Here is a 46,836-nt window from a genome sequence, read left to right as displayed (position 1 = left end):
AGGCGCGCACCCGAGGCACTAACCCACCTCGCCGCACCCCGTCGACCCGACCCCCCCGCACCCTGTCGGGCGGAGAACTCCGTCATGGGCGGACGCCCATGGCCCGAATCTCCGCCCAACGGGGAGAACTCCGCCCCACGGGGAGACGCGCACCCGAGGCACTGATCCACCTCACGGCACCCCGTCGACCGACCCCCCGCACCCTGTCGGGCGGAGAACTCCGCCCCGGGCGGACGCCCACGGCCCGAATCTCCGCCCAAAGGGGAGAACTCCGCCCGACACGGAGAACGACACGCGCCCGACAAGGACGACCCCACCCCGAAGACCTGTCGCACACCCGCGGGCATGGGTAGCCTCGACGAGCAAGGAGGCGACATGACCGTCACACCGTTCGACGTCCCCCTCGACCGCAACATCGAGGGCTACGAGATGGGCTCCCCCGTGAGCATCATCCGCGAGTTCACCACTGCCGTCGGCTCGGGGCCGCGTCTGCACCGGCATCCGTACGTCGAGACCTTCGTCATCCATCGCGGCCGGGCACTGTTCACGGTCGGCGAGGAGAAGGTCGTGGGCACCGGGGGTCAGGTGCTCGTCGTGCCCGCGCTCGTCGTCCACCGGTTCGAGGTGCTCGACGGCGGCACGTACGAGGCCACCCACATCCACTCGAGCGACCGCTTCATCACGGAGTGGCTGGAGTAGCCCGTAGCCGCCGCCCACCACGGCACGCGCGCATTCCCAGAACAGCGACGCGTGTGCATGCGGAAACGGGGGCTTCCGGCATGCACACGCCCGGGCCGTGTTCTCGCGGTGAGCGGGACACACGTCGGCCGTCTGAGCCTGCATCGGCGCACGCTCGGGCGAAGGAAGGGGGAGGGCCGTCAGGCCACCATCCCTCGCCACATCACTTCGACCGCCGAGCGCATGCGCGCCGCGACAGCCGGGTCGTCCATCCGATCGCCCCGCACCACGATCTGGTAGTACGCGGCTCCGGCGATCGCGTCGAAGCAGGCCTCGACATCGAGGTCGGCACGCAGCTCGCCTCGGGCGATTCCGGCGCGCAGCGCGTTCAGCAGAGGGACGCGCCGCCGCGACACATGCGACTGCCAGTAGGCCTTCTGCAGTGCACGATCGGACATCACCAGGCGGATGCGCTGCCGGAAGCGCTCCTCCGAATAGCCGGATGCCGCGACCGACACGGTGGCCCCGCCGCCGCTCAGCCCGAAGCCGTCGACCAGTGCCTCACGGAGGTCCACTCCCTCGGGATACTCCGGCGGCACGGTGCGACCCACATCGAGCGCCGCGGCGATCAGCGCCGTGAGCGACGGCCACCGCCGATACAGCGCCGCGCGGCTGACACCGCTGCCGGCCACGACCCGGCTGACCGTCACCTCGGCGCCGGAGTCGATGACCGCGAGGGTGGCCTCGAGGATCTGCCGGTCCATGTCCTCGTCACGCGGACGGCCGGGGCGGCGGCGGACCACCACCCCGCCATCCACATCCGACATCGCAGGCGCCGCAACACCGGCCCCGGCAACACCAACCCCGGCAACACCAGTCCCGGCAACGCCAACCCCGGCAACAGCAGTCCCGGCAACACCAGTCCCGGCAACACCAACCCCGGCAACACCAACCGCCGCAACAGCGATCCCCGCCGTCATGCGGCGACGGCCCTCTCCCGGAGCCGCGCGATCGTGGCATCCGACAGCCCGGCGGCACGCAGCGGCGCGAGCGCGTCGCCGTGCTGCGCGCGCAGAGTGTCGAGCAGAGTGCGCATCGACACATCCATCGACCCTTCGAGCAGCGCATCGGTCGAGGCCATCGCCGTCGTGTCGAACCCGAGCGCCTTCCACATCGCGCCCATCACGGGAGCGGTGCGCTGCATGATCGCGACCATGTTGTCGCCCGTGCGGGCGTAGTCGGCGACGATGTCGTCATCGGCAGCTCCGAGCGCGAGCAGAAGCATGGCGGCGAGCACGCCGGTGCGGTCGCGACCGGCCGCGCAGTGGAACGCCGCCGCACCCGGAGTGTGCGCGATCACGTTCAACGCCGTCACGAGCTGGGGAGCCGCGACCTCGACCATGCGCAGATACATACGGCCCATGGCGTCGTGGCTGAGCTCCGGAGCGTCGCCGCGCATCGACTCCCCGACATCCGCGATGAGCGGCAGGTGATGGTACGACACCGGGAACTCTCCGAGCGGTCCGCGGCCGGTGACCGAGACCTCCAACGGCGAGCGCAGATCGATGATCGCGGTGAGTCCGGCGGCGACGAGCTCGGACGCGACGTCGGTGGTCACGTACGCGAGGTCGTCGGTGCGGATCGCCACGCCCTCGCGCACGACTCCGCCGTCGACGGGGATGCCGCCGAGATCGCGCAGGTTGACGGGGGCACTGAGCACGAGGTCGATGTCTGCGATGGTCATGTGATTCTCCTTCTGATGAGGGCGCTGCCCTGGTCGATCGCCGTGACGAGCACGATGATGCAGATGATGATGGCGCTGAGGTGGCCGTAGTCGTACATGCGCATGGCCGTGGTCAGCTCGAGGCCGATACCGCCGGCGCCGACGAGTCCGAGGATGGTCGCCCCGCGCACGTTCCCCTCGAACAGCAGCAGCGTGTACGAGGTGAGCAGCGGTGCGGACTGCGGCAGGATGCCGTACTGGATGACCTGTCGCTTCGAGGCGCCGACGGCCTCCATCGCGACGACGGGACCGCGGTCGACCTGCTCCATGGCCTCGGCGAAGATCTTGCCGATCGAGCCGATCGATCCGAGGGTCATGGCCAGGATGCCGGCGAAGGGGCCGAGTCCGACGGCCGAGACGAACATGAGCGCGAAGACGAGGTCGGGCACCGAGCGGATGATGTTCATCACCCATCGCGTGGGGTAGTACACCCACTTCGGCGCGATGTTCGACGAGGCTCCGAACGCGACGAGCAGCGACAGCACGGCGCCGAGCACCGTGCCGACGACCGCCATCTGGAAGGTCTCGAGCAGCAGCGCGAGGATCGTGCCGATCTTCGAGAAGTCCGGCGGGAACAGGCGCGACAGGAACTCGCCCATGTTGACCGCGCCGTCGCCCAGCTTCACGAAGTTGAACTCCGCGCCGTTGAACGACCAGATCAGCAGCAGCGCGGCGATCGGGAGTCCGATGAGGAACCGCGCGCGAGGCACGCGGAAGGCGCGCTCCAGACGCGCCCGCTCTCCTGCATCGAGCGTGGGACGCACGGTGGGCCGCGGGTCAGTGGTGAGCGTCATCGTCGTGCTCCTCGTCGTCGTAGAGCGGCTCGAGTGCCGCGGCATCCAGCTGCGACGTCGCGCCGGCGACCAGCATCCGTCCGTGCCTGAGACCGATGATCCGGTCGCTGTGCGCGAGCGCGAGCGGCAGCACGTGCAGGCTGACCAGCACCGGGATGCCGTCCTGCGTCGCGATCTCGCGCAGCAGTTCGAGCACGGAGTCGGCGAGCTTCGGGTCGAGGGACGCGACCGGCTCGTCGGCGAGGATCACCTTGGGCTGCTGCATGAGCGCGCGGGCGATGGCGACACGCTGCTGTTGGCCGCCCGAGAGCGAGCGCGCCGGCTCGTTCGCCTTGTGGGCGATGCCGACGCGATCGAGCAGCTCGAGCGCACGGCGGCGGTGGGCGCCCGAGAAGCCGCCGATCATGTTGATCGGTCCGGCGCCGTGCAGGGCCCCGGTGAGCACGTTGGTGAGCACGCTCAGTCGCGGGATGAGGTTGAACTGCTGGAAGACCTGGCCGACGTCCGAGCGCAGGGTGCGCAGCTCGCCGCGACCGAGGTTCGTGACGTCATGCCCGGCGACGCGTACCGAGCCGGATGAGATCGGTGCGAAGCCGGTGAGACTGCGCATGAGAGTCGACTTGCCCGATCCGGATGCTCCGAGCAGCGCGACCATCTCGCCGGGGAACAGATCGAGGTCGACGCCGTCGAGCACGGTCGTGGTGTCGTACGCGACGCTGAGGTCGCGGACCGTCACGAGCGGGAGGGCCTGACGGACCTCGGCCGTGGGAGTGCGGGCTGCCGACCGGCCGGGCAGACCCAGACCGTCCGGAGCCGACACCGCGAGTCGCGCCTCGCCGCGACGGGCGGCGGCCGTGTCGACGGGGCTCTCCGCCGCACGACCGGCCGAGCCGGGGGCGGATGCCGCAGCATCCGCCCCCGCCAGTGCGGCGTTCGTCACTTGAGGTCCTTGAGCTCGACGCCGGCGACCGCGGCGATCTCGGCGAACGACTCGAAGGCCGCCCCGTCGGGGTCGACGGTCTGCTCGGATGCCGCGAACGAGCCGTACGCACCGAGGCGCTCGGCGTTCTCGGGCGAGAAGACCTCGGCGATACCGTCCTGGATGACCTTGCGCGTGTCGGCATCCAGCGACTGACGTCCGAGCACCGCCCCCTGGATGTCCATCGCCGGGCTCTCGCCGACCGCACGCCACTCGCCGTCGGCGAACGGGAACATCGGAGCGCCGAGCTCGGTGAGCATGACGGCGGTGCAGGCGGCGTCGACCTGTCCCTGCTGGAGGGCCGCGAAGCTGCCCTCGTGTCCGCCGGCGAAGATCGCCTCGTAGTCCGTGTCCTGCTCGAGACCGGCCTCATGCAGCATGTACACCGGCATGAAGTAGCCCGAGCTCGATGCCTGGTCGGCGAAGGCGACGGTCTTGCCCTCGAGGTCCTCGACCTCCTGGATCGGCGAGTCGTTCAGCACGACGCACGTGGAGACGGGCTTGCCGTCGCCCTCGAACGCGACCAGCGCGTCGACCTCGCCCGTGTTGACGGCGAGGGCCGAGGGGAAGCCGCTCATGATGCCGATGTCGACGTGGTCGGCGCGGATCGCCTCGACCACGCTGAGGTAGTCGGGGACGTCGGTGATCTCGACGTCGCGGCCGGTCGCCTCTTCGAGCAGCTCGGCGAACACCTCGATGGGGTTCTCGGCCGTGGGGTCGTCGCCGACGGGGAGCGTCGCGATCGTGATGGGGGCATCGGGGTCGGCGGGAGCCGCCTCGGCGGACGGGCTCTGGCAGCCGGTGAGGGCGAGGGCGGCGACGCCGAGGAGGCCGACGGCGGGCAGGGTGAAGCGGCGCATGATGACCTTTCGGGAGGAGGCGTTCCGGAATTCCGAGAACATGGGTATTCCAACTCGTGAAGATGACAGGGAATTACGAGACCGCCGTACTCGAAACGGAACGCTGGGTGAACGGCTGGTGTCGGAGACCGGTGTCGGATGCCCGGCCTAGAGTGTGCGGATGACATCCACTGCGCACGGGCCACTCGATGCCCTCCGGGTGCAGGCGCGGGCGCGTGTGGAGGCGACCGCCTCAGCCCTCGCCGAGCTCATGCACGATCGTGAGGGCTCGAACGACGACGACGAGCACGACCCCGAGGGCGTCACGCTCTCGTCGGAATGGTCGCGCCTGACAGGATTGGCCGAGGCCGCGGCATCCGAGCTCCAGCAGGTCGACGACGCGATCGATCGATGGGATGCCGGCGCGTACGGCGTGTGCGCGAACTGCGGTCGGCCGATCCCCGAAGCGCGACTCGAGGTGCGCCCGTTCGCCGTGCACTGCGTCGCGTGCGCCGAGAAGCTCGGACGATGAGCCCGCCCGGTCGGTCTACAGGGCCGGAGAGTGCGGAAGTAGGCTGAGCACATCATGGACGAGTTCATTCAGGGCTTCTGGGTGTGGGCGGGCACCTACTGGTGGCTCGTCTTCCCGCTGATGGGCGTCGCCGGCGGCGCGGCCAAGTCCTGGGAGCGCGCGGCGAAGCGCCGTCATGAACGCCGCCTCGAGACCCTGCGGCTCAAGGCCGAGATCAAGACCGCGCAGCTCGAAGCCCGCGGACACGCGAAGCGCGTGGGGCCGGCGATCGTCGACACCCGGGCATCCGTCGCGCCGAACACCCTGCTCGAGCGCCTGTTCGCCGAGCACGACGAGATCACCGCGCGCTGGCTGGACTACGAGCTCGACGTCGCGAAGCTCATCGCCTTCCCCGCCATGAGCGACGGCCGTCGGCCACTGGTCGCGGCGTTCCTGCGGGCGAAGAAGACGGCGGATGCTCTGCGCCCGCCCACCGCCGACACGAGCGTCACCGAGCAGCAGGTGTCGGAGTACCTCGACGCGGTCGGCGCGTACGCCGTCGCCTTCGAGATCGCAGAGAAGGATGCGCGGCGGCTGCGCGACTCGACCTTCACCGAGCCCGAGCGCAAGCGCCTCGACCGTGCGCAGCAGCTGCTCAAGGTCGCGGTCGACGAGTCGGCCACGCAGGCCGAGCGCAACCTCGCGTACAAGCGCGTGCGCGACGAGCTCGACGGGCTCATCCTGCTCAGCGACGACGCCGTGCAGGTGCTCGAGAAGCAGGTGGCTCGTGAGCTGCCGGCGCAGGCGAGCACCCCCTCCGCCGCGAACGACGACGCCGCCTCCGATCCCCGGCACGATCCGATGCCCGAATCCGAACCCCGACCCGAGCGCATGCCGCTGCGGAAGGACGAATCCCTGTGACCCCCGAGAATCTCACCGGCCCGATCTGCGTGCATGCCGAGGCGCCCGTGTGGTCGCCGTCGTGGGGCGGCATCCGCTGGGTCGACGGCGAGGCCGCCGACCTCGTCACGCTGCGCGACGACGGCATCCACCGCCTGCATCTCGACGACGAGTACGCCGCGTTCTTCCGGCCGCGGGCCTCGGGCGGCTTCGTGGCCTTCGGCGCCCGCAGCCTGCACCTCTCGGACACCGCCGACGGCCCCGCCCACGTCGCGGTGACGTTCGACCTCGGACAGGCCCGGTTCAACGACGGGACCGTCGACCCGCACGGCCGCCTGCTCGCCGGATCGATGGCGATCGACGACGCCGGAGCAGTGGGCCGGGTGATCCGCATCGGCGCCGACCTCGCATCGACCGACGTGCTCTCCCGCGTCCAGGTCTCGAACGGCGTCGGCTTCGCACCCGGCGGGGGCCGCGCGTACTACGTCGACACGGCGACCGGCCGGGTGGACGTGTTCGACGTCGCCGACGGCGACCTGCGCGGCCGCCGCACCTTCGTGTCGATCCCCGACGACCAGGGCAAGCCCGACGGGCTCACCGTCGCCGCCGACGGCTCCGTCTGGGTCGCGCTGTGGGGCGGCGGAGCCGTGCACGGCTATGCCTCCGACGGATCCCAGATCGCTCGCATCGAGCTGCCCGTCCCCCAGGTGAGCGCCTGCACCTTCGGCGGCGACGACCTCGAGACGCTCTACATCACCACCTCGGCGCAGGGGCTAGACCCCGACCACGGCACCGAGGCGGGGTCGCTCTTCTCGGTGCGCCCCGGGGTCCGCGGACTGCCCGTCGTGGCCTTCGCAGGCTGAGCGCCGCATGAAGACGATCGTCATCACCGGAGCATCCGACGGGATCGGGGCGGCGGCCTCGCGGCAGCTCGCGTCGTCCGGCGACAGGCTCATCCTCGTCGGACGTTCGGCGGAGAAGACCCGTGCCGTCGCCGAATCGGCGGGGGCCGAACACCTCACGGCCGACTTCGCCCGCCTCGACGACGTGCGCGAGCTGGCCGAGAACCTCACGAGCCTGGTCGGCCCCGACGGGATCGACGTGCTCGCCAACAACGCCGGCGGCATCTTCGGTGACCGCACCCCGACCGTCGACGGGCACGAGAAGACGATCCAGGTCAACCACCTCGCACCGTTCCTGCTCACCAACCTCCTGCGTCCCGCGCTGCTGTCGCGCGGAGGAGCGGTGATCAACACGTCGAGCGTCGGGCACCGCCTGTTCGGGCACCTCGACGTCGACGATCTCGACAACGCGCGCCGGTTCAGCGCGAACAAGGCGTACGGCGACGCGAAGCTCGCGAACATCCTCTTCACCAGGAGCCTGCACACGAGGTTCCACGCCGACGGGCTCAGCGCGGTCGCGTTCCACCCCGGCACGGTGCGCACGAACTTCGCGGCTGACTCGTCGAGCGTGATGCGTCTCGTCTACCAGAGCTTCCTCGGCCGCTTCCTCCTGACGGGGGTCGAGGAGGGCGGCAGCATCCTGCGCTGGTTCATCGAGGGCACGCCGGACGAGACGTGGTTCTCGGGCGCGTACTACGACGAGCGGCGACTGACGAAGCGCGTCAATCCGCAGGTCGAGGATGCCGAGCTCGCCGAGAGACTGTGGCAGAAGAGCGCCGAGCTCGTCGGCCTCCCCACCACCTGACGCGGGCATCCGCTCCCTCGCGCCGGGTCTCATCCCGGGATCCGGGAGTATGCTGACATGTCGGGCCGGTTCGGCCCGTCGAGAACGCGAGAGGCGGTGATGGCGATGTCCGGTGATAGTAGCGACGCCGCCTTCGTTGCGTCGCGTTCGACCGCACGCATGCGTTGAGCATCCGCTCCGCATACGTCCGTCCTGCCTCGCAGCCGTCGGCGGCGTCTTCCGCCCCCTGACGAATCCTGCGCACGCCACCGACGCGATCGGCGTGCGCCTGCGAGAACGGAGCCTCCTCATGGCCCTCATCGACAACGGCGTGTACGTCCACGGACGTCGCGTGGAGACCCTGCACAACCTCGACGACACCTCGCGCACCCTGGGCGCGCTCGGCGGCATCGCGTGGATCGGCCTGTACCGGCCGAGCACGCAGGAGGTCGAATCCGTCGCGCGGGAGTTCGACCTGCATCCGCTCGCCGTCGAGGACGCACTCTCGGGGCACCAGCGGTCGAAGGTCGAGCGCTACGGAGACACCCTGTTCGCGGTGCTGCGTCCGGCGCGCTACCGCGACGAGGACGAGTCGATCGAGTTCGGCGAGCTGCACCTGTTCATCGGACCCGACTTCGTCGTCACGATCCGGCACGCCGAGTCGCCGAACCTCGCGGCCGTGCGGCGGCGCATGGAGGCGAACCCCGAGCTGCTCGCGATGGGTCCGGAGGCGGTGCTCTACGCGATCCTCGACGAGGTCGTCGACGAGTACGAGCCGATCGTCGCGGGGCTCGAGAACGCCATCGACGAGATCGAGGACCAGCTCTTCGGAGACAGCGACGACGACGCGCTCTCGCGGCGCATCTACGAGCTGTCCCGCGAGGTCATCAACTTCCAGAGGGCCGTGCACCCGCTCGCGGGGATGCTGCAGTGGCTCCGCCGCGGATCCGACAAGTACCGCATCGACGAGGAGCTCCAGCGCTCGCTCCGCGACGTGCTCGACCACGTGATCCGCGTGCAGGAGAAGGTCGATTCGTTCCGGGCGATCCTCGAGAACGCGCTCACCGTGCAGTCGGCGCTCGTCGCGCGGCGGCAGTCGGAGGCGGGACTCGCGCAGAACGACGAGATCAAGAAGATCTCCTCGTGGGCGGCGATCATCTTCGCCCCGACGCTCGTCGGCACCGTCTACGGGATGAACTTCGAGGGGATGCCGGAGCTGCAGTGGACCTTCGGGTACCCGCTCGCGATCGGCGCGATGGCGGCGTTCGCCGTCGGCCTCTACGGGGTGTTCAAGTACAAGAGGTGGCTCTGAGGCGAGCGAGGCCGGTGACGGTCGGATGCGGAGGGGCGGCGATAGGCTCAAGACCGTGCCGAACGCCGCCGCCCCCGCATCCGCCGTGTCCGACCTCCGCCGCCTCGCCGAGCTCCTCTCGGCCGCCGATCCTCTGAACTGGGTGATCACCGGCGACTCGATCACCCACGGACTCGTGCACACGCAGGGTGGCCGCAGTTATGCCGAGCACCTTCACGAGCTGATCCGCGGTGAGCTCGGCCGCACGCGGGACGCGGTGATCAACTCGGCGATCAGCGGACACCGACTGCCCGACATCCTCGGCGACTTCGACCGGCGGGTCGCGTCGTGGACGCCCGACGTCGTCACGCTGATGATCGGCACGAACGACACGTCGACCCTTCCGGGAAGCCCGGTCGTCGAGCCGGCCGAGTTCGCCGCCTCACTGCGGGAGTTCGTCGCGCGCGTTCGCGGGATCGGCGCGATCGTCGTGCTGCAGACGCCGCCCTCGATCGACGTCGCCAACGCCCCGGGGCGCGAGAGGATCCACGAGTTCGCCGAGGCCGTGCGCGAGGTCGCCGCCTCGGAGGACGTGATCCTCGTCGATCAGCACGCGCGGTTCACCGAGCTCGGCAACGGCGGCGTGCCGTGGGGGCTGATGAACGACCCGTTCCATCCGAACGCCGCGGGCCACGCCGCACTCGCCCTCGAACTCGCGAACACGCTCGACCTCTGCCCGCAGCCGACGTCCGACCGCACGCTGCCGCTGCTCGAGGCGCTCGTCACCGCCGGACGCCTGAACGGCTGACCGGCTTCGGCGCGCGGCTCGCCGGCGCCGCGTGCAGAATTCAGCACGGATGGCCGGGATCGGCCGGATCCGGGCCGTTTTCGTGCCCGACGCTCCATCCCTGCTGAATCCTGCACGCGCGCTCGCCAAGATCCCCTGGTGAGTCGTTTCGTATACCAGTATCTTGAGCCGCATCCGAACTCGTACCGCGGGGGAGCGATTAAGGGGGGCTCGATGGCTCACGTTGTGGCGACAGGCGCAGGCAAGGCCATGATGGAGCGCCGGAACGATCCGACGCACGACTACATCCTCGGGCTCACGCGCAAAGAGAGGCCCCGGGTGCTGTTCGTCGGCACCGCGACCGGCGACGATGCCGCGTACATCGTCAGCTTCTATTCGACCTACGACTCCGACCAGTGCGCGCCGCACCACCTCCCCCTCTTCCACCGTTCGGTCGACGACCTCGCCGGGTTCGTGAAGGGGTTCGACGTGATCCATGTGGGCGGCGGCAACACCGCGAACATGCTCGACGTGTGGAGGCGGCAGGGCCTCGACGAGATCATGCGCGAGATGTGGGAGGACCCCGACTCGAACGTCGTGTTCACCGGGGGCAGCGCCGGTGGCATCTGCTGGTTCGAGGGCGGCACGACCGACAGCTACGGTCCGACCCTGCAGGTACTGCCCGAGGGGCTCGGGTTCCTGCACGGCAGCTTCTGCCCGCACTACGACGCCGAGGACCAGCGCCGACCGCTGTTCCACGCATCGCTGCGGAGCGGAGAGCTCGCCACCGGGTACGCCGTCGGCAACCTGCAGTCCCTGCACTTCGAGGGCTCCGAATTCGTCACGGCGATCAGCCCGGTCGAGAATCCTCTCGCTCTGCGCGTCGAGGCGATCGACGGCGAGATCGTCGAGACCGAGCTCGCCACCGAGATCCTCACCGGCTCGGGCCCGATCACGAAGGGCCCGTCGACGTGAACGACAACGTGTGGATCCTCATCGCCCAGCTGATCGTCGTCATCCTCGCGATCTACATGGGCACCCGCACCAGCGGGATCGGCCTGGGGGTGTGGGGACTCGTCGGCGTGGCCGTGCTCATCTTCGTGTTCGGCGAAGCGCCGGGCAACGCGCCGGTGGATGCCGTCTTCATCGTCATCACGGTGATCACCGCCGCATCGACCATGCAGGCCGCCGGCGGCATCGACTGGATGGTGTCGATCGCCGCGAAGGTGATCCGGCGCAAGCCGAAGTCGGTGGTGTTCCTCGCCCCCGCGATGTCGTTCCTCTTCACCGTCGGCGCCGGAACGGGCAACATCTTCTACCCGCTGCTCCCCGTCATCTACGACGTCTCGTACCAGCAGAGGATCCGCCCCGAACGGGCTCTCGCCGTCTCGGCGGTCGCGTCGCAGGTCGGCATCCTCTGCTCCCCCGTCTCTGCGGCGACAGCATCCATGGTCGTGCTGCTGGCACCCCAGGGCGTGGACCTCGGCGGACTGCTGCTGATCATGTGGCCGGCCTCGATCGCCGGTCTGTTCATGGCGGCCCTCGTGATGATGCGCCATGGCAAGGACCTCGAGGACGACCCCGAGTTCCAGCGCCGCCTCGAAAGCCACCAGATCACGCCGCCGACGGTCGATGCGCACGACAGCAAGCTGCCGCGCACCGCGGTGCTGTCGGCCACACTCTTCCTGATCGGCGTCGGTGTCATCGTGTTCTTCGGTCTCTTTGAGGGGCTGCGCCCGGTGATCGGCACGGATGACGCCGGTGATCCCGTGCGCTTGAGCGTGACCGTCATCATCGAGGTGGTGATGGGCGTGATCGCGGCTCTGATCTTCGTGTTCTGCAAGGTGAAGGCCGCAGATGTGCCGAAGCAGCCGACGTTCCCCGCCGGGATCGTGGGCGCGATCGCCCTCTTCGGAATCGCCTGGCTCGCCAACACCTTCGTCGCGGCGAACCAGACCCTCATCGTCGACGGCCTGGGGTCGGTGGTCTCCGGATCGTCCGCGTTCCTCGGGGCGCTGCTCTTCGCGCTCGCCCTCTTCGCGGTCGCGATGCTGACGACGAGCCAATCGAGCGCGACGAACGCGATCGTCCCGATCGGCATCACCATCGGGCTTCCGGCGCCGCTGCTCGTCGGACTCTGGCCTGCGACGATGGGCATCTACACGCTGCCCGCCAACGGCAGCCAGGTCGCGACCGTCGCATTCGACCAGACCGGCACGACGAAGATGGGGAAGTTCGTCTTCGACCACTCGTTCCAGCTCCCGAACCTCGTCTACATCGGCGTCGCGATCGTCGTCGGCGTGACGCTGTCGCTCCTGTTCTCGTGACGGCGGCCCCGACCTGGGCGTGGCTGACGTGACGGATGACCTCGACCGTTCGGCCCTGCGCCGGTTCCTGCTCGGACTCGCGCAGGGCATGAACGCGTCGGCGGAGTCGGTCGACCGCATCCGCGACACGATGACCGACGTCGTCGAGGCCTACGGGGGCCGCGACACGGACTTCGTCGTGCTGCCGACGATCATCCTCGTCGAGACCGGCGAGTCCGACGAAGCACGAGTGGCGATCCGCTCGGCCACGAACGCCTCGTTCCGCTTCGACCAGATCGCCGCGCTGTACGAGCTCGTCGCCCAGGCGCGCACGGCGTCGATCTCGCCGCTCGACGGCATCCGACGGCTGAACGAGATCGGCGCGATGCGCCCCCGCCTCGGCTGGCTCACCCGCACCTTCGGACACGCGGTGCTCACCACCGGGCTCGCCCTGCTGCTGGCTCCGACCTGGCAGGGCGCGATCGTCGCGTTCGGCCTGGGATTCGGCATCGGGCTGTTGAAGCTCGTGCGATCCCCCACGCTGCAGCTGATCCTGCCGATCGCCGCGGCGTTCGTCTGCGCGGCCTCGGTCTTCCTGCTCGCCGAGGTCATCGAGATCGGCGACCCCATCCGACTGCTCATCGCGCCTCTCGTGACGTTCCTCCCGGGCGGCGTGCTCACCACGGCCACGGTCGAGCTCGCGGCGGGGCAGATGATCTCGGGCGCCGCGCGCCTGATCTACGGCTTCGTGCAACTCGCGCTGCTGGCCTTCGGAATCCTCGCCGCCGGCGCCACCGTGGGCGTCGATTCGCGCTCGTACGAGCCGCTCGCCCCCTCGTCCTTCCTTCCCTGGTGGGTCGGCCTGCTCGGCATCCTCGTGTTCGCGCTCGGGAACTACCTGCACTTCTCCGCGCCGGCGTCGACGTTCGGGTGGGTGCTGCTCGCGCTGGTGGTCGCCTATGCGGGCCAATGGGTGGGAACCGAGTTCATCGACCCCACGATCGGCGGCTTCGTGGGCGCCGTCGCCGTCACGCCCGTCGTGTTCTGGATCGCCGGGCTGCGCCACGGTGCCCCGTCGCAACTCACCTTCCTCCCGGCGTTCTGGCTGCTGGTGCCCGGCGCGGCGGGGCTGGTGGGCCTGACCGAGGCGTTCGCGACCGACAACGGACTCGCGGACTTCGCGGCCGCGCTCACCTCGATCATGTCGATCGCCCTCGGCGTGCTGATCGGCACCGCGCTGTACCGGGTGGTGCACCACGGCGCCGAGGAGTTCGTGCAGTTCGCCGTGGCCGTGCCGACCGCGCCCGCAGCGGAGAGCCCGCCGACCCTCTGGGCGCGGCTCACCGCACCGTGGCGGCGGGCACCGTGGCGGCGGGCGCCGTGGCGGCGGGCACCGTGGCGGCGGGCGCCGCATGCCGGGTCGAGGGCTGCACGCCGACCGGAGTGACGACGCCCCGACATCAGTGACGGCGGTCGGGCACCGGCGCGTGCTCGCCGTTCTCGCCTACCTCCGCAGCTGATCGGCGCGCGCGCCGGCGCAGCGGCGGCGCCGGCGGCGTGCACGATTCAGCAAGAACGGGCCGGATCGGGCTGATCTGCGGCTTCTGAGCCGTCCCCGCCGCATCCGTGCTGAATCCTGCACGCACCCCCTCCGAGAAGCTTCAGTATTCGGTGTTGCTAAGTACCGGTACTCGGTGTTACTTTGTACCGGTACCCAGCAACACTGAGTACTCGACAGAGAAGGAAAGGAGGACCTGATGGGCAAGCAGATGACCGAGATGCTCAAGGGCACTCTGGAGGGCATCGTTCTGGCCCTCCTCGCCGAGCAGCCGGCCTACGGATACGAGATCACCACACGACTGCGGGATCACGGGTTCACCGACACCGCCGAGGGCACCGTCTATGCCCTCCTCGTACGCATCGAGCAGAAGAACCTGGTCGACGTCGAGAAGGTGCCGAGTGAGAAGGGACCGCCCCGCAAGGTGTACACCCTGAACGCGCAGGGCACGCAGGAACTCGAGGACTTCTGGACCACCTGGAGTTTCCTCAAGACGCACATCGAACAGCTGAACCCCCGCAGCACGACGCACACGAACAAGGAGAACTGACCATGGCCGCGAAGTGGATCGAAGCGATCACCGGATCACTCGAAGAGAAGAAGCAGTACAAGCAGGCGCAGGCCCGCATCAACGCCCTCCCCGAGCCGTACCGCGAGATGGCGAAGGCGCAGCAGCGCTACAACATGTACTACGGCGGCGTCACCGACGGCGACACCATCGTGAAGATGTTCCTCGACATCGCCGACATGTGGGAGCGCGCCGCGATCGACGGCACCCCGGTCTCCGCGATCGTCGGCGACGACCCGGTCGAGTTCGCCGAGAACTACGCCACGGCGTACGGCGGACGACAGTGGATCGACAAGGAGCGCGCGCGCCTCATCAAGGCGTTCGACGACGCGAAGAAGAAGGAGGGCGAGTCATGAGCAATGCAGCCATCTCGGTGCGCGGCATCGAGAAGTCGTACAAGGACCTCCATGTCCTGCGCGGCGTCGACTTCGAGGTCGAGAAGGGGTCGATCTTCGCCCTCCTCGGCTCGAACGGCGCAGGCAAGACCACGGTCGTCCGCATCCTCTCGACGCTGCTGAAATCGGATGCCGGCACAGCCAGCGTCCAGGGATTCGACGTCGCCGCAGAGCCGCTGCGGGTACGAGAGTCCATCAGCCTCACCGGGCAGTTCGCCGCCGTCGACGAGATCCTCACCGGACGCGAGAACCTGATTCTCGTCGCGAAGCTGCGTCACCTGCCCGACGCGGGCCGGGTCGCCGACGAGCTGCTCGCGAAGTTCCGGCTGACGGATGCCGGGAGCCGCAAGGCCGGCACGTACTCCGGCGGTATGCGTCGCCGGCTCGACATCGCGATGAGCCTCGTCGGCCGACCCGAGGTCATCTACCTCGACGAACCCACGACGGGACTCGATCCCGAAGCCCGCATCGAGGTGTGGGACGTCGTGAAGGAGCTCGCGAACATCGGCACCACCGTGCTGCTCACCACGCAGTACCTCGATGAGGCGGAGCAGCTGGCCGACCGCATCGCGATCCTCCATGAGGGTCGGATCATCGCGAACGGCACCCTGGCGGAGCTCAAGCGCCTGCTGCCGGCCGCGAAGGTCGAGTACGTCGAGAAGCAGCCCACTCTCGAGGAGATCTTCCTCACCCTCATCGGCCCTTCGGCCGGAAAGGACGCCGCAGCATGAGCACGCACTTCGTCGCCGACACCGCGACGCTCACCGGCCGCTCGATGCGGCACATCTTCCGCAGCGCAGACACCATCATCACCACGGCGGTCACCCCGATCGCGCTGATGCTGCTGTTCGTGTACGTCTTCGGCGGGGCGCTCCAGCCGAGCACCGGCGTCGACAACTACGTGAACTACCTGCTCCCCGGCATCCTGCTGATCGCGATCGCGTCGGGCATCGCCTACACCGCGTTCCGACTGTTCATGGACATGCAGAGCGGCATCTTCGAGCGGTTCCACTCCATGCCGATCGCCCGATCGAGCGTGCTGTGGGCGCACGTGCTCACGTCCCTCGTCGCGAACATCATCACCCTCGCGATCATCTTCGCGGTCGGGTTCCTGATGGGGTTCCGCACCGGGGCGAGTCCGCTCGCCTGGCTCGGTGTCATCGGCATCCTGCTGCTGTTCACCCTGGCACTGACCTGGCTGGCGATCATCGCCGGACTCAGCGCCAAGACGGTCGATGGAGCGAGCGCGTTCTCGTACCCGCTCATCTTCCTGCCGTTCATCAGCTCGGCGTTCGTGCCCACCGACACGATGCCGGGTCCGGTGCAGTGGTTCGCCGAGAACCAGCCGGTCACGTCGATCGTGAACACGATCCAGGCGCTGTTCGCCGAGCAGCCCGTCGGCGACGACATCTGGGTCGCCCTCGCCTGGTGCATCGGCATCCTGGTCGTGGCCTACGTGCTCGCGATCATGACCTACCGGAAGAAGATCAGTTGACCGCTCGCAGTGAGACGGAACGCTCCGTCCGGGCCTCGCGCCCGGCCGGGGCGTTTCGCCGCGCTCGGCGGGGTGGATCGTCGGCCTGACCCGCCTTGACCCCACCTCCTTGTCGGGCGGAGAACCCCGCGTGGGGCGGAGAATCCGGCGCGGAAGGTCCGCCCCACGGGGAGAATTCCGCCCGACAGGGTGGCGCCGAGGCCGCGGCCCCGCTGCCCACCGGACGACACACCCGCCCCGACCCACCCACCTGTTCGGCGGAGAACCCCGCGTCGGGCGGAGAATCCTGAGCGAAAAGTCCGCCCGACAGGGAGAACTCCGCCCGACGGGGTGGCGCCGATGCCTCGGTCTCGCCCGGCGGCTCACCCATCCCGATCCCACCCACCTGGTGGGGCGGAGAACCCCGCGTGGGGCGGAGAATCCTGAGCGAAAAGTCCGCCCGACAAGGAGAACTCCGCCCGACGGGTGGCACGACGCCACGACGGCCCCCCGCCCACGACCGCCCGACGGCCCCCGCAAGCCACGGCACCCCGCCCGGGCTACCGCAATCCGACGGGTCCGAGCACGACGCGCTGACGCGTCCGCATCCACCTCACTCCGTGAGCGCGCCGCTCGGCCCGCGTCGCGAATCGGTAGCGGTAGGTGACCGCGCGCACCCACCGCGGCCGCTCGCCGTCGAACGGATCGAGCCGCAGCAGGGCGAGGGTCGGAGCATCCGCCTCGAGCAGCCTGATCAGGAACACCGTGAACCAGTCGTCGAGCGAGCGCCCCAGCGGCAGGAACCACATGAGCCAGTCGAGCCGCAGATGGTACGGCGCGAACTGCCGCGGGATCCGGGTGATGTCGCCCGGTTTGCCCTTGAACTCGTACTCGCGCCACAGCAGCCCGTCGTCCTCGAGCGACCCCTCGACGACGATCTCGATGCGCTCCTTCGTGACGGTTCCGAACGCGCCGTAGGCGTTGCCGAGCTGCCACCGGTTGAAGCTCGCGTTCATCAGCTGCCGCCGCGCGAACAGATTGCGCAGCGCCGGCCAGCTCAGCACGACGTACAGCAGACCGACCGCCGCCGTGAGCACGAACCAGTACAGCGGGATGCCGGGCCACGGCGGCCCGGCATCCGACCGTTGCACGTCCGATCCGATCCCCGGGAGCCCGATCGCCGAGAACCCGATCACGATCGTCGCCCAGTTCAGCCAGGCGAAGTTGCCCGTCGCGACGAGCCACGCCTGGGTCGCGATCACGATCGCCGCGGCGACGGCTCCGATCATCTGGGGCACCGGCCCGGGCACCCAGAGCGACAGCAGCGGCGCGAACAGGAAGAACGGCACCACGAGCTGCGCGAAGTGATTGCCCACGACCTCGGCCTTGTGGAACCACCGCGGCAGCAGATGCGCCTGCCGGCTGAGCGGCCCCGGCATCGGCTGCGTCTCGTGGTGGTAGGTCAGGGCGGTGAGGTCGCGCCACTCGCGTCCGCCGCGGATCTTGATCATCCCTGCGCCGAACTCCAGGCGGAACAGCAGCCACCAGAACAGCACGATCACGACCGTGGGTGGCGGCTGGTCGTTCGAGCCGAGGAAGGCCGCGAGGAATCCGGCCTCGAGCAGCAGCATCTCCCAGCCGAAGGAGTAGAACGTCTGACCGATGCTGACGATCGACATGTAGCCCAGCCACAGCGCCAGGAAGCAGAGCATCGGCACCCACGGCGGGGCGAGCTGCGGGATGCCGATGACGAGCAGCGCGGCGACCGCGATCCCCGCCGCGCACAGGGCGACGAGACGCCGATCGGTGTATCGGACGCGGAGGAAGAGGCTCGGATGCAGCATCCGCCGTCGTTCCTTCTTCTCGCCGATCCAGTCGAGCAGCGCGGGCGCGGGAAGCAGGCCCCGCTCACCGAGGAGTGGCCGGAACTGGTTCAGCGTCGAGACGAACGCGACGAGGTACAGCGCCGCGATGCCCCTCTGCAGGACCTCGCGGGCGAACCCGAAGTCGACCGCCGCGAACCCGTCCACGCGGTCAGGCTACGACGGGCGACGGGGCGCGAGGAGGGGGTTGCGCCCGTCGGCGGACACCCTCACCGGCGGAGAACACGGCGATGGGCGGAGGTTCTGTGACAGATCCTCCGCCCATCGGGGTGAAGTCCGCCCGACGCGGGGCCACGCGGGGCGGGCTCGTGATTCAGATCAGCTGACGACCCAGTCGAACTCGCTGCCGTGCTCGTCGAGCCAGGCATCCACGGCCTCGGCCTCGCGGCCCTCGCCGTACTCGTTCACGACCAGGTCCTCGAGCGAGCCGTACTGCGCGTCGTCGAGCATGATCTGCGAGATCAGCTCCGCCGCCTCGGGGTACTCCTCGGAGAAGCCCTCGGTGCCGAGGAAGTGCAGACCCTCGGCCTCGCCCATCGCGCCCTTCGGGTCTTCGAGGTCCTTCACGGGGAAGGCGTCGTTGGCCCAGAACGGACGCCACAGCGTCACGACGATATCCTCCTGCTTCTCGGTCGCGGCCTTGAGCTCGGTGAGCATGGCGGCGGTCGAGGAGGTGACCAGCTCGTACGACGAGTCGAGGCCGTACTCCGGCATCATCTTCTGCGTCTGTCCGGTCAGACCGGCGCCCGGCTCGATCCCGTAGATCTTGCCGTCGAACCGATCGGATGCCGCGGCGAGCTCGTCGATCGAGTCGATGTCCGTGTACTCGGGCACCGCGATCGTCAGCTTGGCGTTGTCGTAGTAGGTGCCGAGATCCTCGATCGAGTCGCCGTACGTCGCCATGTACTCGGCGTGCGTGATCTCGGGCCAGGCCGACGGGAACACGTCGACGTCGCCCTGCGCGAGGCCCGTGTACAGCGGGCCCGCCTCGGTGAGCGTCTGCATCTCGACGGAGTAGCCGATCTTCTCGAGCTGGTCCTGCAGCAGGTACGCCGTGCTGAGTCCGTCGGTCCACGAGGGCAGGAACCCGAGGGTGATCGTGCCCTTGTCTCCGCCGCCGCTCGCGCCGGAGCCGCCGCCGAACTCGGTCGTGCCGCCGGCGCCGTCGCTCGCGCATCCGGCGAGGGTGAGGGATGCTGCGGCGCCGAGCGCCGCGATGGTGATGATCCTGCGCTTACGCATTCTGCAGCTCCTTCTCTTCGGCGGGCGTCGGTGCCATGGGGCTGGATGCCGCCGGTGCGGCGGCCGTCGTCGCCGCAGCCCGCTGGGCCGCGCGGCGGTGAGCGAGCACCGCGAGCAGGGACCCGGGGTTGCGTCCGAGCGTTCCCAGCGCGGCGGTGACCCGGTCGAGGAAGACCGCGATCAGCACGACGCCGAGTCCGGCTTCGACGCCCTTCGCGATGTTCACGGTGGAGATCGCCTCGACGACCATCTTGCCGAGGCCGTCGGCGCCCGCCATGCCGGCGATGACCGCCATGGAGAGCGCGAGCATGATGACCTGGTTGACGCCGGCGAGGATCGTCGGCATCGCGAGCGGAAGCTGGATGCCCCGCAGGATCTGACCCGGCTTGGCGCCGAAGGCCTGACCCGCCTCGACGGTCTCGGAGTCGACTCCGCGGATGCCGAGCTCGGTGAGACGCACACCCGGAGGCAGCGCGAAGATCACCGTGGCGACGAGCCCCGGGACGACGCCGATGCTGAAGAACACGATCGCGGGGATCAGGTAGACGAACGCCGGCATGGTCTGCATGAAGTCGAGCACCGGCTTCAGCACCGCACGCACGGTGGCGTTGCGCGCCGACCAGATGCCGAGGGGGATCGCGATGAGCACGGCGACGAGGGCCGCGACGAGCACGAGCGCGAGCGTCTGCATCGCGGGGACCCAGAGCCCCATCGCGACGATCAGCGTGAACGACACGAGCGTGCCGATCGCGAGCTGCCATGAGCGCACGACCCACGCGATGAGCGCGGCGATCACGATGACGACGTAGAAGTACGGCAGCAGCAGCAGGAACGTGAGGCCGTCGACGAGCGACGTGACCACGAGCGAGATGACGTCGAGGAAGCCGTCGAGGTTCGTCTTGATCCAGTCGACTCCGGATGCGACCCACGTGCCGAGGGGAAGGCGGAAACCGTCCATCAGCGCACCTCCCCTGCCGTCGCGGCGTCCGCCGGGTCGGCGGTCCACCCGTCGTCGAGCACGGCGTCGATCTCGGCCTGCGGCATCGGCAGCAGCGGAAGGGTGAGCTCACCGGTCGCGCTCGGGCCGGGGCCCAGGGCGGCGAGCAGGGTGATGCGCGGGATCACGCCGGTCAGGCGGCCCGCAGCATCCACCACGGCCAGCGGCAGCGGCGACTCGACGGACGGCACGAACAGGTTCATGAGCACCTCGTCCTCACTGACGCTCTGCGGCACCGGCTTGAGGATCGAGTCGAGGGTGGTCGCGCCCTTGCGGACGAGCTTGACGGCATCCCGGTCGGTGACGATGCCGAGCAGTCGGCGGTCTCGGGCGACGACGTAGGTCGCCGACATGAAGGCATCCCGCATCTGGCGCAGCGCCGTGCGCGGGCCCGCGGTGTCGGCGACGACGGGGCGCGGACGCTCCATGACGTTGCCGGCGGTGAGCACCCTGGCGCGGTCGACGTCCTGCACGAACTGCTCGACGTAGTCGTTGGCCGGGTCGGTGAGGATGTCCTCCGGCGTGCCGATCTGCACGATGCGGCCGTCACGCATCACGGCGATCCGGTCGCCGAGGAACATCGCCTCGTTGAGGTCGTGGGTGATGAACACGATGGTCTTCTGGAACTTCTCCTGCAGCTCGAGCAGCTGCTCCTGCATCTCGCGGCGGATCAGGGGGTCGAGGGCGCTGAACGCCTCGTCCATGAGCAGGATGTCGGTGTCGGCGGCGAGCGCGCGGGCGATCCCGACACGCTGCTGCATGCCGCCGGACAGCTCGGAGGGGAGCTTGTCGCCTTGACCGACCAGACCGACGAGGTCGAGGATCTCCTGGGCCTTCGCCAGACGCTCGGCCTTGCCGACGCCTTTGAGCTCGAGCGGATACGCCACGTTGGCGGCGACCGTGCGGTGCGGCAGCAGCGCGAAGTGCTGGAAGACCATCGAGATCCGGTCGCGGCGGATCTCGCGCAGCCGACCCGCGGGGATGCCGGTGATCGGGTCGCCGTTGACGACGACCGATCCGTCCGTCGCCTCGTGGAGGCCGTTGAGCATGCGGATGATCGTCGACTTGCCGGAGCCGGAGAGCCCCATGATGACGAAGATCTCGCCGCGGTTCACGGTGAAGCTCGCGTCGATCACCGCTGCGGTACCTGCATCTGCGAGGGCTGTGCGGCTCTCGCCGGCCTTCAGCCGACGGACTGCCTGGTTCGGATTCTTCCCGAACACCTTGAAAAGTTGGCGCGCTTCAAGTGCGATTTCGGACACGTTTCCCCTGCGGCTCGCCTCTGCGGCTGAGCCTGCTTCGGTTACGCCCGGGTGATGTTCACAGGGCCGTTTCGTCGGGTTGCTGTGGCGGCGCGGGCAGCGGATTTCGGATCCGCAGCAGAGAACATCGACCGTACGTCCACGCCTCTTCGCAGCACAGCTCATCGAAAGAAGGACGTGACCGCGGACTGGTCTTCGGACCGTCAGGCCCGGCATCCAACGTAACGAAATGGCCGGTCAGGGGCAAATCCGTCATTTCGATCCGTGTTCAGTTTCTCGGGCTGACCGGGGGTTGCGCGGGTTTCGGACGCGCGTTCGCGGTCGGGCGTGGCGCGGGTTCGGGGCGGCCTGCGGGCGCCTCGCGCGGCGATGTGCGCCTGCGGAGGCCGGATGCCGGGAATCCGGCCTTCCGAGGCGCATACGGCCTTGCGAAGCGCACGTCACTCAGCGGCGGATGCTGCGCGTCACCGTGAACTTCGCAGTGCGGTGCAGCTGCTCGGTGGCGCCGACGAGGCGGGTGAGCTCGGCGCGGTACCCCAGAGACGAGTTGTACACCGTGAACAGCTCGCCGCCGGGCCGAAGGAGACGTGCGGCGGCGTCGAACAGACGGGTCGCCGCGCCGGTGTGGACGCTGGTGCCGAGGTGGAACGGCGGGTTGAGCAGCACGATATCGGCACCGGCGTCGGGCAGTGCGGAACCGGCGTCGTCGTGGGTGACGGTGACGCGATCGGCCACTCCGTTCGCGACGGCAGTCGCACGGGCGGATGCGACGGCGGCGGCCGATCGATCCGTCGCGCTGACCCGGGCGTCGGGGTGCGCGAGCGCGTACGACACGGCGAGCGCACCCGTCCCGCAGCCGAGGTCGACGACGATCGGGGCAGCGCTCGTCCCCGCACCGTCCGTGGCTCCGGACGGATGCGCGTCGGCCGGTCCGTCCGAGGGGTTTCCGGCCGATCCCGGTGCGTCCGTCCGGAGTCGCGAAGGGCCGAGTGCCAGCACGTCGAGCAGCACCCGCGTGCCGATGTCGAGGCGGGCGCCCGCGAAGGCGCCGCCGTGCGCGACAAGGGTCAGCCCGTCATGGTCGGCCCGCACCGGGAAAGGCGGTTCGACCGGGACTTCCTTCGGCTCGGTCGCCACCACCAGACGCGACTTCCGCTCGGCCCGTTCGGCCTGCACGTGCTCGAAGCTCCGCCCGAGCACCTCGTTCTGCGCGACCGTCATGTGCTTCACACGGCCGCCCGCGACGAGCACGACGTCGCGCGCAGCCCAGCGCGCGACCGCATCGGCGATCTCCTCGAGCTCGGCGAGCGACTTCGGCAGCTGCAGCAGCACGAGGCGCGCGCCGCTCAACAGGGAGGCGTCGAGTTCGTGGGCCGCGAATCCCGCGAGCCCGAGCTCGTCGGCGTTGCGCGCGAGTGCGCGGCGGCCCGTCGCGAGGTCCTGATGCACCCGGATGCCGTCGAACCCGGCCGCGGTCAGGGCCAGCGTGATCGCTCCGTAGTCGTCGCCGATCACCGCGATCTCGGCGCCCACGGGGCCCAGCGACAGCACCCGGTCGACGAGAAGCACGTCGGTCGCGTCATGCGCCTGCAGATTGTCGGCCTCGACGTCGGGCCGGCGGCGCAGGCGGCTGAAGGGGAAGTCCACCGCCCCAGCCTACGAGCGGGGCCTCTTGACGTGCACTGAACGCTTGTTTAGCATGCTGTACATGCGTTCAGCCACCGACGATCTCACCGCTCGCGCCCGCATCCGCGACGCCGCCATCGCCGCGTTCGCGCGGGACGGGTACGACGGCACGAGCCTGCGCACCATCGCACGGGACGCCGGAGTCAGCGCGGCCCTGATCGTGCATCATTTCGGAGACAAGAACGCGCTGCGCGCCGCGTGCGACGACCATGTCGTCGGCGTCTTCATCGACGAGGACCACGACGTCATCGCCGCTCCGACCCGCGACAGGATCCAGGCCGCGATGCACGACCTCGAGCGCTACGGCCCCTATATCGACTACCTCGCGCGCATGGTCGTCGACGGATCGCCCGCCGCCGACCGGCTCTTCGACAGCATCCTCCACGGCACCAGGGCCGTCCTCGATGAGCAGCGCAAGGCGGGCCTGCTCGAGCCGATGAGCGACCCCGAGATGACGACCGTGCTCGTGGCGCTCATCGGCCTCGGCCCGCTGGTGATGCGCGCGCAGATCGCCCGTGCACTCGGCACCGATCAACTGAGCCCGGCCGGACTCCTGCGCATGACGCTGCCGACCATGGAGCTGCTCACCCACGGCATCTACTCGACGACGACACTGCTCGACGGCACACGCGAGGCGATCGGCGAGAGCTCGACGGAACCCCCGGCAGAAGGAGCTGCATCATGAGCGAGGTCATCGGCATCGAGCGCCTGCACAAGCGCTACGGCGACCGCGTCGCCCTGCAGGAGCTCGATCTGACGGTGCGCACCGGCACGGTGTTCGGTCTCATCGGGCCCAACGGCGCCGGCAAGACCACCACTCTGCGCACTCTGCTCGACATCATCCGTCCGACATCCGGGGCGGTGCGCGTGCTCGGCGAGGAACCTCGCCACGGCGGAGTCGCCCTCCGCCGACGAATCGGCTACGTACCCGGCGAGCTGCACCTCGAGGGGCGCGCGAGCGGCCATCGGATGCTGTCGTTCTACGCCGAGGTGTCGGGATCCCGTGACGTGGCCGCGACCCTGCGCACCGCGCGGGACCTCGCCGATCGGCTCGGCGTCGACCTCGACCGCCCCGTGCGCACGCTGTCGAGGGGCAACAAGCAGAAGGTCGGACTCATCCAGGCCTTCATGCACGAGCCCGAGCTCCTGATCCTCGACGAACCGACCAGCGGCCTCGACCCGCTGGTGCAGCGGGAGTTCCTCCAGATGGTGCGCGAGGCGCGGGAGAACGGACAGGCGGTGCTTCTCAGCTCGCATGTGCTCAGCGAGATCCAGCAGACGGCCGATGAGGTGGCGGTGCTTGCGAACGGACGTGTGGTCGCCGACGGCGACGTGGCCTCGCTGCGTCTGGGCTCGATCCGTCGGGTGCGCGCCGAGATCGCGACGCCCGATGTGGCGGCCGCGCGCGCCGGTCTCGAGCGCATTCCGGGGCTCACCGGCGTCGGGCTGAGCGAGAGCGACGGCATCCTCGCCCTGACCGGCACCGTCGACGGAGCGATCGATCCGTTCGTGAAGGCGCTGGCGGCGTTCGAGGTGCGCGACCTGAGCGTCGAGGAGCCCGATCTCGAGGAATCCGTGCTCCGCCTGTACGGCGACGCCGCGGGAACGGGCATGGGTGCAACGCACCGCGACCGGCCGGATGTCGACATGCCGCCCACCCGACGATCGCGCCGCGAGCGGAGGGAACGGCGATGAACCGCATCCTGCCGGTGTTCCGGCGCAGCATGCGCGAGTCGTGGCGGGGTGCCGTCGGGTGGACGCTGGGACTCTCGGCCGTCCTGTTCCTGTATCTGCCGCTGTACCCGAGTCTCGGCGGCGACGGGCAGCTCGAGGACATGATCTCGGCGCTGCCGAAGGAGCTCGTCCAGACGATGGGCTACGACCAGCTCTCCAGTGGAGCCGGCTACGCGCAGAGCACCTTCTACGGCCTGATGGGGTTCCTGCTCCTGACGATCGCCGCTGTCGTCTGGGGATCCGCCGCCCTCGCGGGAGCCGAGGAGAGCGGTCGCGCCGAGCTCGACCTCGCGCACGGCATCGGACGTGGGCAGTACGCGCTGGAGTCGGCGCTGGCGGTGCTGGTGCGCCTGCTGTGGCTGGGAGCCTTCTCCGGTGCGGTGGTCTGGACGCTGAACGGTCCCGCGGAGCTCGACCTCGAGGGCTGGCGCATCGTCGGGGCGAGCGCGGCCCTGGTCGGTCTGGCGTTCCTGACGGCATCCGCCGCCTTGTTCGCCGGGGCGGCGACGGGTCGCCGCATCTGGGCGACCGGCGTCGGCGCCGGCATCGCCGTGGTCGGATACGTCCTGCAGGCGCTCGCGAAGCAGTCCGACGACCTCGACTGGCTCAACGCACTGTCGCCGTACGCGTGGGTGTACCGGCAGTCGCCGCTGGCCGAAGGCGTGGACGCCGGTGGCCTCGCGCTCACGTGGGGACTCGCGGTCGCGCTCGCCGTGGGCTCGGCTCTGGCGCTCCGCGCCCGGGACCTCCGCGGCTGAATCGCCTTGCCGGCGCTCCGCGCGCCTCACCCTTGACACTCCGCAGGTTCGGTGGTTACCTAGTCTAGTAACTAACCCACCAACCAGGCGGAGGACCCGTGATCGAAGAAGGCAAGCCGCTCTTCCTCCAGATCGCCGAGCAGATCGAGGACTCGATCATCGACGGCTCGCTCGAGGAGGAGACCCAGGCGCCTTCGACGAACGAGCTGGCCGGCTTCTACCGGATCAACCCCGCCACGGCAGCGAAGGGAGTCGCCATGCTCACCGACAAGGGAGTGCTGTACAAGCGTCGCGGCATCGGCATGTTCGTCGCCTCCGGCGCACGTGACATCGTCCTCGGCGAGCGCCGCGCCGCGTTCGCCGACCGCTACATCGACCCGCTCCTCACCGAGGCCCGAACTCTGGGGCTCGGCGCTGAAGACCTCGCTGCGCTGCTCCGTGAGCGCGCGGCCCAGACTCACCCGGCGCTCGATGGCGCCGCCCGCACAGAAGGGAAGAACCCCGCATGACCGCCGTCATCGAGGTGCAGAACCTCACCAAGCGATACAAGGACAAGCGCGCGCTCGACAACGTGTCGCTGACCCTCGACGGAGGATCCATCTACGGCCTCCTCGGCCGCAACGGCGCCGGCAAGACGACCCTCATGTCGATCCTCACGGCGCAGAACTTCGAGACCTCCGGCACCGTGCGGGTCTTCGGCGAGCATCCGTACGAGAACACGCGGGTGCTGAACCGGATCTGCTTCGTCCGCGAGAGCCAGAAGTACCCGGACGACGCGTACCCGCGTCACGCCTTCAAGGCGGCGAGCCTGTTCTTCGAGAACTGGGACCAGGCGTTCGCCGAGGAGCTCATCGAGGAGTTCCAGCTGCCGATGAAGCAGACGATCAAGAAGCTGTCCCGTGGTCAGCTCTCGGCCGTCGGCGTGATCATCGGGCTCGCCTCGCGCGCCGACCTCACCTTCTTCGACGAGCCCTACCTGGGCCTGGATGCCGTCGCGCGGCAGATCTTCTACGACCGCCTGCTCGGTGACTACGCCGAGCACCCGCGCACGATCGTGCTGTCGTCGCACCTCATCGACGAGGTCTCCAACCTCATCGAGAAGGTCGTCGTGATCGACAACGGCCGGATCCTTCTGAACGAGGACACGGATGCCGTGCGCGACCGCGCCGTCACGGTCGTCGGCGACGCGGCGAAGGTCGACGCGTGGGCCTTCGGCCGCGAGGTGCTGCACCGCGAGGCGCTCGGGCGCGTGGCGTCGGTCACGGTGCTCGGTGCGCTCTCCTCGGACGAGCGCGCCGAGGTCACGGCATCCGGTCTCGACCTCGCACCCGTGTCGCTGCAGCAGCTGGTCGTGCGCCTCACGCAGAAGGCGGAGGCGCAGTCCCCCACGAGAGATTCCGTCGCGAACGAGGAGGTCCGCTGATGCGACGCACACTGAACGTCATCCGCCTGCAGCTGATCAACCGGCAAACCTTCATCTGGGTGCCGCTGATCATCCTCGGGTCGGCCGTCGTCATCTCGGTGCTCATCTACGCGATGATCCCGGTGGACACCCCCAAGTACGGCGGCGGCGGACAGGCTCCGCTCTGGTACTTCTTCGCGATCGGCATGGGCGCGATGACCTACACCTTCCCGTTCTCGCAGGCGATGAGCATCACCCGGCGGGACTTCTTCGTCGGGACGCTCATCACGGCCGTCCTCGGCAGCGCGTTCCTCGGCATCATCTTCCTGATCGGGGGCGGCATCGAGACCCTGACCGACGGATACGGCGTCAACGGGTACGTCTTCTACCTGCCGTGGCTGTGGGAGGCAGGACCGCTCGGAGCCTTCACCGTCTACTTCACGCTGGCACTGCTGCTGTTCCTGATCGGGTTCACCGGCGCCACGATCTACAAGAGCTGGGGACCGACCGTCCTCACGGTCGTGGGCGTCGGCCTGGCGCTGGTGCTCCTCGGGCTCGTGTTCCTCGCGACCAGGCTCGAACTCTGGCTCCAGGTCTGGCAGGGCATCGGAGACCTCGGCGCGCTGGGGCTGGCGCTGTGGGGTCTTGTGGGCGCGGCGGTGCTGAGCATCGTCTCGTTCCTCGCCTTCCGCAGGGTGACTCCCTAGTCGGCACTCCTGTCACCCCGGCCGGGTCGGTCTCCGCCCCGGCCGGGGTGCGGCGCGCTGCAGATCGGATGCCTCCGCGCAACCCTGAGTGCCGAACGGAGGCGGGCGGGCTAGCCTCGCCCCAGGGGAGGCGACCGACAGAGAGAGGATGCCGTGACGAACATCCGCACGCGGATCCGCGAGCGCCGACCGGCGATCGTGCGCTCCGCCGTCGACGCCGTCCGTCCCGCCCGGCTGCTGCTCGTCGCGAAGACCGCGCTCGCCGTGGGCCTCGCGTGGACGATCGCGCCGCACATGCCCGGCGTGGCCGACGAGTACCCCTACTACGCTCCGCTGGGCGCTCTCGTGAGCATGTACCCGACGCTGATGGGCTCGCTGAGGTCTGGTCTGCAGACGCTCCTCGGGCTCGCCACCGGCATCGCCCTCGCCACCATCATCGTGCTCACCGTGGGACCCACCTGGTGGTCGATCCCCGTCGTCGTGGGCCTGGGCGTGCTCGTGTCGGGCACCGGCTGGTTCGGCGACGGACGCGAGTACGTGCCGATGGCCGCGCTGTTCGTGCTCATCATCGGCGGCCAGAACGCCGACGAGTACTCGCTCGGCTACCTGGCCCAGATGGCCGTGGGCGTCGTCATCGGACTCCTCGTCAACGTGGTGATCGCGCCCGCTCCCCTCACTCTCGTCGCCGCTGCCCGCGTCGATGCCTTCCGCGAGCAGCTGGGCGACCACCTGCATGCGATCGGGTACGCGGTGACGGAGTCGTGGCCGCCCGAGCACGAGCAGTGGGCCGAGGATGCCGCATCCCTCGCCGCCACGACCGGGTCGTTGCGCTCGACCTTGTCCGAAGCCGACGACAGCCGGCGGGCCAACCCCCGGGCACGAGGACGCCGGGGCGAGACGCAGCACATCCACGAGGAGCTCGAGCGTCTCGATCGCATCGCGCATCTGATCCGTGACATCTCTGATGCCACGGCCGACACGATCTGGGAGCGACCGGGGGCACTGGCGCTCGACCCCGCCCTGCCCGAGCCCCTCTCGGCGGCCTGCCACGCCGTCGCCGACGTCATCGCCCAGGGCGACGACGACTCCGCCGAGGCGCACCGCACCCGCGGCGAGGCGGCCCGGGCGATCCGTCTGCTGCTCGAGAAGGTCGACGACCGCACGATCGACGCGCGCCGCTCCATGGGGCCGGGGGTCCTGGCCGCGATGCACCTACGGCGCATCCTCATTCTCAGCGGCCCGGTGGACGACGCAGAGGACGACGCCGACGAGGGCGAGGGTGCCGGCGATGCCGACGCCAGGGCGGACGACTAGTCCGATCGACCACCGCTTCGCGTCGACGACTGGCCGATGTCGAAGGCCGCGCGTAGGATCTGCGGCATCCGCCCGCTGACCCTGGAGACGACGATGTCCGACCTGCAGATCACCGTGAAGCCCCTGCCCTTCCTCCGCCTCGCCGCACTGACCGAGACGGTGGGCTCGCAGCCCGAGGTCGCAGCGAAGGTCGGCCCGATGTTCGACAGGGTCGCCGACGTCATCGTCGCGTCGGGTGGCGAGCCCGGTCTGCCTGTCGCCGAGTACGACATGAACAAGCACGGCGTGCGCATCCGCGTCGGGTTCACGTACGACGGACCGGCGATCGAGGGGGTCGACATCCTCGAGCTGCCGGCGGTGGAGTCAGCCGTCACCGGCACGCACCTCGGCGCCATGTCGACGATCGATCAGAGCTGGCACGAGATCCAGCAGGCGATCGACGAGCGGGGCGCCCAGCCGCAGGGCGCGTGCCGGGAGGTGTACCTGGACTCCGAGTCCGACGATCAGTCGACCTGGGTCACCGAGCTGCAGCAGCCCATCACGGAGCGCTCGGAGGACTAGAGCGCCCCGGCGAGCGCAGCGACGCCGACACCCACCGAGACGACGGCGAGCACGAGCGCGATCGCGATCAGCACCGCGTGCACCTTGAGGAACGTCGTGGCCCTGCCGTCGGCATCCCGAGCCCGGGGGTCGTTCGCGACCCGCTTGTAGAACCGGGGCCAGACGAGCACGTTGAAGGCGGCGTTGAGGAAGAGGACGACAGCGAGGACGATCACTCCTCCACGGTAACCCGCGCACGACGGAGGAATTCGACAGGGTCCATGTATCACCGGGCTCTTGCCGTGCTCCTGATGTATGTGATCACAATGGGACTCATGATCGACGGCGCACCCGACGGCGCTGCTCTCGATCCTGCACCGGATGACGGCACGGCTCGCTGGAGACGTGCCGCCGCTCTCTTCGACGCATGGCGGGACGGCGACAGCCGCGCGATGGACGACCTCGTGCGGCTGATGACACCTGTGCTCTGGCATGTCGTGCGCGCGTACGGCCTCGAGCGCACCCTGGCCGAGGACGTCGTCCAGACGACGTGGCTGCAGCTCGTCCGCGGACAGCGGTCGATCGCCGATCCCCGTGCCGTGTCGGCCTGGCTGACCACGACGGCCCGACGCGAGGCGTGGCGCGCGGGCAAGGCGCACGGCAGGGTCGACACCACAGAGACGGATGCTCTGGACACCCTGCTCCCGGAGCAGGAGTCGGCCGAGGATCGCGCGGCGGTCCGCGACGAGCATCGACGCCTGTGGGCGGCCGTGAAGCTCCTCACCGAGCGGTGCCAACGCCTCCTGCGCGTCATCGCGTTCGAGGAACGACCTGACTACGGGCGCCTGGCCGCCGACCTGGGCATGCCCGTCGGAAGCATCGGCCCGACCCGACAGCGATGCCTCGCGAAGCTGCGCGACATCCTCGCCGCCCCGACTCCGCGGACGGAAGGGACCTCATGAGCGACCATGAACGCGAGGATGCCGCGCTGTTCGCGCAGCTGCGTTCGCTGTGGCGCGACGTCGACCCGATGCCCGCGACCCTGATCGACCGCATGATCGCGGCGGTCGCGACCGAGGGGCTCTCGCAGGAGTACGCGCTGCTGACCCTCGTCGAGCAGCCGCTCGGTGCGGTCCGCGGCGACGCCGACGCCCTGACCCTGCAGTTCAGCGACGGCACCACCAGCATCCTGCTGCACGTGACCCGCACCACCGGCGGCCGGCACCGCGTCGACGGCTGGGTCGACTCCGCCTCGGCCGTGGTCGACCTCGTGCAAGGGGAGCGCACGCGGTCGACCACTTCGAGCGAGGCAGGGCGCTTCGTGTTCGACGACGCCCCGGACGGACTCACGCTGGTCCGTCTCACCACCACCGACGGAGATCAGGAACGCATCCTGACGACACCGCAGTTCGAGTTGTGATCCACCGCGGGTCCGCCCGCACACGCCGCGGGGCTTCCCGCACCCACCGCGGGTCCGCCCGCACACGACGAGGACGCGGGTGCGCCCGTGAGGAGAGGATCGACGATGGAGCAGCCCAAGGGGTGGAGCTGGCAGGATCGCGCAGAGGGGTCGATCCGCCGAGGGACCGCGCTGGACCCGACCGTCGAGCCGGTCGACGGAGTCCGCGCGTTCCCGACCGCGTATCTGCCGCAGCGGCTGCTCATAACGAACGATCGCGACACCGATGGCGAGGAGTACGACCGAGAGATCCTCGCCCTCCGTGAGGCTGCCGCATCGTTCGGCTGGAGCCTCGACATCGAGTCGCCCGACTCGCGCCTCGCGGGCGGCGCGCTTCTTCCCGGCGTCCCCGGCTTCCTGCGGGCGCACCTCACCACTCCCGATGCTCCCGAGCGCGGCGAGTCGCCGGTGCCTCCCGACGCCTGGCGCGTGCTGCAGCGGGCCCGTCGGAGCACTCGCACCACCATGCCACGGACGAGCCTCGAACACGTGCTGTCGATCGACCCGGTCGGCCTCAACCCGTTCAGCCGCACGAATCCCTTCAGCCGCACCAACCCGTTCAGTCGCACGAATCCCGTGCGCGGCGCCGGCACGGGCGGCAGCGACGACTACCTCGAGCCGGGTCGCGGCGCGCGACAGCCGGTGACCTGGGTCGGTCCCGCTCCGCTGCGCGCCGTCGCTCCGAAGCGCGGCCGACGGCCGGTCGTCGCCGTGCTCGACACCGGCTGCGGCGTGCACGACTGGCTCCCCGACGACATCGTCACTCGGCACGCCGAGATCGACGGCATCCCGATCGGCCTCACCGACGACGCGGATCCCGAGAAGTACCCCGACCTGTACGGACAGCTGGACGGCGAGATCGACGCGGTGGCCGGTCACGGCACCTTCATCGCGGGCATCGTCCGTCAGACGGCGCCCGATGCGGACATCCTCTCGATCCGCATGGCGGGTGCGCTCGGCGTGATCGACGAGAGCACCTTCCTGCTCACGGTCGCGCAGGTGGTCGAGCTGCTGCGCCGTCACCGCGAGAACCCCAAGACCGGTCACCCGATCGACGTGCTGAATCTCTCGCTCGGGTACTACCACGAGACCCCCGAGGACGGACTCTTCAGCCGCACGCTCGAGGCGATCCTGACGACGGCGCGCGAACTCGGCTGCGTCGTCGTCTGCTCGGCCGGCAACGACGCGATCGACCGGCCCTCGTTCCCGGCATCGCTCTGGCCCTGGCCGGGGTCGGACAACGGCATCCCCGCAGATCGCAACGCGCCGCTCGTCTCGGTGGGCGCACTGAACCCGTCCGCCCGTTCGGTCGCGCTGTTCTCCAACGTCGGCCCCTGGGTGCAGGTCTACGCTCCGGGAGCCGCCGTCGTCAGCACGTCACCGGCGTTCGTCGGCGGCGAGCAGGCCGCGACGCGAGCGGATGTCGATGACCTCCGCCGGGAGACGATCGATCCCGACGACTACCGCGGCGGGTTCGCGACCTGGAGCGGCACCTCGTTCGCGGCCCCGTTCGTCGCGGGACGCATCGCGGCCCAGCTGGGTACGGTGCCGGTGGGCGGCGTCACCGCGGATGCCGCGGCCAAGGCCGTCGCCGCCGTCCTGAAGACGCTGCCGACGCCGAAGGGCGAGTAGGCCGGGCCGTCGGCCGACCGCTCACGCGCACTCATCACACACGCAGGGCCGGGATGCGGTCACACACTTCCCTCCCGCACAGCATCCCGGCATTCTGGGTAGATGCGCCTGTCTGCCCAGGAGCTGCATCGGCGCGGCGTCGAGGCGGCCAACTCCCGACGATTCGCGCGCGCACGTCGCGCGCTCTCCGACGCCGCTGAGCGGACCGACGACGACGACCTCCGCGCCCGCATCGACGGCACCCTGTCGTACGTGCTGGCCCAGACCGGCCAGCCGGTCGAGGCGGAGCGGCTGTCGCGCACCGCTCTCGCGCGCCCCGGCCTGAGCGCCGAGACCATCGCGATCGTCAACGGTCAGCTGGGCACGCTGCTCATGCACGGAGGTCGGCTGAACGAGGCCGATCAGCACCTCTCCTCGGCCATCGACGCGCTCGAGACCGGTTCGGTCGAGCAGGCCAACCTCCTGATGAGCCGCTCGATCGTGAGCATGCAGCGGCATCTCCTGGACGACTGCACGGCCGACCTGCATCGCGCGATCGACGCGTTCGACGCGCATGGCCAGCAGGAGCCGCTCGCCGAGGCGCGACACAATCTCGGATACGCCGCGCTGCTCGCCGGCGACCTCGTCACCGCGCTCGCCCTGATGACGCAATCGCGCCCGATCCTCGCGGCCTCCGGCGACCTCGCGGCCGCGATCAGCGACCTCGATCGCGCCGAGGTGCTGCGCGACGCTGGGCTCTCGACCGAGGCCGAAGAGCTCCTCGGCGCCGTCGCCGTGCAGTTCGGCGGGCAGCGGATGCGCCAGGCGCGCGGCGAAGCCGAGTTCCACCTGGCGCGATCTCTGCTGCGGCACGACGCGCGCTCGGCCGAGCGCGCCGCGGCGACGGCATCCCGTCGCTTCGCCGATCTCGGCAGCGACGGCTGGGCCGCACGCGCCGAGGCCGTGCGTCTCGAAGCCAGGGCGCTCGCGCGACCCCACGTGCGACCGGATGCCGAGGAGCTCGCCCGCACGGTCCGCGTACTCGCGAAAGGCGGCTTCCGCACCGAGGCCACCGCCCTCAGCCTGACCGCACGCCTCGCTGACGGCAGACGGATGCCGCGACTCACCGCCGACGCACCGACGCCGCTCCGTCTCCGCGCCCACGAGGTGCGAGCGCTCCGGGCGTCCGCCGCGGGCAGGGATGCCGAGGCCCGCCGCGCCGCCGCCGAAGGTCTCGATCTGCTCACCGCCTGGCAGCAGTCGTTCGGAGCTCTCGACCTGCAGGCGTCCGTCGCGATGCACGGCACCGAGCTGATGTTCGCCGGTCTCCACGCCGCGGCACGGTCGCGCGACCCCGCCATCATGTTCGAGTGGTCAGAGCGCGCACGCCACCTGAGCCAGCAGGTGGCGCCGGTGCGCCCTCCGCCCGATGACGACCTCGCCGCCGACCTGGCCGAGCTGCGGATGCTGCGCGCCGACCTCGCCGGCTCCGACTGGACGACCGATGCCCGGGTCCGTGAGCTCCGCGATCGGGTGCGCGAGCGGCAGTGGTCGTCGACGGGCGCGGCAGGCAATCGCGGCCGCGTGGATCTGCGCGAGACGCGATCCCGACTCGACGCCGACACCGCGGTGCTCGCATACGTGTACACACGGGCCGAGCTGCTGTGCGTCGTCGTGACGGCATCCGGATCGACGCTCGTGCCGTTGTCGTGGCCCCTCGTCGAGACGGCACTCGACGGGCTCAGGGCCGATCTCGACGTCGCCGCCCTCACGCACGGCGGCCCCCTGGCTCGACTCGTGAACCGTTCGCTCGACGAGCGGCTGCGGCGGCTCGACGACGCCCTGCTTGCACCCGCGCGTGCCGCCGCGGGCGACGCGACCCGGCTCGTGCTGACGATCCCCGGCATCCTCGCCGGCATCCCCTGGGCGATGCTGCCCGGCATGGCGGGCACGCCCTTCACACTCGCGACGTCCGTCTCCCGCTGGCTCGCGGACTCCGAGGCGAGCCGGGACGCACGCCCCCGCAGCGCCGGCTTCGCGGCAGGGCCCCGCGTCGCGCGCGCCGAGGAGGAGATCCGCACGGCGGCCGCCGGCTGGACCGACGCCGAGCTCCTCACCGGCGTGGGCGCGAGCGTCTCGGCCGTCACGGGCCTCGCCACGCGCGTCGACGTGCTGCACATCGCGGCGCACGGCCGGCATGCCGTCGACAACCCGCTCTTCTCGGGATTCGAGCTCGCCGACGGCACTCTCTTCGGCTACGACGTCGACCTCATCCCGCAGGCCCCCGACACCGTCGTGCTGTCGGCGTGCGAGCTCGGCCGATCCTCCGTTCGCTGGGGCGAAGAGGCGCTGGGCATGACGCGCGTCTGGCTGCATGCGGGCACGCGCTGCGTCATCGCCGCCCCGGTCGTGGTGCCCGACGACGTGGCCTGCGAGCTGCTCGGAGCCGTGCACACCCGGCTCTCGAACGGTGCCTCACCGGCGGTCGCGCTGGCCGCGGCATCCGAGGCGACCGGCCTCCGCGCCCCCTTCCACTGCCACGGAAGCGGACTCTGAGAAGTTTTCTCCAGTCGGTGTATCAGAGCACCGGCAGGGTGCTCCTTATCTGCAGAAGGTGCCATGCGGAGGGCTTCGGTCACGAAGCGCGAGGGAGGCGCAGTCGAATTCTGGGGAAAGCCTCGTGCACTGGGGAGTGTGAGGCACGACGGACACCATCTGCTCCGGGGATGTCGCGAGAGGGGTCGCGGCATCCCCATAAGGAGTCGAGTCGTCGACGGATGCCGTCAGGCGACGACGACCTCGAAGCCGGCCGCGCGCAGGTCGGCAAGGGCCGCGGCGTCCGCGCCGTCGTCGGTGAGGAGCACGGGGAACAGCTCCGCACCGCCGACGGCCGCGAACGCGACCGTGCCGATCTTGCTGCTGTCGGTGACGACGACCGCACGCCGCGCTCGCTCGGCCATCATGCGGTTCACGGCGGCCTCGCGTTCGTCCTGCGTCGTGGCGCCGGCCGCGGCGTCGATGCCGTTCACGCCGATGAAGGCCATGTCGAGCCGCACGCCGCGCAGCAGCTGCTCGACGAAGGGACCGACCAGCTCGTAGGTGCGCGAGTGGATGACCCCGCCCGTCACGACCACCTTGATGTCGGGGCGCGTCGCGAGCTGCGCGGCGATGTTCACGGCGTTCGTGACGACGGTGATGCCCGGTCCTGCGGCGAGGTCGCCCCTCGCGGCGAGTGCGGCGGCGATGGCCGTGGTCGTCGTCCCTCCCGACAGCCCGACCACCATCCCCGGGGTCACGAGCGCGGCGGCGGCCTGGGCGATGCTCTCCTTCTGCTGCGTGCGCAGATGGCTCTTGTACCGGATCGGCAGCTCGTAGGCGACCGAATGAGCGACGGCTCCGCCGTGCGTGCGGGTGAGCAGACGCTGCTCGGCGAGCGAGTCGAGGTCGCGTCGGGTCGTCGCCGCCGAGGCGCCGAACCGCTCGACGAGGTCGTCGACGGTGACCTCGCCGTCCGCGGCGAGCAGGTCGAGGATCGCGTTGAGGCGGGCGGCGCGCTTCATGTGCTCATCCTTCCAACGCGAACAGGCGCAGCATCCGCGCGGCCTCGTCGGCGAGCGCGTCGCGTGCCGGGGCGAGGTACCTGCGTGAGTCGACGAGCCTCTCGTCGGCGTCGAGCACCGAGCGGATCGCCCGGGTGAAGAACCCGTTGAGGTGCGTCGACACGTTGATCTTCGTCATGCCGGCGCGCACCGCGTCGGTGATCACCGCGTCGGCGACTCCGGACGAGCCGTGCAGCACGAGCGGCACGGACAGCGCGTCGTGCAGCCGGGCGATCAGCGACAGATCGAGGGAGGCCGTGCGATCGGTCATGGCGTGCGACGACCCCACCGCCACGGCGAGGGCGTCGACGCCGGTCGCCTCGACGAACGCGCGCGCCTCGTCGGGATCGGTGCGGACCCCGGGGGCGTGCGCTCCGTCCTTGCCGCCCACCTCTCCGAGCTCGCCTTCGACGTAGACGCCCGCGGCGTGCGCGCGTTCGGTCACCGCCGCCGTGACGGCGACGTTCTCGTCGTACGGCAGCGCGCCCCCGTCGAACATGACGGAGCCGAAGCCCAGCGCGATGGCCTCGTCGACGAGATCGGGACGCTCGGCGTGGTCGAGGTGCACCGCGACCGGCGTCTCCGCGCGGCGAGCGACCGCGAGGGTCGCCACCGCGATCGGCTCGAGGCCGCCGTGGTAGTCGGCGCAGTTCTGCGAGATCTGCACGATGACCGGGAGCCCGGCCTGCGCCGAGGCGCGCACGAGCGCCTCCGCGGTCTCCAGGTGGATCACGTTGAACGCGCCGATCCCGGTGCCGCTGCGCGCGGCATCCGTCACCAGGTCGCGGGCGGAGACGAGTGTCACAGGGTTTCCTCTCGGAGGTCGGGAGCGAAGGGGCCGACGACGAGGCGCCGCTCGAGCGCGGTCCACTCGTCGGAGATCTCGCCGGCGAGCGGCATGAGCACGGCGGCGGCGGACCAGGCGGTGGCCCGGCGCAGGATCGCGTCGGGGTCGCGGATGCCGTCGGCGAGCAGAGCCGCACATGCCGCCACCGCCGCGTCGCCCGCACCCGTCGGGTTGCCCGCCAGAGGCTCGTCCAGACGCGCGTGCACGACGTCGGATGCGGTCACCGCGAGCATCCCGTCGGCACCGAGCGACAGCAGCACCAGCGCCGCACCGAGCTCGATCAGAGACCGTGCCCCGGCCACGGGGTCGGGGATGCCCGTCGCCTCGGCGAGTTCGGCCGCGTTGGGCTTGAGGACCGATGCCCCGGCCTCCGCCGCGCTCAGCATCGCAGTGCCCGACGTGTCGACGATCACCGGCACACCGGCATCCCTCGCGGTGCCGATCAGCAGCGGCACGAGGGTGTCGGGGGCTCCGGGGGGCAGGCTGCCGGAGACGACGAGCACGCGGGCGCCGGGGAGCGCGTCGACGACCTCACCGAACAGGGCGGCCCACTCGGGATCGGTCGGGTTGACGCCCCGTTCGTTGACGATCGTCGTGTCGCCGAGCTGCTCGTCGACGATCGCGACGCTCTGGCGCGTGGTGCCGACCACGGGCACCAGTCGATGCGGCACGCCGCTGGCGCCGAGCTCGGCGGCGAGCTCCACCCCGCTGCGTCCGCCCGCGGTGGACACCGCGAGCACCGAGACGCCGTGAGCATGCAGGACCCTGGCGACGTTGAGACCCTTGCCTCCGGCGCGCACCGCGCCGGCATCCGCTCTGTGCGTCCCGCCGGGGGTGAGGCGGTCGACGTGCCACGTGAGGTCGAGCGCCGGGTTCGGGGTGACGGTGATGATCATGCGCGCTCCCTGGCTCGCAGGGCCGCACCGAGGATCCCGGCATTGCCCGACAGCTCCGCCGGCACGAGGTCGGGGATGCGGTGGAAGCTCAGTCGCGCCGCCAGACGCGTGCGCAGCTCGTCGAACAGCGCTCCGCCCGCGCGGGAGAGCCCGCCGCCGATGACGACGGCCTCGGGGGCGACGACCGCGGTGAGCTGGGCGAGCGACAGCGTCAGAGCATCGAGGGCCGAATCCCAGATGTCGGCCGCCACCGCGTCACCGGCGGCGGCGCGCGCGATCACGTCCTTGGCTCCGTCCGGTGTGATGCCGGTCGCATCGCGGTAGCGACGCGCGATCGCTCCTGCCGACGCCACGGCCTCGAGGCAGCCGCGGGCTCCGCACGCGCAGACCGGTCCGTCGGCGATGGGCGAGTGGCCGATCTCCCCCGCGTAGCCGCCCGCGGTGTAGGGCTGACCGCCGACGAGCAGCGCACCGGCGATGCCGGTGCCGATCACGAGCACGACGGAGTTCGCGTAGGCGCGTGCGCCTCCCAGCACGTGCTCGGCCCAGCTCGCCGCACGCACGTCGTGGTCGAAGGCCACGGGCAGTCCGAGCCTCGCCGCGGCGAGATCGCGCAGCGGCGAGTGGTTCCATCCGAGGTTGCTCGCGAAGACGCCGAGTCCGGCATCCGCATCGACGATCCCCGGCACGACGAGTCCGGCCGCCTGCGGGACCACGTCGGGGTGAGCCGCCCGCAGCTCCGCGGCGAGGGCGCCGAGCCGCTCGATCAGCACCTCGGTGCGATCGCCGTCAGCGGTCGGGGTCGGGGTCCGGCGCAGCCCGAGCGCCGTACCCTCGGCGTCGAACAGCGCGGACTTGATGTCCGTGCCGCCCACGTCGAACGCCAGCACCGGCGCGCCCCGGCCGATCGTGCTCGCGGCCGCGAGCCGTTCACCCGAGAGGTCGCGGACGACCTCGGGGATGCTCGTCGGGTCGCCTGGACTCGTCATCGCGTGCTCCGTGCGGATCGTGTCATGCGTCCAGGATGACGGACCGCGTGAGGTTGCGCGGCTGATCGGGGTCGAGCCCACGCGCCACGGCGCGGTCGAGGGCGACGCGGTGCAGGCGCACGAGGTCGGCCATGGGGTCGACCGGATGCTGCACGAAACGCGCGCCCGTCGCCTCGACCTGAGCCGCGAGGCCCTCGGGGGCCTCACCGAACTGCCAGGTCACACGGCCGGGAGCGGCGATGGCGATCGGCCCGTGGCGGTAGTCCATCGACGGGTACGACTCGGTCCACGACTGCGACGACTCGCGCATCTTCAGTGCGGCCTCGTGGGCGAGGCCGATGGTCCACCCGCGGCCGAGGAACGAGTACTGCTCGGCATCGCGCAGCTCGTCGTCGTAGTCCGCGGCGAGCACGGCGGAGGCGTCGTCGATGGCTCCCGTGAGGTCTTCGCCGAGCGACGCGCGGAAGAGCGCGAGGGCGGTGGTGGCGAAGCGGGTCTGCACCACCGACTGCTCGTCGGCGAACGGCAGCAGCACGGCGTCGTCGACGAGGGAGACGAGCGGCGAGGTCTCGTCGCCGATCACGCCGATGGTGGGGATGCGGCCCTTCACGCGCTCCACGAGCTCGAGCACCTCAGTGGTCGTCCCTGACCGCGTCAGTGCGACGACGGCGTCGTAGCCCCGGTCGACGAAGGCCTCGGATGCCGCGAACGCGTCGGTCTCACCCTGCCCCGACGTCTCGCGCAGTGCGGCGTACGACTGCGCGATGAACCACGAGGTGCCGCATCCGACGACCGCGACGCGGGCTCCCGATGCCGGCAGCAGCGCCTGCGCATCGCGGAGACCGGCGGCCTGGGCCCAGGTCTCGGGCTGCGAGAACAGTTCGTCGCGCATGTGCGCGCCGGGCAGAAGTTCAGTCATGTCAGGCCCTCCGGACCAGATGTTGCAGGTTTGTGATTGTTTCACCGTGAATTCGATCATAGTATTTCGGCATCGAGAATCTCCGCAAGGTTCTCCTTGATTTGTTTATTCTCCTGACAAATAATCGAACAAGTTTCACCCCCGATCCGCTTCCCCGGGCGCGGATGCACCTCCGGGCCCGAACAGGCCCACCGATCACCGCCTGCGGAAGGCGAGGATCGCACGCACCGTCGCGTGAAGTGTTCGCGACTGTGCACGACCGCCGCTCCGCTGGACGGCACCCCCGCTGCTCTGCGGAGCAGCACCCGACACAGTGAGGAATGCACCACCTATGAAGAAGTCACTGCGATTCGGCGCGGTCGCTCTCGCGGCCACCGCCACACTCACGCTCGCTTCGTGCGGGTTCGGAGGCTCGACCGGCGGCGATGGCGGCGACGCCGACGGCGGCACCACGCTCGACCTGCTCGTCCCGAGCTACTCGGACGCCACCAAGGGTCTCTGGGAAGACGTGATCACGGGGTTCGAGGAAGAGAACCCCGACATCTCGGTCAACCTCGAGGTGCAGTCCTGGGACAACCTCGAGAAGGTCGTCTCCACGAAGATCCAGGCCGGGGAGGCCCCCGACATCTACAACGGCGGCCCGTTCGCCGGATTCGTCGGCGACGAGCTGCTCTACCCGGTCGAGGAGGTCGTCTCTGAGGAGACCTACTCCGACTTCCAGGACGCCTTCCTCGCGAACGCAGAGGTCGACGGCACCGCCTACGCCCTGCCGCTGATCGCCTCTGCACGTGCCCTCTTCGTCAACAACGCGCTGCTGCAGCAGGCCGGCGTCGAGGCTCCCACGAACTGGGACGAGCTGCTCGATGCCGCCACCAAGGTGTCCGCGCTCGGCGGCGGTGTCGCCGGCTACGGCATGCCGCTCGGATCCGAGGAGGCGCAGGCCGAGGCGGCCGTGTGGCTGTGGGGCGGCGGCGGATCGTTCGGCGACGAGTCGGAGATCACGATCGACACCCCGGAGAACCTCGCGGGTGCCGAGCAGATCAAGAAGATGATCGACGCGGGCGCGACCCAGGCCGACCCCGGCTCGACGCAGCGCTCTCCGCTGATGGACATCTTCATCCAGGGCAAGATCGGCATGCAGGTGGGCCTGCCGCCGACGGTCGGCCAGATCGAGGAGGGCAACCCCGAACTCGACTACTCGATCGTCCCGATCCCGACGAAGGACGGCTCGCCGTTCACGCTCGGCGTCATGGACCAGCTGATGGCCTTCCAGAACGACGGCGACAAGCAGGAGGCGATCACCGCGTTCTTCGACTACTACTACTCGGCCGACGTGTACGTGCCGTGGGTGCAGGCCGAAGGCTTCCTGCCGGTCACGAAGTCGGGCGCCGAGCAGCTCTCCGGCGAGGAGGCCCTGGCGCCGTTCCTCGAGGTCCTGCCCGACGCGCAGTTCTACCCGTCGACGAACCCGAAGTGGTCCGCCACCGACGGCGCGTTCAAGTCGCTGTTCGGTCAGCTGCAGACGAAGCCGGCACAGGACGTCCTGACCGAGATCCAGGCACAGGTCGACGCGGGCTGAGCCCGCTGACGGAAAGGTTCGGGAGTTCCCATGACCCAGACGACAGAATCCTCGAACCTCGCGGGGGCGGCCACCGGCCGCTCCCGCACCCCCGGCGCGTCGCGCGCCTCGCGCGGCCGCCCCGGCGGGAAGGACCTGCTGCAGGCACTGCCGTGGATCGCGCCCGCACTCCTTCTCATCATCGGCGTCGTGCTCTTCCCCGCCGGAGTGATGTTCTTCAACTCCACGCGCGACATCTCGCTCTCCGGCCTCGACAAGGGCTCGGTCGGCTTCGACAACTTCGTGACCGTGTTCACGTTCGCCGAGTTCTGGCCGATCATCTTCCGCACGGTCGTCTGGGTGGTCGTGGTCGTCGGCTTCACGGTGATGATCTCGCTCGGGCTCGCGCAGATCCTCAACAAGGCGTTCCCGGGTCGGCAGATCGTGCGCATGGCCGTCATCGTGCCGTGGGCGGCATCCGTCGTGATGACGACGATGGTCTTCTACTACAGCCTCGAACCGTACTTCGGGGTCTTCAACAAGTTCCTGTACGACATCGGGCTGTCGGATGACGCGGTGGGCTACGGCTGGACGAAGAACCCCGCGACCGCTTTCGCCTGGTCGATCGTGATCGCGATCTTCGTCTCGCTGCCGTTCACGACCTACACGATCCTCGCCGGCCTGCAGACGGTTCCGGCCGACACGCTCGAGGCGGCGAAGATGGACGGCGCCGGCGCGATGCGCACCTACTGGACGATCATCCTCCCCCAGCTGCGCAGCGCCCTCGCGGTCGCCGTGCTCATCAACATCATCAACGTGTTCAACTCGCTGCCGATCCTCAAGGTCATGACCGGCTCGATCCCGGGCTACGGGGCCGACACGATCATGACGATGATCTTCAAGTACATCGAGCTGCAGAAGAAGGTCGACGTGGCGAGCGCACTGTCGGTCGTGGCCTTCCTCATCGTGATCGTGATCGTCGCGATCTACGTCAAGGCCGTCAAGCCCATGAAGGAGGTCTGATCATGACCCTGACCGAGACCGCCCTCGTCACCACCGCCGGCCCCGACGCCGCGCCCCGCATCCCCGGACGCAAGCGCCGCTACACCGAAGACCAGGTCACGCTGCCCCGCGTCATCCTGCGCACGGTCGCCGGGGTGCTCGTACTCGCGATCTTCGTGCTGCCGTACCTGATCATGTTCTTCGGATCCGTGAAGACGAAGCCGCAGATCCGCTCGGTGGACCCCACCTACCTGCCGATCGAGTGGCACTGGGAGAACTACATCTCGATGTGGTCGACCCCCGAGACTCCGCTGCCGTACAACCTCGTCTCGACGATCATCATCGCCGTCTTCGCGACGCTGCTCGTGCTGCTGGTGTCGCTGCCGGCCGCCTACTACACGGCCCGCTTCAGGTTCCCCGGACGCATGGTCTTCCTGTTCCTCGTGATCGTCACGCAGATGCTGCAGCCGGCGGTGCTCACCTCGGGCCTGTTCCGCCAGTTCACGACGCTCGGCCTCGGCGACACGTGGGCCGCGATGATCTTCATCAACGCGGCCTTCAACCTGTCGTTCGCGGTGTGGATCATGCACTCGTTCTTCGCCGGCATCCCGAAGGAGATCGACGAGGCCGCCCAGATCGACGGCGCCGGACGCTTCACCGTCCTGTTCAAGATCAACCTGCCCCTCGTCTGGCCCGGCATCGTGACCGCGATCGTGTTCACGTTCGTCGCGTGCTGGAACGAGTTCGCCGCATCGCTCGTCATCCTCTCCACCGACAAGAACCAGCCGCTCTCCGTCGCGCTCACCAAGTTCGTCGGTCAGTACGAGACGAGCTGGCAGTACGTGTTCGGCGTCTCGATCGTGGCGATCCTGCCCGTCGTGATCCTGTTCATGCTCATCGAGAAGCGCCTCGTCGGCGGGCTGACCGCGGGCAGCGTGAAGTAGAGCTCGGTGGCACCGGTGACGAGGATGCGTGTCAGAGCATCCTCTCGCGTCCCTCAGTCGCGAGGAGCGGATGCCGCGCGCAGCTGCGCCGGGCTCCACCGCACCCCGAGCGCGCTGGAGAGCGCCACCTGGGCGACCCCGGTCGAGATCGACACCTCGGCGTCGGCGTACCGGACGGGCACGTCTGCGGTGCCGGTCGCGGTGTAGGCGATCTCGGCGCGAACGCGTTCGAGGAAGGAGTCGCCGAGCGCCCGTGCCGGACCGCCGATGACGACCTCCGCCGCATCCAGCACGGCGGAGATGAGCTTGATCGTCCGCGCGAGCGCTCGCGCCCCCTCCGCCAGACGACCCTCGTCGGATGCCGCGGCGAGCGCTCCGATCGCCTCGTCGTCGAGGGCGTCGTCGAAGTCGTCGCCGAGCATCGCGGTCATCGACGACGCCGACTCCAGGCATCCCTGCCTGCCGCACCGACAGGCTCGCGCCTCGCCGCCGAACTCGACCTGCACGTGCCCGATCTCGCCGGCACGGTCGCGCGGGCCGGGGGCCAGGTCGCCGTCGAGGGTCACCGCCGCGCCGATGCCCGTGCCGATGTGGATGAACAGTCGATATCCCGACGACTCCTCCTCCATCGCGGCCTCGGCGATGGCTTCGGCGTCGACGTCGTTGACGAGCAGCACGGGCACGCCGAGCAGCCGCTCGAGACGCTCCGCCAGCGGCACATCGCGCCATCCGAGCTGCACGCTCTCGAACACCCGTCGTCCGTCGGTCGTGCCGGGGAGCTGGACTCCCGTGACGAGGAGCCGCGCGCCGTATTCCGCGGCGATGTCCGTCACCGCGGCGTCCAGCATCCGATCTCGGGTGCCGTCGGTGTAGGTGACGCGGCGGGCGGCGATCTCGGTGCCGTCGAGCGCCACGAGTCCGAGCCGCGCGTCGGTCGGACGCATCACCAGCACGAGGATGAGGTGGTGACTCGCGTCGACGCTCAGGGTGGTGGGGCGCTTGCCGCCCGTGCTCACAGCCTGGCCGCCTTCGACGACCAGGCGGCTCTCGATCAGCTCGGCGACCAGCGAGGATGATGTCGCGGCGGTCAGGCCTGTCGCTCGCGCGATGCCCGCCCGCGTCTGCGAGCCCGGACTCCGGAACACGAGCTGCAGAGCCCGCCGAAGGTTCGCGCGCCGCACCGAGGCCTGGGTGTCGTGGGCGTCATCGCCGTTCAGCATGCTCGTCCCGGTGTCGGAATCCGTTGACAGAAGGGTGCGCTGTGCGTACTCTCGGTCATAGTTTATTCAATAAACTTAGTTCGGTCTCCGGGCGGGCGAGTGCTGCACACACTGTCGTTCGCCCGGAAGACCGGCTCATCGGCCTTCTGCCGCTTCCGTGTGGTGACGGATCACCTCGGCGACCACGAAGTTGAACCACTTCTCGGCGAACTCCGGGTCGAGGTGCGCCTCCTCGGCGAGGGCGCGCAGCCGGGAGACCTGCTGCTCCTCGCGGCCGGGATCGGACGCCGGCATCTCGTGCGCCGCCTTGAGATGGCCGACCTGCTGCGTGGCACGGAAGCGCTCGGCGAGCATGAAGATGAGGGCGGCGTCGATGTTGTCGATGCTGGAGCGCAATCGCAGGAGCTCGGCCCGGGGGTCTTCGGCAGCGGTCATGCCCCTACTCTACGGAAACCGGCACAGGGCCTGTCCTGCGGAGTGCTCGACGCTATCGTGAGCACATGAGCGAAGAAGAGCACGCGTCGACAGCGAGCGCTGCGGACGCAGCATCCGACCTTCCTGCGCCCCCACCCGCTCGCGACGCCGGACTGCCGGAGGCCGCCGCCGTCCCCGCTTTCGACGGTCATACCGCGACCGCGCCGGGGGCCGCCGGAACGGGCGTCCCCCACCCCGTGGTGATCGAGCCGATGACCCCCAGCCGCTCGTTCTGGACCCGCATCGACCGCCCCTTCGTCTTCGGATTCCTCGTGACGCTCGGCGGTCTCGCCGCCGTCGTGCTCGGCCTCGCGCTCACCAGCCTGTCGACCGTGCTGATCTACATCGCGCTCGCACTGTTCGCCGCATTGGGCCTGGATCCCGCGGTTCGCATGCTCGAGCGGCGCGGGCTGTCCCGTGCTCTCTCCGTCATCATCGTCATCCTCGCGCTCATCGTCGTCGTCGGATTGATCCTCTGGATGGTGCTCCCGATCGTCATCGATCAGATCTCGAGCTTCGTCCGCTCCGTGCCCTCGATGATCCAGGAGTTCACCCGGAGCGACATCTACGCGACGCTCGACGAGCAGTTCGGCGATCAGTTCCAGGATCTCGTCGCCGACGTGCAGGCGTTCCTCACCGACCCGGGCAACATCGCGGCCATCGGCGGGGGCGCGCTGAAGATCGGCGCGGGCATCGCCACCGGCATCTCGGGCGCGATCATCGTGCTGGTCCTCACGCTCTACTTCATCGCCACCCTGCCCGCGATCAAGACCGGGCTCCTCCGCCTCGCGCCGGCCCGCGAGCGCGAACGCGCGGGTGACATCACCGATCAGATCACGGACTCGGTCGGCGGATACGTCATGGGCATGGTCGTGCTGGCGTTCTGCAACGCTCTGCTCGCGTTCCTGCTCTACCTGTTCCTCGATCTCCCGTTCCCGCCGCTGATGGCCACCGTGGCGTTCTGCATCACGCTCATCCCGCTCGTCGGATCCGTGATCTTCTGGATCATCGGCACGAGCCTCGCCCTGTTCACCAACCCGATCGCCGCCCTCGTCTTCGCCGTCGTCTACCTCGTCTACATGCAGATCGAGGCCTACGTCATCACCCCGCGCGTGATGAACAAGGCGGTCGCGGTGCCGGGCGCGCTCGTCGTGATCGGTGCTCTGGCCGGAGGCACGCTCCTCGGTCTGCTCGGCGCCCTCGTGGCGGTGCCGGTCGCGGCATCCATCCTCATCATCATCAAA

48 protein-coding genes (1 of these 48 running past the window's edge) are annotated in these 46,836 nt (G+C 69.7%); 30 read left to right on the top strand and 18 right to left on the bottom strand.

Features of this window, described 5'->3' with window-relative positions; translation table 11 throughout:
- The first annotated feature begins 375 nt into the window (after nt 1-375).
- The gene (locus BN2660_RS06570; RefSeq protein WP_091228846.1) at nt 376-699 is read left to right on the top strand and encodes a cupin domain-containing protein; all 324 of its coding nucleotides are present in this window, start codon (nt 376-378) and stop codon (nt 697-699) included.
- A gap of 179 nt (nt 700-878) precedes the next feature.
- Here BN2660_RS06570 and BN2660_RS06565 read toward each other — a convergent pair whose 3' ends face one another.
- From BN2660_RS06565 to phnD, 5 genes are all read right to left on the bottom strand, one after another.
- Nucleotides 879-1,505 (bottom strand): TetR/AcrR family transcriptional regulator, encoded by a 627-nt coding sequence (locus BN2660_RS06565; RefSeq protein ID WP_091228844.1) that lies wholly within the window; start codon nt 1,503-1,505, stop codon nt 879-881.
- 149 nt (nt 1,506-1,654) lie between these two features.
- Entirely contained in the window at nt 1,655-2,422 is a 768-nt protein-coding gene (locus BN2660_RS06560) for a tyrosine-protein phosphatase (RefSeq protein ID WP_091228841.1), read from the bottom strand.
- On the bottom strand, nt 2,419-3,255 hold the full coding sequence (gene phnE / locus BN2660_RS06555; RefSeq protein ID WP_091228839.1) for a phosphonate ABC transporter, permease protein PhnE: 837 nt from the start codon (nt 3,253-3,255) through the stop codon (nt 2,419-2,421). The genes BN2660_RS06560 and phnE overlap by 4 nt, the downstream gene beginning before the upstream one ends.
- Nucleotides 3,239-4,195: a phosphonate ABC transporter ATP-binding protein gene (gene phnC / locus BN2660_RS06550; RefSeq protein ID WP_255305061.1), complete on the bottom strand. Its 957-nt coding sequence runs from the start codon at nt 4,193-4,195 to the stop codon at nt 3,239-3,241. The genes phnE and phnC overlap by 17 nt, the downstream gene beginning before the upstream one ends.
- Nucleotides 4,192-5,136 carry a phosphate/phosphite/phosphonate ABC transporter substrate-binding protein gene (phnD, locus tag BN2660_RS06545; RefSeq protein ID WP_255305060.1) on the bottom strand — a complete coding sequence of 315 codons (945 nt, stop codon included), beginning with the start codon at nt 5,134-5,136 and terminating at the stop codon, nt 4,192-4,194. The genes phnC and phnD overlap by 4 nt, the downstream gene beginning before the upstream one ends.
- A 118-nt stretch (nt 5,137-5,254) precedes the next feature.
- On the opposite strand from phnD, the gene BN2660_RS06540 reads away from it, so the two are divergent.
- The 13 genes from BN2660_RS06540 (at nt 5,255) to BN2660_RS06480 (ending at nt 16,570) form a co-directional block, all read left to right on the top strand.
- Complete coding sequence (locus tag BN2660_RS06540) at nt 5,255-5,605, top strand: TraR/DksA family transcriptional regulator (RefSeq protein ID WP_091228837.1); 351 nt, start codon at nt 5,255-5,257, stop codon at nt 5,603-5,605.
- Nucleotides 5,606-5,659: 54 nt separating this feature from the next.
- On the top strand, nt 5,660-6,505 hold the full coding sequence (locus tag BN2660_RS06535; protein WP_091228834.1) for a hypothetical protein: 846 nt from the start codon (nt 5,660-5,662) through the stop codon (nt 6,503-6,505).
- On the top strand, nt 6,502-7,347 hold the full coding sequence (locus BN2660_RS06530; protein WP_091228830.1) for an SMP-30/gluconolactonase/LRE family protein: 846 nt from the start codon (nt 6,502-6,504) through the stop codon (nt 7,345-7,347). The genes BN2660_RS06535 and BN2660_RS06530 overlap by 4 nt, the downstream gene beginning before the upstream one ends.
- A 7-nt stretch (nt 7,348-7,354) precedes the next feature.
- Entirely contained in the window at nt 7,355-8,191 is an 837-nt protein-coding gene (locus tag BN2660_RS06525) for an SDR family NAD(P)-dependent oxidoreductase (RefSeq protein ID WP_091228825.1), read from the top strand.
- Between the two features lie 289 nt (nt 8,192-8,480).
- Nucleotides 8,481-9,482: a magnesium and cobalt transport protein CorA gene (locus BN2660_RS06520; protein ID WP_091228820.1), complete on the top strand. Its 1,002-nt coding sequence runs from the start codon at nt 8,481-8,483 to the stop codon at nt 9,480-9,482.
- Between the two features lie 55 nt (nt 9,483-9,537).
- On the top strand, nt 9,538-10,269 hold the full coding sequence (locus BN2660_RS06515) for an SGNH/GDSL hydrolase family protein (RefSeq protein ID WP_091228816.1): 732 nt from the start codon (nt 9,538-9,540) through the stop codon (nt 10,267-10,269).
- A 213-nt stretch (nt 10,270-10,482) separates the two neighbouring features.
- Entirely contained in the window at nt 10,483-11,223 is a 741-nt protein-coding gene (locus tag BN2660_RS06510) for a Type 1 glutamine amidotransferase-like domain-containing protein (protein ID WP_091228812.1), read from the top strand.
- Entirely contained in the window at nt 11,220-12,575 is a 1,356-nt protein-coding gene (locus BN2660_RS06505) for an anaerobic C4-dicarboxylate transporter family protein (protein ID WP_091228808.1), read from the top strand. Before BN2660_RS06510 ends, BN2660_RS06505 begins: the two co-directional genes overlap by 4 nt.
- 28 nt (nt 12,576-12,603) lie before the next feature.
- The gene (locus tag BN2660_RS06500) at nt 12,604-14,001 is read left to right on the top strand and encodes a threonine/serine exporter family protein (protein WP_141651253.1); all 1,398 of its coding nucleotides are present in this window, start codon (nt 12,604-12,606) and stop codon (nt 13,999-14,001) included.
- 310 nt (nt 14,002-14,311) lie between these two features.
- On the top strand, nt 14,312-14,662 hold the full coding sequence (locus tag BN2660_RS06495) for a PadR family transcriptional regulator (protein ID WP_091228799.1): 351 nt from the start codon (nt 14,312-14,314) through the stop codon (nt 14,660-14,662).
- Between the two features lie 2 nt (nt 14,663-14,664).
- Complete coding sequence (locus BN2660_RS06490; protein ID WP_091228794.1) at nt 14,665-15,036, top strand: DUF1048 domain-containing protein; 372 nt, start codon at nt 14,665-14,667, stop codon at nt 15,034-15,036.
- Nucleotides 15,033-15,806, top strand: coding sequence for an ABC transporter ATP-binding protein (locus BN2660_RS06485; RefSeq protein ID WP_091228789.1), 774 nt, complete (start codon nt 15,033-15,035; stop codon nt 15,804-15,806). Before BN2660_RS06490 ends, BN2660_RS06485 begins: the two co-directional genes overlap by 4 nt.
- Nucleotides 15,803-16,570, top strand: a complete 768-nt coding sequence (locus BN2660_RS06480; RefSeq protein WP_091228786.1) for an ABC transporter permease — start codon at nt 15,803-15,805, stop codon at nt 16,568-16,570. Before BN2660_RS06485 ends, BN2660_RS06480 begins: the two co-directional genes overlap by 4 nt.
- 539 nt (nt 16,571-17,109) lie before the next feature.
- On the opposite strand, the gene BN2660_RS06475 is transcribed toward BN2660_RS06480, so the two are convergent.
- The 5 genes from BN2660_RS06475 to BN2660_RS06455 all read right to left on the bottom strand — a co-directional run bounded on the left by BN2660_RS06475 (nt 17,110) and on the right by BN2660_RS06455 (nt 23,580).
- Complete coding sequence (locus tag BN2660_RS06475) at nt 17,110-18,579, bottom strand: lipase maturation factor family protein (protein WP_091228783.1); 1,470 nt, start codon at nt 18,577-18,579, stop codon at nt 17,110-17,112.
- Between the two features lie 171 nt (nt 18,580-18,750).
- Nucleotides 18,751-19,674, bottom strand: coding sequence for a glycine betaine ABC transporter substrate-binding protein (locus tag BN2660_RS06470; RefSeq protein WP_091228780.1), 924 nt, complete (start codon nt 19,672-19,674; stop codon nt 18,751-18,753).
- Nucleotides 19,667-20,632, bottom strand: a complete 966-nt coding sequence (locus BN2660_RS06465) for an ABC transporter permease (protein WP_091228936.1) — start codon at nt 20,630-20,632, stop codon at nt 19,667-19,669. The genes BN2660_RS06470 and BN2660_RS06465 overlap by 8 nt, the downstream gene beginning before the upstream one ends.
- Entirely contained in the window at nt 20,632-21,933 is a 1,302-nt protein-coding gene (locus BN2660_RS06460; RefSeq protein WP_091228778.1) for a quaternary amine ABC transporter ATP-binding protein, read from the bottom strand. Before BN2660_RS06460 ends, BN2660_RS06465 begins: the two co-directional genes overlap by 1 nt.
- Before the next feature lie 444 nt (nt 21,934-22,377).
- The gene (locus tag BN2660_RS06455) at nt 22,378-23,580 is read right to left on the bottom strand and encodes a class I SAM-dependent methyltransferase (protein WP_091228775.1); all 1,203 of its coding nucleotides are present in this window, start codon (nt 23,578-23,580) and stop codon (nt 22,378-22,380) included.
- A 61-nt stretch (nt 23,581-23,641) separates the two neighbouring features.
- Between BN2660_RS06455 and BN2660_RS06450 the strand changes: the two genes are divergently transcribed.
- From BN2660_RS06450 to BN2660_RS06415, 8 genes are all read left to right on the top strand, one after another.
- Entirely contained in the window at nt 23,642-24,304 is a 663-nt protein-coding gene (locus BN2660_RS06450) for a TetR/AcrR family transcriptional regulator (protein ID WP_176697109.1), read from the top strand.
- Complete coding sequence (locus BN2660_RS06445) at nt 24,301-25,314, top strand: ABC transporter ATP-binding protein (RefSeq protein WP_091228768.1); 1,014 nt, start codon at nt 24,301-24,303, stop codon at nt 25,312-25,314. The genes BN2660_RS06450 and BN2660_RS06445 overlap by 4 nt, the downstream gene beginning before the upstream one ends.
- Nucleotides 25,311-26,111, top strand: a complete 801-nt coding sequence (locus BN2660_RS06440; protein WP_091228765.1) for an ABC transporter permease subunit — start codon at nt 25,311-25,313, stop codon at nt 26,109-26,111. Before BN2660_RS06445 ends, BN2660_RS06440 begins: the two co-directional genes overlap by 4 nt.
- Nucleotides 26,112-26,209: 98 nt before the next feature.
- The gene (locus tag BN2660_RS06435) at nt 26,210-26,620 is read left to right on the top strand and encodes a GntR family transcriptional regulator (protein WP_091228761.1); all 411 of its coding nucleotides are present in this window, start codon (nt 26,210-26,212) and stop codon (nt 26,618-26,620) included.
- Nucleotides 26,617-27,534, top strand: a complete 918-nt coding sequence (locus tag BN2660_RS06430) for an ABC transporter ATP-binding protein (protein ID WP_091228758.1) — start codon at nt 26,617-26,619, stop codon at nt 27,532-27,534. Before BN2660_RS06435 ends, BN2660_RS06430 begins: the two co-directional genes overlap by 4 nt.
- Nucleotides 27,534-28,220, top strand: a complete 687-nt coding sequence (locus tag BN2660_RS06425) for a hypothetical protein (protein WP_091228754.1) — start codon at nt 27,534-27,536, stop codon at nt 28,218-28,220. The genes BN2660_RS06430 and BN2660_RS06425 overlap by 1 nt, the downstream gene beginning before the upstream one ends.
- A 153-nt stretch (nt 28,221-28,373) precedes the next feature.
- Nucleotides 28,374-29,534 carry an FUSC family protein gene (locus BN2660_RS06420; protein WP_091228751.1) on the top strand — a complete coding sequence of 387 codons (1,161 nt, stop codon included), beginning with the start codon at nt 28,374-28,376 and terminating at the stop codon, nt 29,532-29,534.
- Between the two features lie 36 nt (nt 29,535-29,570).
- Complete coding sequence (locus BN2660_RS06415) at nt 29,571-30,095, top strand: GyrI-like domain-containing protein (RefSeq protein ID WP_091228749.1); 525 nt, start codon at nt 29,571-29,573, stop codon at nt 30,093-30,095.
- On the opposite strand, the gene BN2660_RS06410 is transcribed toward BN2660_RS06415, so the two are convergent.
- Nucleotides 30,092-30,310: an SCO4848 family membrane protein gene (locus tag BN2660_RS06410; RefSeq protein ID WP_091228746.1), complete on the bottom strand. Its 219-nt coding sequence runs from the start codon at nt 30,308-30,310 to the stop codon at nt 30,092-30,094. The genes BN2660_RS06415 and BN2660_RS06410 overlap by 4 nt on opposite strands.
- Nucleotides 30,311-30,409: 99 nt before the next feature.
- Here BN2660_RS06410 and BN2660_RS06405 point away from each other — a divergent pair, with 99 nt between their 5' ends.
- The 4 genes from BN2660_RS06405 to BN2660_RS06390 all read left to right on the top strand — a co-directional run bounded on the left by BN2660_RS06405 (nt 30,410) and on the right by BN2660_RS06390 (nt 35,700).
- Complete coding sequence (locus tag BN2660_RS06405) at nt 30,410-31,036, top strand: RNA polymerase sigma factor (protein ID WP_255305059.1); 627 nt, start codon at nt 30,410-30,412, stop codon at nt 31,034-31,036.
- Nucleotides 31,033-31,494, top strand: coding sequence for a hypothetical protein (locus BN2660_RS06400; protein WP_091228743.1), 462 nt, complete (start codon nt 31,033-31,035; stop codon nt 31,492-31,494). Before BN2660_RS06405 ends, BN2660_RS06400 begins: the two co-directional genes overlap by 4 nt.
- Nucleotides 31,495-31,599: 105 nt before the next feature.
- Nucleotides 31,600-33,165 carry a S8 family peptidase gene (locus BN2660_RS06395; protein ID WP_091228739.1) on the top strand — a complete coding sequence of 522 codons (1,566 nt, stop codon included), beginning with the start codon at nt 31,600-31,602 and terminating at the stop codon, nt 33,163-33,165.
- 102 nt (nt 33,166-33,267) lie between these two features.
- The gene (locus BN2660_RS06390) at nt 33,268-35,700 is read left to right on the top strand and encodes a CHAT domain-containing protein (RefSeq protein ID WP_091228734.1); all 2,433 of its coding nucleotides are present in this window, start codon (nt 33,268-33,270) and stop codon (nt 35,698-35,700) included.
- A 227-nt stretch (nt 35,701-35,927) separates the two neighbouring features.
- On the opposite strand, the gene BN2660_RS06385 is transcribed toward BN2660_RS06390, so the two are convergent.
- From BN2660_RS06385 to BN2660_RS06365, 5 genes are read right to left on the bottom strand one after another with little or no spacing between them, the layout of a single operon-like run.
- Nucleotides 35,928-36,704: a DeoR/GlpR family DNA-binding transcription regulator gene (locus BN2660_RS06385; protein WP_091228731.1), complete on the bottom strand. Its 777-nt coding sequence runs from the start codon at nt 36,702-36,704 to the stop codon at nt 35,928-35,930.
- Between the two features lie 4 nt (nt 36,705-36,708).
- Nucleotides 36,709-37,548 (bottom strand): class II fructose-bisphosphate aldolase, encoded by an 840-nt coding sequence (locus BN2660_RS06380; RefSeq protein WP_091228727.1) that lies wholly within the window; start codon nt 37,546-37,548, stop codon nt 36,709-36,711.
- Complete coding sequence (locus BN2660_RS06375) at nt 37,545-38,486, bottom strand: 1-phosphofructokinase family hexose kinase (RefSeq protein WP_091228724.1); 942 nt, start codon at nt 38,484-38,486, stop codon at nt 37,545-37,547. Before BN2660_RS06375 ends, BN2660_RS06380 begins: the two co-directional genes overlap by 4 nt.
- On the bottom strand, nt 38,483-39,475 hold the full coding sequence (locus BN2660_RS06370; RefSeq protein ID WP_091228719.1) for an ROK family protein: 993 nt from the start codon (nt 39,473-39,475) through the stop codon (nt 38,483-38,485). The genes BN2660_RS06375 and BN2660_RS06370 overlap by 4 nt, the downstream gene beginning before the upstream one ends.
- A 22-nt stretch (nt 39,476-39,497) precedes the next feature.
- Nucleotides 39,498-40,394 carry an SIS domain-containing protein gene (locus BN2660_RS06365; protein ID WP_091228716.1) on the bottom strand — a complete coding sequence of 299 codons (897 nt, stop codon included), beginning with the start codon at nt 40,392-40,394 and terminating at the stop codon, nt 39,498-39,500.
- 331 nt (nt 40,395-40,725) lie between these two features.
- Here BN2660_RS06365 and BN2660_RS06360 point away from each other — a divergent pair, with 331 nt between their 5' ends.
- Genes BN2660_RS06360 through BN2660_RS06350 form a run of 3 tightly spaced genes read left to right on the top strand, consistent with a single transcriptional unit; the run spans nt 40,726 to nt 43,898 of the window.
- A complete protein-coding gene (locus BN2660_RS06360; protein WP_091228714.1) occupies nt 40,726-41,973 on the top strand; it encodes an extracellular solute-binding protein in 1,248 nt (415 codons plus the stop codon).
- A 30-nt stretch (nt 41,974-42,003) separates the two neighbouring features.
- The gene (locus BN2660_RS06355; RefSeq protein ID WP_091228710.1) at nt 42,004-42,975 is read left to right on the top strand and encodes a carbohydrate ABC transporter permease; all 972 of its coding nucleotides are present in this window, start codon (nt 42,004-42,006) and stop codon (nt 42,973-42,975) included.
- A 2-nt stretch (nt 42,976-42,977) separates the two neighbouring features.
- The gene (locus tag BN2660_RS06350; RefSeq protein WP_176697108.1) at nt 42,978-43,898 is read left to right on the top strand and encodes a carbohydrate ABC transporter permease; all 921 of its coding nucleotides are present in this window, start codon (nt 42,978-42,980) and stop codon (nt 43,896-43,898) included.
- A gap of 53 nt (nt 43,899-43,951) precedes the next feature.
- On the opposite strand, the gene BN2660_RS06345 is transcribed toward BN2660_RS06350, so the two are convergent.
- Nucleotides 43,952-45,118 carry an ROK family protein gene (locus BN2660_RS06345; protein ID WP_091228704.1) on the bottom strand — a complete coding sequence of 389 codons (1,167 nt, stop codon included), beginning with the start codon at nt 45,116-45,118 and terminating at the stop codon, nt 43,952-43,954.
- 135 nt (nt 45,119-45,253) lie between these two features.
- Nucleotides 45,254-45,553: a chorismate mutase gene (locus BN2660_RS06340; RefSeq protein WP_091228701.1), complete on the bottom strand. Its 300-nt coding sequence runs from the start codon at nt 45,551-45,553 to the stop codon at nt 45,254-45,256.
- A gap of 65 nt (nt 45,554-45,618) precedes the next feature.
- Between BN2660_RS06340 and BN2660_RS06335 the strand changes: the two genes are divergently transcribed.
- Nucleotides 45,619-46,836, top strand: the 5' portion of a protein-coding gene (locus BN2660_RS06335; RefSeq protein ID WP_091228698.1) for an AI-2E family transporter. It continues 36 nt past the right edge of the window; 1,218 of the gene's 1,254 nt are visible here — the first part of the coding sequence; the start codon lies at nt 45,619-45,621; its stop codon lies beyond the right edge, outside the window.

This window comes from Microbacterium sp. 3J1 (assembly GCF_001049495.1).
GTDB lineage: Bacteria > Actinomycetota > Actinomycetes > Actinomycetales > Microbacteriaceae > Microbacterium.
Note: the sequence above shows the minus strand (reverse complement) of the source record. Positions and strands in the feature narration are given on the sequence as shown.

Coding starts and splice junctions, on each gene's coding strand:
- BN2660_RS06570 (WP_091228846.1), top strand. CDS start 376: ATGACCGTCACACCGTTCGACGTCCCCCTCGACCGCAACATCGAGGGC.
- BN2660_RS06565 (WP_091228844.1), bottom strand. CDS start 1,505: ATGTCGGATGTGGATGGCGGGGTGGTGGTCCGCCGCCGCCCCGGCCGT.
- BN2660_RS06560 (WP_091228841.1), bottom strand. CDS start 2,422: ATGACCATCGCAGACATCGACCTCGTGCTCAGTGCCCCCGTCAACCTG.
- phnE (WP_091228839.1), bottom strand. CDS start 3,255: ATGACGCTCACCACTGACCCGCGGCCCACCGTGCGTCCCACGCTCGAT.
- phnD (WP_255305060.1), bottom strand. CDS start 5,136: ATGTTCTCGGAATTCCGGAACGCCTCCTCCCGAAAGGTCATCATGCGC.
- BN2660_RS06540 (WP_091228837.1), top strand. CDS start 5,255: ATGACATCCACTGCGCACGGGCCACTCGATGCCCTCCGGGTGCAGGCG.
- BN2660_RS06535 (WP_091228834.1), top strand. CDS start 5,660: ATGGACGAGTTCATTCAGGGCTTCTGGGTGTGGGCGGGCACCTACTGG.
- BN2660_RS06525 (WP_091228825.1), top strand. CDS start 7,355: ATGAAGACGATCGTCATCACCGGAGCATCCGACGGGATCGGGGCGGCG.
- BN2660_RS06520 (WP_091228820.1), top strand. CDS start 8,481: ATGGCCCTCATCGACAACGGCGTGTACGTCCACGGACGTCGCGTGGAG.
- BN2660_RS06510 (WP_091228812.1), top strand. CDS start 10,483: ATGGCTCACGTTGTGGCGACAGGCGCAGGCAAGGCCATGATGGAGCGC.
- BN2660_RS06495 (WP_091228799.1), top strand. CDS start 14,312: ATGGGCAAGCAGATGACCGAGATGCTCAAGGGCACTCTGGAGGGCATC.
- BN2660_RS06490 (WP_091228794.1), top strand. CDS start 14,665: ATGGCCGCGAAGTGGATCGAAGCGATCACCGGATCACTCGAAGAGAAG.
- BN2660_RS06485 (WP_091228789.1), top strand. CDS start 15,033: ATGAGCAATGCAGCCATCTCGGTGCGCGGCATCGAGAAGTCGTACAAG.
- BN2660_RS06480 (WP_091228786.1), top strand. CDS start 15,803: ATGAGCACGCACTTCGTCGCCGACACCGCGACGCTCACCGGCCGCTCG.
- BN2660_RS06470 (WP_091228780.1), bottom strand. CDS start 19,674: ATGCGTAAGCGCAGGATCATCACCATCGCGGCGCTCGGCGCCGCAGCA.
- BN2660_RS06465 (WP_091228936.1), bottom strand. CDS start 20,632: ATGGACGGTTTCCGCCTTCCCCTCGGCACGTGGGTCGCATCCGGAGTC.
- BN2660_RS06450 (WP_176697109.1), top strand. CDS start 23,642: ATGCGTTCAGCCACCGACGATCTCACCGCTCGCGCCCGCATCCGCGAC.
- BN2660_RS06445 (WP_091228768.1), top strand. CDS start 24,301: ATGAGCGAGGTCATCGGCATCGAGCGCCTGCACAAGCGCTACGGCGAC.
- BN2660_RS06440 (WP_091228765.1), top strand. CDS start 25,311: ATGAACCGCATCCTGCCGGTGTTCCGGCGCAGCATGCGCGAGTCGTGG.
- BN2660_RS06430 (WP_091228758.1), top strand. CDS start 26,617: ATGACCGCCGTCATCGAGGTGCAGAACCTCACCAAGCGATACAAGGAC.
- BN2660_RS06425 (WP_091228754.1), top strand. CDS start 27,534: ATGCGACGCACACTGAACGTCATCCGCCTGCAGCTGATCAACCGGCAA.
- BN2660_RS06415 (WP_091228749.1), top strand. CDS start 29,571: ATGTCGAAGGCCGCGCGTAGGATCTGCGGCATCCGCCCGCTGACCCTG.
- BN2660_RS06405 (WP_255305059.1), top strand. CDS start 30,410: ATGATCGACGGCGCACCCGACGGCGCTGCTCTCGATCCTGCACCGGAT.
- BN2660_RS06400 (WP_091228743.1), top strand. CDS start 31,033: ATGAGCGACCATGAACGCGAGGATGCCGCGCTGTTCGCGCAGCTGCGT.
- BN2660_RS06395 (WP_091228739.1), top strand. CDS start 31,600: ATGGAGCAGCCCAAGGGGTGGAGCTGGCAGGATCGCGCAGAGGGGTCG.
- BN2660_RS06390 (WP_091228734.1), top strand. CDS start 33,268: ATGCGCCTGTCTGCCCAGGAGCTGCATCGGCGCGGCGTCGAGGCGGCC.
- BN2660_RS06385 (WP_091228731.1), bottom strand. CDS start 36,704: ATGAAGCGCGCCGCCCGCCTCAACGCGATCCTCGACCTGCTCGCCGCG.
- BN2660_RS06375 (WP_091228724.1), bottom strand. CDS start 38,486: ATGATCATCACCGTCACCCCGAACCCGGCGCTCGACCTCACGTGGCAC.
- BN2660_RS06370 (WP_091228719.1), bottom strand. CDS start 39,475: ATGACGAGTCCAGGCGACCCGACGAGCATCCCCGAGGTCGTCCGCGAC.
- BN2660_RS06365 (WP_091228716.1), bottom strand. CDS start 40,394: ATGACTGAACTTCTGCCCGGCGCGCACATGCGCGACGAACTGTTCTCG.
- BN2660_RS06360 (WP_091228714.1), top strand. CDS start 40,726: ATGAAGAAGTCACTGCGATTCGGCGCGGTCGCTCTCGCGGCCACCGCC.
- BN2660_RS06355 (WP_091228710.1), top strand. CDS start 42,004: ATGACCCAGACGACAGAATCCTCGAACCTCGCGGGGGCGGCCACCGGC.
- BN2660_RS06350 (WP_176697108.1), top strand. CDS start 42,978: ATGACCCTGACCGAGACCGCCCTCGTCACCACCGCCGGCCCCGACGCC.
- BN2660_RS06345 (WP_091228704.1), bottom strand. CDS start 45,118: ATGCTGAACGGCGATGACGCCCACGACACCCAGGCCTCGGTGCGGCGC.
- BN2660_RS06340 (WP_091228701.1), bottom strand. CDS start 45,553: ATGACCGCTGCCGAAGACCCCCGGGCCGAGCTCCTGCGATTGCGCTCC.